Origin of the sequence: Euzebyella saccharophila (assembly GCF_014855495.1) — a bacterium.
GTDB classification, from domain to species: Bacteria; Bacteroidota; Bacteroidia; order Flavobacteriales; family Flavobacteriaceae; genus Euzebyella; species Euzebyella saccharophila.
This window is the reverse complement of record NZ_JACYFJ010000006.1, coordinates 57672-115342: the sequence shown is the minus strand read 5'-3', so window position 1 is coordinate 115342 and position 57671 is coordinate 57672. Positions and strand designations below refer to the sequence as shown.

Below are 57671 nucleotides of genomic sequence, written 5' to 3'. Positions count from 1 at the left end.
CTCAAAGTGATCTTTCCTGTTCCAATTCTTTATTTCAATCTCCCTTTTCATGGCGACTATTGTTTATATGGCTAGACGAAGATAGGTAAAGAAGTAGTCTTACAAGATACACGAGAGAGATTTCAGGTAAGCGCTCCTATGCAATCCATTACATTAAATGGCACCTCCATTTTAAGATGTTACTTAATTAAGAATTTGTAAATTGCTCACCTAATCCATTTCGGTTTTCAGAAAATAATGCTAGAATATTCACATAATATTAAAATTAAATCCTTGCCCCCAATGGGTAATGAAGATGATTTTAATACGATGTATGCATTCTTTAAACCCAAGCTTTTTACCATTACCCATAGCTATATAGGCAATAAGGAAGATGCTGAAGAAATAGTTCATGATGTCTTGATCAAGCTCTGGGAAAAAAGGGAGAAACTTAGGGTTACTTCCAATTTTACGGGATATGTTTATCGCATGACCCGTAATGCCTGTCTAGATTACTTAAGAAGCAAAAAGAACCGCCTCTCCAAAGAATCCACCAGCGATCAACAAGAGCATTGGCTAAATTATAGCGCACTTTCCGATGATGCCTCATCACAAATCATTTACCAAGAATTACAGTCGGTAGTTGAAAGAGCCATTAAGCACCTTCCAGAAAAATGTAAAAATGTCTTTGTAAAAAGTAGAATGGAGGGTATGGCGCACAAAGAAATTTCCGAACAAATGGAAATTTCACCAAAAACCGTAGAAAACCATATTTCACGGGCCCTAAGAGAACTGAAACAAGTTCTGAAAGAGTACCTTCCTATTCTTTTTTTATAATTTTTTCTTTTTGGACTAGGGGATACCTTTAATTCTTTCGTCTTGCTATAAACACTCACCATTTTTTTTAAGAATGAACAAAAGGGATATTATAGCACTGGTAGAAGGCCGGCTTTCGAACGAACGAAAGAAGGAAGTTATCAAGTGGCTCCTAAAAAACCCCAAGCAGCAGCAAAGGTATCATAAGTTGAAGGCGGAGCATGTAGCCCAACTTCTTAAAAATCCACAGTACAATAGTCATCAAAGAGCCATTGCCAAACGCAACCGTCTCTATAAACTAGTGGGGTATGCTGCGCTTATAGCCATTTTGATAGGTTCTGCCCTATTTTTTATACAACCATCCCAAGAACCATCCGTTGAGGAAGCTGCCGTTCTAATGACCGCTACTTCTATAGGTGAAAATAAGGAAATTGTATTACCAGATGGTTCTCAAATTACCCTCAACGCCAATACATCCATCACCTATCCGCAATCGTTTGAGGAAGAAATACGGGAGGTAACCCTTAGCGGAGAAGCTTTTTTTGATGTTACCCACGATGAAGAAAGGCCTTTTATTGTTCATATGGACAATGGCGTAAAAATTCAAGTGTTAGGAACCTCATTTAACATTAAATCCTACCCTGAGGACCAAAATGTGGAGACTACGCTAGTGAGTGGCAAGGTGCGCGTAGTTGAGGAAAAAGACAACAAGACCGTGGTTCTCAACCCTTCCCAAAGAGCAACCTATGTTAAAAATGAGGACAAGATCATCATAGACAAGGTGGAAACCGAGAATCTAACTTCTTGGAGACAAGGAAAGCTTATTTATGACGAAACCCCTATAAGGGAGGTCATAAGCGATCTTAAAAGAAAATACAAGGTGTCTATTTCAGTAGCATCCCCAGAAATCATGAACTACCGTTACACAGGTGTTTTTGACAATTTGACCATTGAACAGATCTTAGACCTCTTTGAGGTATCATCACCTATTTTATCTAAAAAGAACCAATCTAAAATCACGCTCTATATGAATAAATAACATCGTAAAAAAGAAGAGGAAAGTGCTGCAACACCTTCCTCTTTAGAAAATTATTTAACTACCTAGTAATTAAACAACTTAAACTATTCAAATTTATGGAAAAAAAGGATCATTTTTTTTCAAAGATCCCTATTATCAGGATAATGAAAATCTACGTCATATTATTGGCCATTTCTTTAGGGAAACTATTTGCCTCTGAAGTAAAGGCCCAAAGCATTTCGTTAGAAGTGAATAACGTAAGGTTAAAGAAGATACTCAACGAAATAGAACGCAAAAGCGACTATAGCTTTTTTTACAACAACAGTATTATAGATGTTTACAGAAAAGAATCGCTTAGCGTAGAAAACAAGAACCTAACGGAGGTTTTGGAGACCTTGTTCGGTAATTCCAACATAGATTACAGCTTTGTTAGGGACCAAATCATCTTGTTTCCAAAGGACAATCCGGAATTAAAGGAGAAAATTGAAAACCTCCTTAACAGTCAGGTAGAAAAAATGCCTACCGCCCTAAGTCCGCAAAAAATCAATGAACTTATCCAGACCAACGTACAGTTTTCCGTGCAAGGTACGGTTACCGATAATGCGGGAACTCCCATACCAGGTGTGACCGTTTTGGTAAAAGGGACTTCAAAAGGAACCGCAACCGATTTTGATGGAAATTATAGCATTATGGCAGATGCCGGCGATGTACTTTCCTTTAGCTACATTGGTTTCACTACCAAAGAAGTGGAAGTTACCGGGGAAGAAACCCTTAATGTAACTTTGGAAGAGAATGTAGACGCCTTGGAAGAGGTAGTCGTTGTAGGGTATGGTACACAAAGAAAGTCTGACCTTACCGGTGCGGTTAGCGCCGTAAGCAGCGAAGAACTTCTTAAAGCTCCCGTAAACAATGCATTGCAGGGTATGCGCGGGAAGGTTGCCGGTGTAAACGTATTCTTGAACTCCGGTTCTCCAACGGGGTCGCCAAGAATTGTTATTCGTGGTGTGGGTACCATCAACTCCTCTTCAGACCCTCTGTATGTGGTGGATGGAGTTGTAATGGACGATATTAAATTCATCAACCCGAATGATATTGAGCGTATGGAAGTGCTAAAAGATGCTTCCTCTGCTTCTATTTACGGTGCCCGTGGTGCCAACGGGGTGGTTTTGATCACGACCAAAAGAGGTGGTCAAGAAGGAAAAGTGACCATTGGTTATGATGGCTTTATCAGCGTGGGCAGCATCCGTAAGAAAATGGATTTACTAAATGCCGAAGAATGGCTGGAAGTAGTGAGAACCGGTATGGAAAACACTCCAAAATACCGTCCAGATTCGCCAGCTCCGGTATTTACGACCGACGACCCAAGATTGTTCGATGAAAACGGAAATCCGTTATATGATACAGATTGGCAAGATGAGGCTACCAGAACAGCTTTCTCTACCAACCACCAACTTTCGGTTCAGCAAGGAAATGAAAATTCTTCTGTGGGCGTTTTCTTGAACTACTCGCATGTAGAGGGTATAATGTTGAACAACAAATTGGACCGTATCAGTGGTAAGATTGCCTATGACGTAACTCCAAAAGATTGGCTAAAAATTGGTGTCAACCTTATGGTCAACGATGTTAAGGATACTGAATTTGAAGAAGGTGGCGGGGGTCAATCCCCACGTCGTACCATGATTGAGATGCCTCCTATCTTTCCGGTCAAATTCCCTGATGGAACGTGGAGCAATAGTCAGATGATTTCCGATGCCTACAACTTGGAATCTATGGCCAACCCTGTACATGTTCTGGAAACCCAAGAGCGTAAGTGGGAAAGAAACCAGATGTTCGGTAACTTCTATGTTAATTTCAACATCCTTCCCGGATTGGACTTAAGAAGTCAGTTTGGTTTTGATAAGAATATCCGTAACAAAAAGGAATACTCCCCTAGGGATTTGGTCAATATTTCCGCTCCTGATGGTTATGGAAGAATTTTTAACGAAAAGAGCACCTACTGGCAACAAGAAAATTACCTGACCTATACCCAAGATTTTAATAAGCACAGAATCAATGCCATGTTAGGTTTAAGCTGGCAGGAACGCACGTATGAATCGTCCAATATTTACGCTAGAGGATTTAGTGATGATTTCTTTAAATACAACAATATTGGCTCCGCTAGTAATCCAAACGCGCCTGAATCCGCCACCGAAGAATGGGCTTTGAACTCTTACTTTGTTAGGGCAGGTTATACGTTTGATGACAAATATTTATTGACCTTGACCGCTAGGGCAGATGGTTCTTCAAGATTTGGTAAAGACAATAAATACGGATTCTTCCCATCCATCGGTGCCGGTTGGAATATTAGTGAAGAAGAGTTCATGCAAGACGTGGAATTCATTGACCGTTTGAAATTACGCGGTAGCTACGGTATTACCGGTAATACAGAAATTACCCCTTACAGTTCTTTGGCAACGGTATCTGCCGGAACCGTATTGTTAAATGGTACCCGTGTAAGCTCTGCTTCGGTGAACAGATTGGCCAACCCCGGTTTGGAATGGGAAAAAACAAGCCAGTTTGATATTGGTATCGATTTATCGGCCTTTAACCACCGTTTGCGTTTAGAGTTCGACTATTATGATAAGTTGACCAAAGACCTTTTATTGGATAGGCCGGTTCCTTACACTACAGGATTTACTTCTGTAAGAGATAATATCGGTTCGGTTTCCAACAAAGGAATCGAGGCCATGATCAGTGGCGATATTGTACGTGGTGAGAATTTTGGATGGGATTCATCCTTTAATATGAACTACAACAAAAATACCATCGAGAGCTTAGGTGAAAATGATGAGGACATAGAACCAGGTCCGTTCTGGGTTTCGGGTAGCCAGACCATTCTTCGCGTTGGTGAATCTTTAAGTTCTTTCTATGGATATGAAAGATTGGGTACTTGGGGAACCGATGAAGCTGCCGAAGCCGCCGCTGTAGGCGCCGTTCCCGGGGAAGCCAAACGTTCTGCGGACAAGAAGATTCTTGGTAAAGGACTTCCTGATGTTACCGGAAGCTTTATTAACAACTTCCGTTATAAGAATTTCGATTTTACCGCGGATATCCAATTCGTAGCAGGAGTGGAAATTATGCAGCAGTTTTACCACTCTACGGAAGACCGTTCCGGTATTGCCAATGGTCTGGCCACTATTCTTTATGATGGTTGGACGGAGAACAACCAGAACACCATGGTTCAAGAAATTAGAAATCAGGCCTACGCAGGACAGAACAGTCAGGTAGATAGCCGCTGGGTGGTTGACGGTTCTTACATTAGAGGTAACCTGTTCTCTTTTGGTTACAACTTTGACCAACAATTTTTAGACCTTTTTGGTTTTAGCAATCTTAGGGCATATGTAAGCGTTGAAAACGCTTTCGTTATCCATTCCAAAGACTTCCAAGGGTATGACCCTGAAGCTTCTTCTTGGGAAGGAAACCAATGGGGACAGAACATTTTCTTCTTCCAGTACCCAAAACCTAGAACGTTCACTTTGGGTTGTAGCCTTAAATTTTAATGCTTTAAAAAGAAAATAACATGAAAATTAAATATATAGCTTGTTTATTGGGACTCGTATTTCTAGGGTCTTGTGACGATTTCCTTGAGGAAGAACCGTTAAGTGAATTGAGTTCCGATCAGTTCTTTTCAGAACCGGACCAAGCCTTTAGTGCCGTTAATTCACTTTATAGGAACGGAGCCCCACAAATGACAGATGGTGGTGTATATAGTGGTACCCCTTTAATGTTGGGTGCCTATATGAGCGGATTTTTCACCAATGAATATGCCGGTCAGGAATTACACGTAAGCAATACCCAACAATTAACGCTTAACGGCGATAATATTGGAACCTATTTACAAGACCGTTGGAGAGAATTGTATTTGGGGATTTCCAGGGCGAACAATGCCATCAAGTACATTCCGGAAACTCCGGAACTTACAGATGCACAAAGAAACCAACTATTGGCAGAGGCAAAGTTCTTTAGAGCTTTCTCCTACTATTATTTGGTACGATGGTTTGGTCCAGTGCCTTTGACCACGGAACCGTACGAATCGTTGGAAAATCTTTATTTGGAAAGAAGTCCGATTGCCGATATCTATGCTTTGATCGAAGCAGATCTTACGGAAGCCCTTAATCAAGGCAACCTTCCAACAACCAATATGGTTGATAACGGAAAGAGAATTACTGCAGGTGCTGTAGCCACCCTTTTGGCAGATGTATATTTGACCATGAGCGGAAACCCTTTAAATGCAGACAGATATGCCGATGCCGCCACTTTAGCCCAAGATATCATCAATGGTGAATACGGGTCTTATGCATTGGTGCAGCATGATGAAGTAGATGGTGCCGTAGATTTGGAAAATTCAGCCTATAACAAATTGAGAAAGGGCGATGCCTCTGCCACGGAGGATATTTATATCAAGGAGTACGACCCGGAAATTGGTACTGCGGTTTATGCGCGTTACTCTTATCCGGTTGCTTTGGCATCGGAAGTATTGTATGACATTACCAACGGAGCGTACCAACCTAGCGACCAGTTTTTGGATTTCTATGATTCGGCGATGGATTTAAGAGCGCAAGAAAGACAGTTCTTTCATAGCACCTATATCCCAACCGGCCAAACTTTTGAAACGGCTCCGTTTTTCTGGCACGATGATACCGCCATTTTTGAAACTGCACGGTCAGGTAAGGATTTTGCCGTGTACACCTACTCGGATGTGTTGTTGATCGCTGCGGAAGCTATTGCCATGAGCAGCGGAGTGAATGCTGATGCGGTCGATTATTTGGCTCAAGTAAGGGGAAGAGCCTACTGGAATACGGATGCCACCACCATTACTTCCGAGCTTTCCGGTATGGGAGCCACTGCTTTTGTAGAGGAAGTTTGGAAGGAAAGGCACCGGGAATTGGTTTTCGAGTTCAGAAACTGGTTCGATATTGTTCGTACCGGAAAATTCCCTGTATCGAACACTCCGGGAAGCATCACCTTTGTAGATGCGGTTGGACATACCACCGAAAACGGAAAACAAATTGAAAGTAAACATATGTTGTTGCCCCTACCAGGCCCTGAACTTCAGAGAAATCCGAGTTTAGGAAGTGACAACAATGGCTATTAACCAAACGGCCATTTATTTAAAAACCACCAGCAGCAGTTGGTGGTTTTTTTATGGGTTAAGTTTTTGTAATCCTGTCAGATTGAGCAGCTATTTAAGGCTAATAATAAAACTTAAATATTTTGTCAGGTCGAGCGTAGTCGAGACCTAACAAATACCGTTGTCCGTAAAACCTCTCGACTGCGCTCGAGGTGACAACGTAAGTTGCTTTTAAAAACGCAAATGGCGCCCCCTAATACATCGTATTCGGATTTTTTGAAGTTTGGGGAATCTGCTGAATACTGTCCCAATGTTCACAAATCTTGCCCCTGGCGTCGAAGCGGAAGAAATCCATGGTCACATATTGGTCGTCGTCGGGCCAAATCTGATGGGTGTGCAGCGCGACTAAATCGCCTTCGGAAATGCAGCGAACAAATTCGATGGACTTCTGCGGATATTCCAGCTGCATCCGTTCGAAGTAGGAGATAAACCCTTCGAGTCCGTCAGCGACATCGGGATTGTGCTGAATGTACTCCTCCCCTACATATTTTTCCACCGCTTCGCGGGGATTTCCCAAATAGGCCGTTTTATAAAAGGTAATCGCATTTTCTTTGTTGGCTGCTAAGTTCATTCAGTCTTATGATTATAATTGAATATGTTCCTTTGCGAGGTGACCACGGCAAACCCTAATTTTTACTACTGTCAGGTCGAGCGCAGTCGAGACCTAACAAATACCGTTGTCTGTAAAACCTCTCGACTGCGCTCGAGGTGACAACGGTAAACCTTCATTTATCCTCTTGTCAGGTCGAGGGACTATCCAAATTAATTATAAATTAAAAATGGCACAAAAAAAATTCTTAAATTTGTATCCAAATGAATACATTTAAGACAAATGTACGTTCTAGAAAAAACAGTAGCGTTTGACCGATGGTTTAGAAAACTGAAGGATACACGAGCCAAAGCAAAAATCTTGTTTCGCTTACAGAAATTAGAGAAAGATGAACATTTTGGCGATTGCAAACCGGTTGGCGATGGTATTCTAGAATTAAGAATTCATTTCTCGAAGGGATATAGAGTGTATTTTAAGAATGATTGAGGAAGAATTATCGTGCTATTGTTGGGAGGAAACAAATCAACCCAAGAAATGGACATTAAGAAAGCCAAGGAAATTTGGAAAAAATTAAAAAAATAATATGATGGAGGCTTCAAAATTTGAAATTTCGGACTACTTAGACAGCAAAGAAATGATTGCTGAATACCTAAACACCGTTTTAGAAGAAGGAAATCACTCAGACATGATTACCGCTCTCGGTCATGTGGCCAAAGCCATTGGCATGACCAAAATTGCAGAAGAAACCGGTTTAAGTAGACCTAGTCTGTACAAGGCTCTTTCCGATAAATCAAAACCTCAGTTCGCAACCATTATGAAGGTTTTGAAAGCAGTTGGTGGGCAACTCACTATCAAGCCAACAACTACTTAAAAAGTCTTGTGTTTACATAAGAAATAGCGTTCTGCTTTCAAATACACCATTTTATCACTGATACCTCTCGACTGCGCTCCAGGTGACCACGGCAAACCCTAATTTATTCTCCTGTCAGGTCGAGCGCAGTCGAGACCTCAACCTACAAAACGTATTGCCCGCTGTTTAGCAGCCACCGAAACAGGTAATCAAGCGGTCGCAACCTCAATTTATTATCGTTGTCTGTAAAACCTCTCGACTCCGCTCGAGGTGACAACGGTAAACCTTCATTTATTCCCCTGTCAGGTCGAGCGCAGTCGAGACCTCCATAATTAACTTACATTGGAACTGTTACGACCCGCTTCCCGAGCCAGTCGCATCTGTTCACTGTCCCAATGGTTATCATTTTGGTAAATGCCCCGCTTCCAATCTTGCTCCAATACCTTTTCTTGCTGGGCAATGGCTTCCCGGGCCTTAAAAATATATTCCTTTTCATCCTCGGGACGATTTTTGGCAATTTCCCGCAGGCCTTCCTCATCCAACTTTATAAAATTCTGCGCCTGCCGGTACAGCGTATATTTTCTGAATCCTAGTTTGCTCAAAGCGTCACTGGCCATTTTCACCGAAGTATCAAGCGATTCCCTATAAATATGCTCCACCCCCAGCTCCAATAGTTCAAAGGCTTCATACCTATTCTTGGCCCTCACCAACAGTTCCAGATCGGGATACTTTTTTCTTACCATTTTCACCAATTTCCGGGTCGTATCCGGATGGTCCAAGGCACTGATCAGCATATGGGCATCGGCAATTCCGGCAGACTCCAATAAATCCATTCGGGTAGCATCGCCATAATACACCTCAAATCCCATCTTTCTAAGAAAATCCACCCGATTCGAATCAAAATCCAGAATGGTCGCCTCAATACCATGGCTGCGCAAAAATCGGCCTATGGTACTTCCAAAGTGCCCAAAACCAACCAAAATTACTTTGTGCTGCTTAGCAATATGATCTATAGGCCTTTTCTCGGACTCCTTGGTGCCTACTTTTGGTAAAATAAGGCGCTCGTTCAATAAGGCCAATATGGGGGTAAGTGCCATGGTCAATGCCGTGACCACCAATAGGATATCCATTTGATTTTTACTGAGAATATTCAGTTCAAAAGCAAAGGACAACAATACAAAGGCAAATTCCCCAATCTGGGCCAAACCCACCGTCAGTAACAACCGCTGGTCCATTTTTAACTTGAAAAGGGCACCTACCCCGTAAAGGACCACAGCTTTAATAAAAATAATGGCCAATAACATTCCCCCTATACCCAGAGGGTTTTCTTTGATGACGATAAAATTGATGGATGCGCCCACCGCCATAAAGAAGAGTCCCAAGAGGAGGTCCTTAAAAGGCTCAAGGGTACTTTCCAACTCATGTTTGAATTCGCTGGTGGCCAAGACCACTCCTCCCAAAAAAGCGCCCAAGGCTGGACTTAAGCCTACCAATTCCATCAGTAGGGAAATACCGCAAACAATCATAAACGCAGCGGCGGTTGATAACTCCCGCACTCCGGTCGCGGCCACTTTCCGTAGCATGGGCACGAACAGATAACGTCCGGCCACGACAATAAGTACTACTGAAAGAATTATAGCCAACGTCTGTAGCCCTAATGGCAAGTTAGCCAGCAGATTGGCTGCTTCTCCTTGATTTTCATCAGGTAACGTCCCATCTTCCGAAGATAATAGGGGAATAAGACCCAACATAAAGATGACGATGATATCCTGAAAAAGTAAAATTGAAAAAGACGAGGCCCCATAGGTGGTATCAAAAAGACTTTTTTCCTTCAGGGTCTGCAAAGTGATCGCCGTGGAAGAAAGGGACACCACCATAGAAAACGTGAGCGACACTTCGTAAGAAAGGTCCATAGGATAATAAAACAGTAGAAACGAAACGATCATCGTTCCCAATACCTGCGCGCCGCCCATGCCTAAAATGGTCTTGCGCATGCTCCAAAAGTTTTTAGGTTCTATTTCAAGGCCGATCAAAAAAAGCATCATCACCACCCCGAATTCGGCAAAATGCAGGATATCCTCTCCCTCCTCGCCTACAAAGCCCAAGAGGTACGGGCCAATGAGAATACCTGCCAACAGATAGCCTAAAACACTACTAAGTCCCAACCGCTTAGCAAGGGGAACACAAATCAATGCACCTGTAAGAAAAACGATGGCCTGAAATAGAATACTTCCTGTCATAATTTAATTGATTTGAGGAATATCGTTCAGCATGACACAATCTTCTATAACCTGTGGAGAGCAGTCCTTTTGTAAAAAACGCAGCATTTGTACATACTGCTTGCACTTATTCGCAAGTTCCGCATCTGAGAGTTGGTGCGTACCCATCACGGTAAAAGGCGGTAGGTACTCCATGTTGCAAAGACGGGCGGTTTGTTCAAAGGGGCGTAAAAACTCGTTCACCGAATAGTGGTTGCTGCCTTCGGAACAATACAATTCGCGCAATCCTCCGGTGGTAATCACGTTCAGGCATTTTTTTTGTTGCAGGGCCTTGCCTTCGGGGCCGTAGGCCCAATTGTATTCAAGTACTAGATCGATCCACTGCTTCATCAAGGGCGGACAACTGTACCAATAGAGCGGATGGTGCCACACCACAATATCGTGGCGGGCCAGCAGCGCTTTCTCATAAGAAATATTGATATGGAAATCGGGGTAGCTTTCGTAAAGATCATGAAAGGTGACCCCTTCGAGCTGGTCCAATTGCTGTACCAAACGTTTGTTGGTACGGCTTTGCTCGAATTTTGGATGGGCGAAAAGAATCAAGATGGAATTCATGCCCAAATTTAGGGGAAATATTTAGGTTTAACCCCTGGTTCAATTTTTTTCAGAATAGGTCTACTTTATTTCCGTCCCGAAATTTTTAAAATGTATTTCATCGAAAACTAAGTAACTAAACAATAGCTCAAATAAAGGTTCGTTAAAAAAAAATGAGTCGAATTTTAGTCGTTTTTATTTTTTTCATAACATTTCTACAGGTACATGCTCAGGATTCCAAGACCCTTTCTTGGGACTATAGCGAAATACATGCATCCAACGGCAGCATGACCACCAGTAAAGGAACCTTGGATTATGTAGTAGGGGCCTCCATACCGCATGCGAGTATTTTACACAATTCCAACGACTTGCGACCAACAGCCAACAAGGGTATTACTCAGCAAGTGGAAGCCCGTTTTGAGGTGAAAGTATATCCTAACCCTGCCAGCGATTACATCTTTATTGATTTGGAAGACTATAAAGAAAAACAGGCCCAATTTCAATTGTTCGATTATGCAGGCAGAATGATTGAAGCTGGCAACATACAAACGACCACCACCAAAGTGGCGCTTTCCCACCTTAAGAAGTCGTACTACCTCTTAAAAATAACGGTACTCAACCAATTGGAAAAAACCATCCCAATTATTAAAAACTAGTTAGAAGCAAACACGGCTTTTATTTGACATCTTTTACTTACAATACCCGTCTCATTACTTCCTTTTTCTATCCTTTAATCGTCTTTTAGCCATTTATTGGCCCTTTGCAACATCCAATTATTTACCTTTCGTCGTATAAATTGAGCAGTTCATCCCCCAAATGGAACGCTACTTATGAAAAACCCACTACTATGGGCGGTTATTATATGGCTGCCCGGTCTAGTACTTTTTGCCCAATCCGGAAATCTACTCGATGTAGAATCCGTTAATGCCGCGGGTGGAGATGCCATATCCCCTTCCGGGTCCATATCCTATTCTTTGGGCGCTATATTTTGTGCCAGCATTTCCAACACGCAAATGGCGCTGAACGAAGGGGTGCAGCAAGCTATTCAAGATTCCTCAGAAGAAATTATTGCAGAGCAAGAAGAGGAAGAACCCATAGCAGAAGAATCTCCTGAAGTTATTCCAGAGGAACGGCCAGAAGAAGACGAAGTATCTCAAGAACCGCCCGCCCATGAGGAAACACCGGAAGAACTTCCGGAGCAAAAAGACGAAACTGAAGAGGACACGGAAGAAGCGCCAGTCGTAGAGATTCTTATTGAACAGGAAACACCTGATGCTATCCCTGAGGAACAACTTGAGGAAGACCAAGTTTCGCAAGAACCTGTAGTCGAGTTCCCAACCCAACAAGAAGCACTGGACCCTGTCCCGGAAGAAGAAGTTACCGTAGAGCAGCCTGAACAAAAGGAGAATACTGAGGAAAACCTCCATCAAGAACAGGAAAAGGATGAGGCCTCTGCACCTGAAGATCTGAGCGATGTCGTTAGCGAGACGGAAGGTGAAGACTCCCAAGAAGGAGAGCCGGTAGACAGGGTCCAAGACAGTACCAACGCTCCAGAGAACCCTACCTACACCGCTCAGGACCAAATTTTTAACGCAAATAATGGAGCTACAGACAATACGGATGCCATTGACATCGTTACCTATCCAAACCCGGTCATTAACAAATTAAACATCCGCATAAGCTCCTATAACCAGCAGCTGGCATGGTGTGAACTGTATGATTATAATGGCAGAATGATTACACAAAAACCCATACAAGAAAAAAGTACCGTGTTGGCCATGGACCATCTGCCGCAGGCTACCTACTTGCTACGGGTTTTTGTACAGGGAAAAGGATATCAAAAATTTACACTTTTAAAAAAATAACTGAATGAAAAAATACATCTTCTTCCTCTTATGTTGCTTGAGCTGCCCAGAACTCTTGGCACAATCTCCGGAAAAAATAAGTTATCAGGCCATTGTAAGGGCTACGGACAACAGCTTGGTATCAGAAGCGCCTGTGGGGCTACGCATTTTAATACGACAAGGCGGTGCCAATGGCAGCGTTGCCTATGAAGAAAACCATATGGCGGACACCAATACCAATGGTCTGGTAAGTATCGAAATAGGAACTGGTAATCAAATACAAGGCACTTTTAATAAAATAGCTTGGGAAAATGGCCCCTATTTTATTGAAACACAAGTAGACCCTACCGGCGGTAGCAATTACGGCATTATAGGGGTAAGCCAATTATTAAGCGTACCCTATGCTCTCTACGCCAAATATGCACAAAATATTACGGGTACCAGTAAGGTTATTACTTTCAAAAACTCAAGAAATATTGCCCAAGAAGACATTAACAATACCTTGGCTTGTACCCAAACCAGTACCCTAACCCTTTCCTCCAATTTTTCAGGGATGAAAATTGGGGAAACCCTTAACTTAGAAGCGCATAATGGAGCCATCTTAACCGTAAAAGCGGCAAATGGAGTGGATTTAAATTATACTGGTGGCGGAGTCGCTACCTTTGCCAGTGAAAATGGCAATGTTCGTTTTGGATTGCTACGTAAATCTGGTGAGAACGCTTACATCATATCAGGACAATGAAAAACATCCTCATCACCTTTGGTATAATTCTGCATTTGCAACTTACGGCACAGAACTATCATTACGCAGTAGATAGTCCAAAAAAAATAACCACTGCACCAAGTGAAGAAGCTCCTGACGAGGAGGATTTGGCAGTGATCATCCTACCGGTAGACTTTAATTGGCAAACCATTCCTGAAGAGTACCAAAACACTATTTGGCAAATAGAGCATGACTTTGACTTGGCCGGCCAGACCATAGCCTTACCCCCTAAGGTAACCATGAGGTTCAAGGGTGGCTCCTTGCTTAACGGGGAAGTACATGGGAACCAAACCCAAATTGAAGCAAATGGTGACCGTCATATTTTTAAAGAAGTAGACATTACCGGAGATTTCCTTACCGAATATATCAAACCCCAATGGTTTGGAGCTGCTATGAACGGCTCTACAGATGATAGGGAAGCGTTTGTAGAGACCTTGCTTCAAGCACAAAATATTGGAGCGAAGGTATTGGTAGATAGCAATATGCTGTTAGATTTAGAAGAGACAGGTCAGAAGTCCATTTTTCTTGAAGATAATACTTGGCTTGAAGGTGCCAATAATGCTAGTATTATAATCAACAATTTATTGTCACCGGCATTCTATATGGCTTTGACAAAGAACATAACCATTAAGAATCTTACTTTTTTATATGACCAAAAATATGATGCCGCATTCGGATGGTCGGATAATGATAACCTGTATAATGCTAGGCAATTAAAAGAATATTTGATAGGTAAAAAAAATATAGGTTTTACAGCATCTAATCCAATCTCTAGAAGCCCAACCTCTTACCGAGCTATATTTCTTTTAGAAGCTGCCCAAAATATCAATTTTGAAGATGTGAAGCTCATGTCAAAAGGGCAAACTGCAGATAGATTTATTCAAATGGGAATTAAGCTTAAAGAACAATATAAAAAAAACCAAGAAATCCGTAACGATAATGGCATAACGGATATTCCTAGGAATATCAATTTAAAAAATGTAACATTTGATGGTATAATCATGGGTATACAGGGCGTTGTGGATACCTTTACTTCAGAAGGATTAAAATCCTATAGATATTCAGATATTCAATCCGCCGATGGCAAGAACATTGGTGGAAATGTTGGAGGTGTATTCTGGATGCCCCCACCACATCTAATTTATTTGAACAACGATAACTCTCCTACGTACCATAGTGAAGATATAACCTTGAAAAATAGCATTGATTACGGTGAATATGTAGGAAGTGAAAACGTTAGAAGTTCGGTAAGCGGCTATTGTAACTCACTAAAGTTGGTAGATTTTCAAGATGGTGTTTTGGTTGATGGATATGAGTCCTACCGTAGAGATGGTTTTGCGGACTTAGGAAATGTTAACAATGGTGTTTTTAAGAACATATATGTAGAAAGTACGTCATCTATTTTTAACCCGGATTATAAGTTTGTATGCCTGCGGTTTTTAGATAATCTCAATAAAGTCTCCTTTGAAAATGTAACCATTAAAGATATGGCGGATGTAGTAGATCAATATCCTATGGACCAAACATTTGGAGATTATGTTACTATGGATAATGTTCAGATTTACGTAAATGAGTTTAAAGGAGAGTTGGATGGACCTTTTTCCATTTTTGGATCTAATAATAAGGTAGTTAATTCAGCCGTTCATATTGAAAAGCATTCGGCCACTAAGGATTTCTTAGGAGTTGTAGCTCTAGATTCCGATACTAGGGCTAAGGGAAGCAATAACTATTATGATGTACAGGTTGATGGTTGGAGACCTTTTGATGGTACAAATATGGGTCCGTCCGTAAAGTTAATATTGCAAGATGCTTCAAATTCCAATTCTAACTTTGCAAGGGTAACGGATATCTCAAATAATTTTATTGTAGAGAAGACTAAAACCGTTAAAACGGAAATTTGGACGCGCACGGAAGAAGTAAATTTAGGCTCAGGTAAAGATCAGCAATTAAAAATGTTAATTCCTTACAATTTTGCTATAAACAAGGTGCATGTGGTTACTGAGCAAAGTTTAAGTGCTGCTGACGTTTGGGTTGGTGCACGGTCTAGATATGGCGATATTGATATGATGAAAATCAACAGCTCTGTGGGAGAACAAAAAAAGGCCGTTGGCATGGATGCAATGGAAACCAATCGTTACCTTTATTTAAAGTCGGTTAACAATTTTAATAATAAAGGTAAAGTGTCCGTTACCGTAGAACTAATTAGAATTACGGAATAACTCCAAAGACAATAGCATATCGGGCGTTCTACCAGTTTAAGTCTTTAAAACAAGGCCCCTGAGTAGCTTCTGAAAATTTAATGTCATTACCATAACCATTCCATTCCATAACAACGGGCTGGTCTTGGTCATTAATGGCTAAATCCCAACCAATACATTGTACCATTGGCATTTTCATGTGAAGACCTAAAACCAAGTCTATACATTTATGGATACACGGAACTTGTTTATTTGCAAATAAAATATTGGATTGTGGGTGCATGTTAATTTGTTGCCAGTTGGCAAGATAGCCCGTATCAAAAAGTTTCCCGGAACTCAGGTCTATAGGAATTCTTATGTGGTTTTCTGATTTAACGTGTTGGTCATTTTTTTGTCCCAATCGCAAATAGCATGAGCGTAATGAGGGTTTGTTCTGTAAATTCATTACTGTTGTTATTCTAAGATTTCCAACAGAATCCGAAGTGAATTCATCAAAAAATGAATGTTGGTGAATGTATTCTTGTACCGTACCGTCACCATAACGCTCTATGCTTTCAATATTAAAATTCTGAGAGGTAAGCAAAAAGACCCCTCGGCCTTGGTAAGATTGATTGGACTTGAATACTACTTGGCTTGCGCTGAAAATAGCATAGCTTTTAAATCCTGACGATTTATAATGGCAAGGGTTTGTGAAAACCATTTTCCGTTTATAAAATAGGCAATATCAGGCCCGATAGGTACATTGAAAAGGGTATTGTTCAAAGTTTTTAAAAAAGAAAGTTGACCATATTCTCCCTGAATTTCTGGTACAACTATTTTCCGATAATAATTGTCAGGAATCCAACCTTCTTTAAACTCACCGGATAGTGCGGTGTATACGTTAAGCCAAGGTGCATATTTTTTAGAACCCAAAACTTCAATAGCATATTCCTTTGTAGTCACTTTTAATGCCCTACTAAGTTTTCCTTTGTCATTTTCAATATGAAAAAGAGCCTTGGAGGCGTTATTTCTTGAGAGAGAGTCGTATCTAGCAGACTTCATCTCTAAAAGTACTTTTTTAGCTAAAGAGTTCGTGTATAGTGGGGACATAAAGTATAGTTTCCGGAATGAAATTATTTTTAATTGGTTTCTATGAGCTGATTAACACAATCGTTTAATTAAAACGCTAATATAGAATATCTGCCATATTCATTGCTATCTTTTGTATGGTTTAATAATTGTTAAGCTGCTCCCGAGCTATTCGTTAAATTGATATACCTATTTAATTTTGAGTTGTTTTATTAATAATGAATGGATAAAGGAACAGGAACTTATGTTAAGCATTATTGAAAATGGTTCTAGTAAGGGGGATATGCCGGCCTGGAAGGATAAGTTTGCCAATGATGAAATCCGTTGTGTAGAAATCTATGTTTTATCCTTTATACAGTAAATGAATACCTAAAAAGGTGAATATAAAAAAAGTAAATTAAGCTAAATTGCTTATAATAAGGGGTTTTTTGTTGTTTTTTGTGTGTAATTCATCTACCCTATGAGGCGTTATGTTAATTTCGTTTCTTGTTTTAATAACTAGTTCGCGTAAAATATTTTCAATTTCCTGTAGGACACTATCATCTTGAGAATAACAGATGTAACGTAATTCAACTGAATAGTCTTCATTCTGTAATAATTGAACCTCTCGAACGGTGTTTAGGAATTTTTCAAATAATATAGTTAAATGCTCGCTACGTACATTGAGGCCGGACGGCGTTTTTAACATTACGGATTGTCTACCTCTAACATTATCCATTAAGGGTAGCGGAATAGGGCAGGAGCATTTACGGCCTATCAATTTACCCCTATCACCAATTTCATATCTTATGAGAGGAAAAATTTCATTATTTAAATCTGTAATCAAGATTTTTCCAGTTTTTCCCGAAGGGAGTGGTTCATTATTATCGTCTACAATTTCAATGTGCACCGCATCGTGCATAATGTGAAGACCATCTTGATTAGGGCATTCTGCCGCTATGGTGAAAACCTCTGTGTTACCATACTGATCACATACAGGAGCTCCAAAAGCCGCTTCCATGGTTTTTCTCTGGTTTTCAAAAAGAGGAGCGGATGTTACCCATACCATTTTTGGTGGATGAATTTTCAAATCATTGTCCAATAGAAAAAGGGCAAACTCATAGACCACATCAACATATCCTTGTAATAGCGTAGGCTTTAAGTCATTAACTTGTTTTACAAAGTGTTTTACGTTGTTTAAATTCATTTCGGCTCCCGTGAGAAAAATACGCTGGGTAGGCCACCATAATAAATTATTGCCCAGCCTTTTAAGAAAAGATCTCTTATATCGGTAAATAAAAGCTTGATTATCATAGGGTTGTACGCCCCACCAGCTTAATATTCTCCATTGTAAGACGGTATACGGAAAACGAGTATCGTGTAGAACGGAAATAGGTCTACCTGTACTACCCGATGAAGATACTTTGCGTGAAACTTTTTTTGAGGGTGTTCTCCCACCTGAGATAAATTTTTCAAAGTTAGTAGCTAAATCATCTCGTGTAACGGGAGGGAGTTTTTGAAAGTCCTCTTCGTTTAACATTTCAAGTTCCTTCTGAAACGAGTTGTATTTAGTTTGGTAGAATTCAGTGTTTTTAAAGGCGTGATTGACTATATGCTTGCGTTTTTTAAAATTAAGTAGTTCAATTTGCCCCGAACTCAACTCTTTTTCTGCCTCTACATGTGAACGGTATATTACCGGTTTCAAGGCCTTTGTTTTTAAATCAAATAAAAACTTTTTAAAATTTAATATTTTCGTTTGTTTCAATTTATGGTCTTTTGGTAACTGGTAACTGGTATTTTACATGTGGAGGAACTGGTAGTAATAATAAAAGTATGATATAATTAACCTTTTTGCAATTACATATCGATAAGATTCGTTAAATTAGGGCCAATGACACGACTAATTTTTCTAGAGCAAATCTTTATCCAAAGACTGCATTATAGTGTCAATATTTAAGTATTTTTTTGCATACATGTGTGCGTTTTCTTTTATGGAATCCAATTCTTGAGTTTGGGTTAAATGTATGATTCCAGCAGTTAGTGCATCTCTATCTTCGGCCTCTATTAGATGCCCCATTTCATATTTGGACACGATATGGTGTAAATCTGTACCTTCATTTGCTGTTACCAAGGCTGCGCCGCCTACGGCTAATATGGTGGTTAATTTGGATGGCATAACCAAATCGCTGGCGTTCTTTTTTTGGATTACCAAATGAACGTCGGCCATGTTTAGAAAATCGTTAAAGTCTTCTTTAGGTTGCAACGGCATAAAAGAAAGATTTTGCAGGTGCATTTCTTGAGCTTTCAATTTTAACGTTTCTTTATAGGGCCCGGAACCACAAATAATAATTTTTACATGAGGAAAATCAAGTAGAGCTTGGGCAGCGTAAAGAATATTTTCTAACCCTTGTTTTTCCCCAATTCCTCCTGAATATAATACAATTGTATCTTTTGGAGAAAACCCAAATTTTGTTTTTAAGTTCAGCTTATTCGGGATTGGGTAGAATAAATTGGTGTCAGACCAATTAGGTAAAAAAGCTACTTTCCGGTTGGTTTTTTTGGTAATACGATTTATCATGGCATCTGAGATACTACTGATATGATCTGAATTTTTAAAGTTGAAATTTTCAATTTTAAAAAGAATCTTTATTAGTAAGGGCGATTTTATCATCCCTAATTCAACCGCCGCCTCGATCTGCAAATCTTGGATATGATGCAAATGTTTTGCATTTCTTGTTATTTTATATAGGGCACCTAGTACACCTGCTAAAAAAGTTGGCGCTACCGTAATTACATACCCGTGTTTCTTCTTGAAAAAAAACACAATAAGTTGAAGTAGTGCCAATACAAAAAATGAAAAGTCTGATATTATGCGTGTTAAACCACTGGGTTTTTTGGGAACGTACATGGGGCAGCGGTACACCGTAAGTTTGCCACCACTGGAATAATCAATAACTTCTTTTAAAAAACCGAATTTGTTTTTGACATAGGGCTCTTGAACTTCCCATTGAGGATAGTATGGGTAACTGGTTATAACGGAACAATTATGCCCTGATTTAGCAAGCCATTCCATCATTTCACCACTATACTTGCCAATACCGGTTAATTCGGGAGAAAAATTATAACCAATATACAATATTCTTTTTTTCATATATACTATGATTTATTAGAACTAATCTAATAGGTCAATATTTTAATTTTGATTTTGGTTTAAGTGATTGGTTGGCTACTATTAAAACTTCATTTTAATGCAAGGTGTTTTTTTAGTTTCAAATTATCTAAACATCAATAGAATAATCCACTAAAACACCGCAACTATTTTTGCTTCCATCTTAATTTTGTTTTGGTTAATATTGGTCTGGTATGTACTCCATTTTCATCTTGATCCGATACGATTACGGAACCTACGGTTATAACGGTATCTATACCAATTGTCACATTTGGTCCTATAAAACAACATGCGCCAATCCAACAACCGTCTTTCAATGTTATAGGCCCATTGCGGTAAGGCATTGCTGGATTTCTATAATCATGATTTCCTCCACATAAAAAACTTCTCTGTGAAATACATACATTATTCCCTATAGTCAATTTTTCAAAATTCAAGAGAAATGCTTCTTCTCCTATCCACACATAGTTACCAATCTCTAATTTCCATGGAAAATGAATATTTACGCGTGGCTTTATGACAACTCCTTTCCCAACTTGTGCACCAAATAGTCTTAAAATTTTTGATTTTAATCCATTTGGGTAAGGAAGGGCGCTAAGAAAGAAAATGACTTTTGTTAAATACCAGCACAGCTCTTTTAATTTACCCGCACCACGGTCCAAACCTATATTTGGATTAAAATCTTTTAGAGATACTCTAGAGTTTGCTTCTATCATAATAATTGAGATTTAAGAGTCTCCGATAATTTTTTAGCAGCCTGTTTAACGGTAAAGTGCGTTTGGTATACGTTGTAGGCATTCTTGCGCATTTCTTCAATTTCCTCTAAGCTTAATTCTAATCCCTGCCCTAATAACTGACGTGTACCCTCATAAGTGTCTTCTGTAACAACACCGCCATTTCCTTCTACAATCTCACGCCAGATATTAACTTTATTTGAAATTAGGACGGGACAGTGACAAGCGAGTGCTTCCACTACCGCAATTCCAAAATTTTCCTGGTGACTAGGTAGGATAAAGGCTTTGGCCCCAGTAAATGCAGCCCATTTTGCATTCCCAGTAACCATTCCAGCATAAATGATATTATTTTTCAAAAAATTATTGTTCTGTACTAATTGGTCAATATTTTTGCCGAAATCAGAATCCATTCCAGGTCCCGCTATCACTAATTTTGGTAATAAACGATTTGTACCTTCAAAAGAAGCATAAGCTTTTACAAGGTTAAGAAGTCCTTTTTTTGGGTGGATTCTACTTAAAAAGAGGAAGTAATCCTCATTTGGGTCCAAGCCACAGTGTTCTTTAAATGCGATAATATCACTTGCCTGTATCTCAGCGGGAGGTAAGATGCCATATCCTACATTGATCTCTTTTTGTGGACGATATCCTGCAAAGGTCTCACGGGCCAACACTAACTCTTCTTGACAGGTAAATAAAATCCCGTCAGCATCGTTAAGCGTTTTCTTTTCAACTAATTTCCAAAAAAGACTGTTTCTCAAAGCCTTAATTTTGCGGTCAGGTGCTTTTTGGAAATACGGGTCTAGCATGCCGTGGGGCATGATGAAAAATTTAGGGGTCTTTTTATTTTCTTTTTTTAGCAAATTTATAGTTTTTCTAACGGCGTAACCATAGTATTGCCATAGGCCATGCACGATTATCACATCGTATGAAGCTAAATTTTCCTTTAGCCATGCGACGAGATTAGAGGTGTATCCCCAAGGGCCTTTCCCGGGTCCTAGTTTAAAAATTTTAAAATTATCTTGATATGCCCATTCAGTATTCTTATCGTCAATGGAGGCAACATAGTTATCCGTATTCAACTTGTCCATCTCAGGGATAGAATTTCGTATGCCTTGGCATGGACCGCCGTATGAAGGATCCATACTTTCTATTATCCTAAGAATTTTCATAGTGTCCGTATTTTGAATTATATACTTGTGTATAAATTTCATTTATGTCAGCAATAGTTTTATTGCTGTTGAACCTTTTTACATTCTCTAAACCATTTTTCTTTATGAGTTCAGTTTGGTCTACATTTTTAGCGAGAAGGTTTTCTATAACCTTCGCTCCTGCCTTTGCCCATAGTTGGGTGTTTTCAAACGAGGCTACGTTTTCAATATAAATAGCGGCATCGCCACCAACCTCGTTCATCGGAGCACTATTCGTAGTAATAACTGGGGAACCACAGGCCATTGCTTCGGCAATGGGCCACCCAAAACCTTCCGCTAACGATGGAAATACAAACACCGAAGCGCCTTGGTATGCTTGTTTTACCATCTCGTCCGAAAGACCTGAGCAAAAGAGAATATTTTCTGCATATTTTGAGTTGGCCCTAACGTTTTTAGCTTCTTCATTGGGAGGGGAACCTATAAGGATTAACGGGAGGTTTAAAGTCGTGATGTCTCGCCACGCGTCATACATTTTTATTAGACCGATTCGATTTTTGTAAAATTGGTTTCCACCAACATGTAATAAATAGCCATTTGTTAAGGGTGTATTTATTTCTCTTGAAAGGTTTTCTCGAGCAATAATTGAATCACCAGTTGTAAAAAGAGGATTCAGACCATTGTAAACATAAGTGCTTATTTCAGGTTTCTTGTCCAGTAGGTTTTCCAACTCATGCATGGTGTTTTTCGATACAGAAATAAAATTTTTGGCTTTGCTAAACCCTTTGTAAATAATTTTCTGATATAGTTTTCCGGTAGCCTTTACGGGATTAGCACTAATTTTCCCTTGCGCAGATTTTAAAGCAAGAAAATCATGACAGTGTACTACATGTGCTTTTTTAGCAACAATAGGAGCCCAGAATCCCAATGCTTGATCAGAGAGGACATAGAGCGTTTTTTTATCTTTAAATCTGGTTTTGAAGAAAAGGGAGGTGGGAAAAATAATATACTGATCAATGTAACCAAGCCATTTCTTTCCCGTAGCCTTTAAGGGTAATTTATTCAAGTAAGGTTGAGGACGTACTATTTCAACCGAATGACCTAAGTTTTGCATACCCTCAGAAAGATAATTTGCGAACCGTGGCATACTTTTACTTCCAAAAAAAAGAGGATGAGACAATATTATTATTTTCATACAATATAGGGTTGGACTAGATAGTATAGTTTCAAGCTTTTAAATTTAATTTTGATACAGGGTTGTTAAGCATTTTAATAAGATTTGATTTGTGGAGTAAAACTATCAGAAATATAACAAGGGTATAGGTTATAATATCCGCTAGGATACTGTCAAGTTTTTTTTCGGTAGCAAATGCTAACTTAAATACAAAGTAAACTACATAAAGCGACGCAATGGTGTCGCCAAAAAAAATCTCGGAACTATTGGATATAAAAACTAAAATGCGATAGACCGTGAAATAGGCCAGTAGCGTAAAAATGGCACCTAGCATAGAGTAATCAGCCAATCCAAGTAATAGTACGGAATCCGCCGAATCTTTATTCGTATGCTGCCGATCTTCCAAGATAAGTTCCGAGCCTAGACCTTTTGACGGGTTTAGAACTTTGGGTATGGCATGGTCTATTGCTATTAAGGTAAGTTCGCCCCAGGTTATATCCTTATCCGTATCGTTTAGGGCAACCCAATAAATCGCTCTATAAAGATAAATCGCTCTACTAGCAGTCAAATCTGCGGCACGGTCACTTGCGTCATTAGAACTGCCAATACCGTAGTCATAAATTTTTTGAATAGATGTAATGGGGTCTTTAATTTCAAATTCAACAGGAGACCGCCTGACGATATTGTAGAACGGGAAGTAAACAAAGTATAAAAACATGCCAAAGCAACAGGCATAGAATATTAGTTTCTTATTTATCAATTCCCTGTTCAAACTATAAAATATAATTGCCCCGAAAAGAACAAATTCCAAAAGGGTTCTACGTGACAACAATAAAAGATTCACTAAATAGACTAATAGTGATATGACCGTTAATAATTGAAATTTTTTACGGTTTAAATCTTGGAAAAAGAGCGTGATGGAAACAACCAATCCTAAAGAGAAAATAGTTCCAAACAACTTTACCATTGAAGATTCTTCGTAACTGGCCCTAACGCCTGCTTCCCTAATATCTTCAAAAGCAGACATGGTTGACATATGAGGAACATAATAAGTCAAGGCAAAAGCCGGAAGAATTATTAATAGGATTTTAAGAGGTAAACTAGCTTTTAATGCAGGATATTTTTTAATAAAATAGGTGACATTTAAGGGTGAATTAGATGTTGGTTCTACAAAGTAACTGGCAATTAGTAAAGCTAGGAAAAAGATCAGTAAATAAAAGAAAACCATTATAGAGGTTTCCGGGGTAATTTTACCAATAACTTTATAAACCTCTTCGTTGGATTTAAGTGGTATTATTACAAAATATAGGGTATTGAAAATAAGGAGCAGGTCAAAGAAGTTCAAGTCTTTTTTCTTGAACAATTTGAATCCTACGGTTATAGAGGGAATTAATAAAATTACCGAAAGTATTTTAATTAATATCATTTCAACTGTTTCCTTACCTGGTCTAAAATATAGTTTGCAATATCTTCGTTTCCTCTTTTATCATTTAGAACTCTAGCCCTTCCTTGCTCGGCAATCTGGTTCAAAAGTTTTTCGTTATTCAGTAATTCAATACATTTATCCGCACATTCATCAGCATCTTTCCAAAATATTGCCTCAACGTTTTCTTTGAACAAGGCAAGATGTTCTTCGGTCCTTTCAGCACAGAAAAGGCTACCTACATAAGGTATTTCAAAACTACGCCTTGTATACAAATCTCGATTGCCCTTTGATAAAAGGCCAAGGCATATCTTGGCTCCTTGTATTGCCGCTGTGTACTCTTTGCCTTTAAGAGATGGGCCTCTAAAAAAGGGCTTTAGTTCTTTCCAATAAGGAGAACGGTCCCACCTGCCACCCCATATGGATATAGGAACACCTTTTTTAATCAACTTATGTATAAAGACATCTCTATTTTCATTAGGTATGTTTGTTCCAATAAAACTAACCTCTGACCTAAATTTGTCAGGTATATCCGACTCGTTTAATGGCGCATGAATAACTTCGTCATAACTCATATACGACTTAATTACCCGTTTGGCTCCCAGATTTTCATATTCTGCGACATTTATTTCACGCATTACCACACACATGTCATAATAGGGTATGGTTTTAAGTAAAGTATCAAATCTTTTACCGTCACGCCCTCCGGTAGGGTCATCGTTATTATAGAGAATAACTGGCCGATTAATTCTTGATTTAATAAATTTCACACAGTTTACACCTAATAATTCACCACTATTCACCCAAACCAAATCATAGGGTGTATTTGGTACGTTCTTAGTAACCCACTTGCGCATGCGGGATTGTAAAAACCTATATCCGGTAAGATAATGTAATTTGGATATAACCGCATGAGATCTTTCTGACACTTCATATGGGTTTATTATATCCACCGTATGACCAATTCGTTCTAAAGCCTGTGCTCTATGATATGAGGTGCTTGCAGGAGCATTATGTCCGATATATAAAATTTTCATATTATGCTTTTAAATTATTGATCTTAAGGCGTAAGTTTTTGAATATCACCCTAAAATCATCAACTCCATGAACGACTAATTCTTTTGGGGACATACCCATAAGTTTACAGCCTGAGGGAATTACCAGGAATACTAATATTATATCCAATGAAACAGCACCAATAGCAGCTCCTGTAAGTCCGAATTGATGTGATAGTATATAGGTTAACAATACTGATACAATTGATACACCAATACCATATAAGGCCATTTTTTTAGGTTGGTTAACGGCACCAAAAATCATCTCGGTTGTCCACCATAGTGCATTGAACAACATTCCCGAAATGAATAATAACCATATAGTTTGTGAAACTTCAAGTTCATTTTGTGTCCAGATGTTGTAAAACCAGAGTCCAAAAATGGCCAGGAAAATAAATCCCAAAAAAGACATTGAAAAAACTGTTAGCATAGCCATTCTATATATTTTTTTGGCTGTGTCCCAGTTTTGTTTTCCAATTTCAAATTGTAATTCTGGAAATATAGCGGCCTTGACCATGAAAAATAACTGGTTAAGGGACCTACTAAGTGTTCTTACGGTATTAAATATGGCTACGGCTTCAGGACCAAGTACTATACGAACTATGAACGTAGTACCCTGAAAGTATATGGCTTGCCATACGGGGGACATTAAATACCCTAATCCTTTTCTTGTTATTTCTTTTTGTACCAATTTGTCCCTCGTCCCTGAAAAATCGTTAAAAAGACCCAATACCTGCTTACCCTTTATCCAATAATAAAGGTTGAAAACAGAAACTACAAGAAGTTGAGACAATGCAAATTCAACAACCCCGTAACCCAGCACCAAAACCAATAATCCTGCTCCTAAATTTAAAGCCGCATATATGGAAAGTAAATTCATGCTCATTGCTGCTTTTTGCGCTGATCTATAATAAGCTTGAAAAAGTTGGGAGTAAAAATTAAGTAAACGAGCTAAAATTAAAATTGAAACGGCGATTATAGCGTCCGTTTTATTTATCAAGGATTTCTCAAAAACATCAAAATAGTTAAGAACAAAAATTGTTAAGATACTTACTAACATGGCCACGCCAATCATTAATGTGATTATGAACATGCCGGTTTTACTTATGTTTGCGGCTTTTTGTTTGTCACCGGATGCATAACTTAGTACAAAGCTATTTGCGGCTGCCGTGCCGAATCCTAAATCAGAAAAACCTATGACTGTAGGAATGATAGTTAAGGTTAGCCATTCGCCGTAATAGGCTGCACCCCAAGAACTAATAAAAAAAGGAACTAAAAAAAGCTGTTCTAAAACCCTTACACCTTTTTGAAAAATTGAGGCAATACCATTTTTAAAGACTCTCTTTTTCAAACTCATAGCACCAGTATTAATTATAATTTACTTTACTTCATACCCATAAGAATTCCCAATTTCAGTTCCGTTAAGTAATAGCAAAGGATTATTCAATTTATTCGACCTATAAATCCGTTCCAAAATTTTCAAATGGTCCTTTTCAGTTATATCTTTTCTTACCACATAAAGAGTACTATCAATAAACTTATTTAAAGCATAAGCATCGGAAATCAGGCCAACAGGAGGCGTATCGATTATTATTCTATCAAATTCATTTCTCAAATGACTAATCAATTGACCCACCTTTTCGCTTATCATAAGCCTTCCAACATATTGAACCAACTCTCCCGGAGGTATTACATAAAGATTTTCAATGGTCTTATGTTTATGAACAATGTCGTCCACTTCATATTCACGATTAAGGATAAAATCCGTGATACCGGGAGAACGCTTATCCATCATTAAGTTTTCGATTAAATGAGGCTCACGTAGGTCAAATGACAAAACTGCAACCTTCTCCCCATTGAACGCTAAGGTGGCGGCAAGATTGGAAGCTATAAAAGTCTTACCCTCACCTTTAATTGATGAGGTTACCAATACAACTTGATTCTTATCTATTTTGTTAAAATATTCTAAATTAAACCGTAACAGCTGAAATAACTCTGCTGTAGGCGTTCTAGATTCTTGAGAAAAGTCAATCAAACCTTTCTTAGAGTTTTTCGAGATTTCACCTAAAACAGGGGCCGATACCAATGTTTCTAATTCTTCAACACTGGTCACCTTATTACTTAATATTTCTTTCGCATAGATAATTGAGAAAGGAATAAATAACCCCAATAAAAAACCACCTAGATAAAGAGCCGTTTTATTTGGTGCTACAGGGAATCTCCCTGCTTTGGGCAAACTCACTATTCTTGTAGAGGATACTGGAGCCGCCAAGGAAAGTACCTCTTCTTCCCTTTTTTGTAATAAATACAAGTACAGGGCCTCCTTCGTACTTTGCTGTCTACTTATATCCAAAAGTTCTCTTTCCATTCCTGGAACTTTTGCTATCTGAGCATCATATTTATTAGCATTAGCCTGAATATTTCTTCTTGCAATTATTAATCCGTTTTTGGCGCTTCTTACATTATCCAAAATAGAGTTTCTAAGTTCTGTAAGAGTCCGTTCCAAATTTAAAATCATTGGATTGCTACTAGAAGCGGATTGGGCGAGTTGCTTCTTTTCCAATAGGGTTTCATTGTATTGCCCGATTATCCCTACCAAGGCCGGATCGCTAGAACTCAAAGCACCTGGAATAGGAGAATCCGTATTACCATTAGACAGATAAGATTCCAAGGATTCCATAACGTTGATCTGCGTCTGATAATCAGTAATCATACGTTTATAGTCATTGGCCTGTTCTATAAAACTACTCGCGTTACTTCCTACATCCGTAATCTGATTCTTTGTTTTAAATTCCTCAACGGACTTCTCTACTCCTGTAATTTCACCTGATAATACCTTAATGCGTTCATCAATCATTCTAATGGTGGTTTCCGCCAATTCATTCTCGTACTTAATTTTCTCCTCCACATAAGTTTCGATGATACCTGAAAGAATATCTTCTCCTTTATTTTTGTCATTACTTACAAATGACAATTCAAGTAACTCCCCATCATCGTAAATACGGGTCACCGTCAAATTATTGAGCATCTCTTCAATCAAAACGTCAGTATCCCTGATAACAAAATACCATGGTTCTTTGCTCCAATCAGAAGTTATTATTGGGTTTTTCGATACTGTAAAAGTTGCAAAGGGAGTCTGAACCAAATCCCCAAAAGAAAAAACTTCCTCAAATCCTCCATCTTCTAATTCCAATTTAATCTCAAAAGAATTTTCATCCACCGGTTTAATAAAATAAGGTTGGTCATAGAGCACATCAGCTGTTGTCTTATCTACAAGCACCTTGAACGGAATATCATCACCGTAAATTTCCACATCCTTAATACTGCCCTCTATATAATAATTGACATTCAATTCTCTATTTTCAATTACTTTCTCAAGAAGACCAGATGAAGTAATTATTCCTATTTCATCATCTACATTATAATTACTTTTCAACAATCCTAAGCCCTTTATCCCTTCCGCTTGAATACTACCCTGCCCTTCTTCATTGTTTTTAACAAGTATTGTACTCGCTATTTTATATTCAGTAACAGCCCAGTAACGTAAATATAAAAGAACTCCCATTACACAAACTATAACGCCTAACAAAAACAAAGGCCAGTATCGTAAATATCCAGAGAGAATTTTCATAATATTCTTATCCTGCTTTTCCATTTTCAAAAACTATTACTTTTACTTAAAATTTAAACTTCATCTTCATTAATAGGCCTTCTCTTCTCCAGCAAAAATATTGTGTACTGTCATGTAAATAATTCGTAGGTCCAAGCCCAACGTCCATTTTTCTACATACAACACATCTAAGCGAATCCTGTTCAAAATATCACTTTTATTCTCCACCTCACCTCTATAGCCCCTAATTTGGGCCAAGCCGGTTATACCTGGTTTTACAAAATGCCTTACCAAGTACTTATCCACCGTTGTCTGGTAGCCTTCTGTGTGCAATTCCATATGGGGTCTAGGACCTACGACACTCATTTCACCCAAAAACACATTGATAAATTGTGGCAACTCATCTATACTGGTTTTCCTAATAAACTTACCCACTTTGGTAACCCTCATATCGTTCTTTGTGGCCATTTTAGAATTGGACTCCGCATTATTGGCCATAGAGCGAAATTTATAGCACCAAAAAACACGTTTTTTATAGCCGTGCCGCTTTTGCTTAAAGAACAACGGCCCTTTGGATTCTGACTTGATAAGAACAAACATCAAAGGCACCAACCACGATAAAACAAAAATCATGACCATGGAAGAAAAAAACAGGTCAAAAATACGTTTGATGACCCTTGAATAATCCGTATCCAGCGGTACCCTCCTAATATTCAAAACGGGAATATCATCATACAACTCCAAGGTCATGGAGCGCGTGAACACTTCTTTATTATCTGGAATAATCTTTAGCTTGATCAAGTTATTATCTGCAAAAACTATCAAACGTTGTAGTTCAGCTTGCGAAAATTTGGAGGCGAGACAATACACCTCGTCAATTTCATTTTTTACGATATAGTCAAAGCAATTATGAATTTCACCCAAATAGGTGGGGCTCTTAGAAGGGCTATCATCAAAGAAGCCTTTGTATCGATATCCCAAGTAGGGATCATCAAATACTTTTCGAATCTTTTTTAGGTTTTTATCCCTTCCTATAGCAAGCACGTTTACATAGTTACCCCCCATAAAACGGTACTTTCTCAAGGCCCAATAAAAGAATATCCTATAAATAGTTAATAGCAAGAATATGACCAACAACACCCTAATGTGGAAGACCACTGAAATTTCCAAATTGGAGTTAAAACCAAAAATGGCAAAGTAACTCAACCCAAATAAGGTGTAGAGATTGAACATTTTGTGGATGTTCGTAAAGAAATTCTCTTTTCGCTTTGTGGGATAAAAATCCAAGGCATTGGTGATCAACAGCCACGAAAAATTATAGTACAGCGCATTTAAACCAAAAAGATAGGTTTCCGGCGTAAGCAAAAATAGGATACCGTTCACAATCAATAAGTGAATGATAATGGAAGCCGGGATAATTAAGGCAGAACGTTTAATCGCCATTTTCACCTAATTTAGGAGCACATTATACTTTAGCATCAACTAAATATCTATTCATAATTGTAATTGGAGCAAAATTCATTTGCGTACATTTATCCACAAACACCACCTTAAAAGAACTATAAAAATCCAATCCTATTACAAGAGCGAAGATAGATAGCCAAGCATTAAAAAGCTGAAATTATTCTTTAAAAAAACAGATAATCTTTTGAATTTATGTCATATTTGATAGCAATTTCCTCCATTTTTGACAGATATGAGATTTTATTAAAATATGATTTCGTTTGTTTGACTAAAATAAGCTGCCCCGAATTTAAAGTATTGTTTTTCAGCGAGCTAAAATTCAAACTATTCTTAGATAAAGCGCCTTAAAAAATAGGTTATTGGCAAGTGTTGAAGGATTTTCTTACCTTAAGAAATGTCTAATAGTTAAATCAAGTCCCATCGATGAAAAAACCATTTAAAAACCCCTATTCCTTCCCTCCCCTATCAGAAAAACAATGGAAGCAAAAAATTCAGTACGAACTACAAGGAGAAGACTATAATGAAAAAATGGTTTGGGAATCGCCCGAAGGAATAAAGGTCAAACCGTTTTATCATCTTGATAGCCGTACCCAAAACCTACCAGACGCTAAAGAAAAAAGGCTGAATTGGAATATTGCGGCGAACATCTATTGGAAAGACAGTGCACCATCAAGCATTTCCAAAAAACAGAAGCACGGAGTAAATAGCTTTATACTTCACTTAGAAGAAGGGGAATTGTCAATAGACGAGCTATTAGCAAGTGACACCAATTTGTTTCTTCAGGGCTCGCTCACCTCCTTTGAAACCCTACTAAAAGATGCTTCGAAGTTTAAAAGGAACACCTCATCATTTTCCATCTTATTAGACCCCATTTCACAATTGGTCCAAACGGGTAATTGGTTTGAAAACCAGGATAAGGACATAGCAAAAACGATAAGACTAGCGACTGCCTTCAAGGAAATAGGCATAAAAAACACCATCCGTATAGACGCCACCATATACCAGAATGCAGGAGCGAACATTGTTCAGGAATTGGCGTATACTACGGCCCATGCCTTTGAATACTTACAGCAAATAGACCCCAAACTGGTGGAATTTCCCATTTTTAAAATTGCCATCGGCGGAAACTACTTCTTTGAAATTGCCAAACTAAGAGCCATCCGTATTCTTTGGGCGCTAATTGCAAAAGAATATAAGTTGTCCGCAGATTGTCATATCATTGCCCAACCTTCCCGAAGAAACAAGACCCTTTACGGTCACCATAACAACATGGTGCGCACCTCTTTGGAACATTTGGCCGCCATTAACGGAGGTGCCAATACCATCTGTCCGCAACCCTATGATTTTTTATTCCGAAGTAAAAATGACTACTCAGAAGATTTGGCCATCAATCAACTTTTGATGCTACAGCATGAAAGCTACTTAAACGAGGTAAGCCCACCTGCCAACGGAACTTATTATCTGGAAAGCCTCACCGAGCAGCTATCCCAAAAGGCACTACAACTTTTTAAACAGATTGAAGCGGGTGGAGGACTTATTAAACAACTAGTTACAGGCACCCTTCAACGAAAAATAAAAGAAAGTGTCCAAAAGCAACAACGTCTTTTTGACCAGAAAGAACATATTTTGGTAGGAAGCAATGAGTTTATGGATACCACGGAATTGATGTTCGATAAAATGAAAATAAACCCTTTTAGAAACTCCAATCCCAGAAAGACATTGGTAGAACCCTTACTCCCCATAAGACTCGCTGAAAAATGGGAACTCTCCAAATTAAAACAAGAAGGCTGGAAACCTTCCTTTTAAATAGCGCAACCACATTTGAAAAAAAGAAAGAACATACAACATATATCCCTAGACTCCTTAAAAAGTGAGGAAAGTAGCACCGTTAAGAGCCATCAACAATGGCAACATCTAGACTTTGGCGCAGGTTTTCCTCCCTACCTACGGGGCCCCTATACTTCTATGTACTTAACCAAACCTTGGACCATTAGACAGTATGCAGGGTTTTCCACCGCCGAAAAGAGCAATAAATTCTACCTAAATAACCTGAAGGAAGGGCAAAAAGGTCTTTCTATCGCCTTTGACCTTGCGACCCATAGAGGGTATGACAGTGACCACGAGCGTGTGACAGGAGATGTGGGAAAGGCTGGGGTGGCCATAGATACGGTGGAGGACATGAAAATCCTCTTTAACAACATTCCTCTGGACCAAATGTCCGTTTCCATGACCATGAACGGTGCGGTCTTGCCTATATTGGCCTTTTACATCGTAGCTGCTGAAGAACAGGGTGTTTCTCCGGAAAAGTTGAAGGGAACCATCCAAAATGATATTCTTAAAGAATTTATGGTACGCAACACCTACATCTATCCTCCAGGGGCGTCGATGCAAATAGTTGCCGAAATTTTACTCTACACTAGCAAATTGATGCCCAACTATAATGGAATTAGCGTTTCCGGATATCATATGCACGAAGCGGGGGCCACCGCCGAACAGGAATTGGCCTATACCCTGGCAGATGGTCTGGAGTATGTTAAAACTGGAATTGCTGCCGGATTGGATATTGATGAATTCGCTCCGCGGATTTCCTTTTTTTGGGGTATAGGAATGAACCACTTTAAAGAAATTGCGAAAATGCGAGCGGGTCGGTTATTGTGGGCGACCCTCATAAAGAAGTTCAATCCAAAAAATGAAAAGTCCCTGATGTTAAGGGCGCATTGCCAGACTAGCGGATGGAGCCTTACCGAACAAGACCCCTATAATAATATTGCCCGAACCACCATTGAAGCGGCCGCTGCCGTTTTGGGCGGTACCCAAAGCCTGCACACAAATGCCTTGGACGAAGCCATTGCGCTACCAACCGATTTCAGCGCAAAAATTGCTAGGGATACCCAGCTCATTCTTCAACACGAAACAGGATTTACCAAAACAGTGGATCCCTGGGCCGGAAGTTCTTATCTTGAAAAACTAACGCATGAATTAACACAAAAGGCTTGGAAACTTCTGGAGGAAATTGACGCAATGGGTGGTATGACCAAGGCTATTGCATCCGGACTTCCAAAAGGAAAAATTGAGGAAACAGCCGCTCTTAAACAAGCCAGAATCGATAATGGAAAGGATATTATTGTTGGTGTAAACAACTTTCGACTCCACCAAAAAGATGAACTTGAAATCCTCCAAATAGATAACGAGACCGTAAGAAAAAAACAAGTAGCAAGATTACAGGCCGTAAAGCAAAAAAGGGATGCTAAGGAAGTGGAGCACATTTTGAACAGAATTACAGAAAGCGCCGGTAAACTCAACTCAGAAAAACGTAAAGGATTCACCTCGGAGAATTTAGTAGCTTTATCCGTAGAAGCCGCAAGGGCGAGAGCGACCTTAGGAGAGATCAGCATGGCCTTGGAAAAGGCCTTTGGAAGGTATCAGGCACAGCACCTAACTATTACCGGAGTGTATTCAAAAGAAAGCCAAAAGCAAATCAGTTTTCAAAAAGCAAAGCAGTTATCAGACGATTTTGCGTTGCAAGATGGTAGAAGACCACGCATCCTAATCGCAAAAATGGGACAAGACGGTCATGACCGCGGAGCCAGGGTGGTAGCAACCGGTTTTGCCGATTTGGGATTTGATGTGGACATTGCCCCCCTTTTTCAAACCCCTTATGAAGTGGCCAAACAAGCCGTTGAAAATGATGTACACCTTATCGGAATTTCTTCTCTCGCTGGGGGACATACCACTTTAGTGCCAGAACTTATTAAAGAACTCAAAACTTTTGACAGGTCGGATATTAAAGTTGTGGTTGGAGGAATCATCCCCAAGAAAGACCATCCATTTTTAAAAAGTTCCGGAACGACGGCCATTTTTGGGCCCGGTTCCAATATTTCTGAAATAGCGATAACCCTATTGGAAATTTTGTTGAAGGAGAGCGTTTAAATAACTGGGATAATGACATTTCTTCCACAAATAAAAAAGTTATCGGTTTACCCTTTTCAAATCTAGAATTTTTAGTAAGTTTGCACGCACATTTCAAAAACGTCCTTTTTATGACGTTTTTAAATTGAAATTGGGAACAATGGTCGCGTAGCTCAGCTGGATAGAGCATCCCGCACCTTGTTCGGGACGGTCGAAGCGCCCTGATTGCCTTTCAAGGGCACAAAAAAGGCTTCGCAACATAATGGAATTGGGAACAACGGTCGCGTAGCTCAGCTGGATAGAGCATCCCGCACCTTGTTCGGGACGGTCGAAGCGCCCTGATTGCCTTTCAAGGGCACAAAAAAGGCTTCGCAACATAATGGAATTGGGAACAACGGTCGCGTAGCTCAGCTGGATAGAGCATCCCGCACCTTGTTCGGGACGGTCGAAGCGCCCTGATTGCCTTTCAAGGGCACAAAAAAGGCTTCGCAACATAATGGAATTGGGAACAACGGTCGCGTAGCTCAGCTGGATAGAGCATCTGCCTTCTAAGCAGACGGTCGAAGGTTCGAATCCTTCCGCGATCACTCCTTACTTAAAAACCACGCTTTCTGGCGTGGTTTTTTTCGTTATATTACTTTCTATCGGACCCACTCAGTTGCAAAATGATATACTCCGTTTACATTTTATATTCCGAATCACTTGATAAATATTATGTCGGGCATACAGGTGAAACAATAAAAATAAGGTTACGAAAGCATCTGTCCGACCATAGCGGTTTTACCGCTAAAGTGAAAGATTGGAAAATTGTTTTTACTGAGAATTTCAGTACCAAAGCGGAAGCTTACCAAAGAGAAATGAACATTAAAAAAAGAAAATCCAGAAGGTATATAGAATCGATTATTGAACAATCAGCTGGATAGTGCATCCCTATTTATATACTCCTTAGAAAAGTTGCACTATCCAAAACCATTTCCAGCTTCCTGACCCAATAATTTATAAAACACATACCCCACTATATATCTCTTTTATAGTAACTAATTGTTCACACTGTTACTAGATAATGATACTAGCGCTCATTTAGATTTACAGGACTTCATGACATTCTTAATTTACCTTTCATCGAAAAAATAATACTAAGCTCTCTTCTTATCCCGTTATTGAAGGTAAGAAAAATAGTACTATTAACCTATTGTAGCGTTCAAAGCTCCCGCCGCGACAACTCAAAACACAAAAGTTATGGCTTCTACAATCTCAAATTACGCTAAGCAAACCAACCTTCTAAGCACACAAGAAGATCTTCTAAAAACTAAGGCTTCCAAACTATATAAACTTAAGACCAAATTCGAGAAGAAGTATTTTAAATTATCGGGTTGTCGGAAATACGAAAAGGCAAGGGATTTTAATATCAATTTAAATTCTACACTGTACCAGGTGAATCAAATGATTCATGTTTCCTCAAACAAAACCAATTCAAATAACTACCAAAAGATTGATTTTCAAATAAATCAATTGGAGCAGCAATTGGCCAGCCTCATAGCCTAAAAGTCAGGCTTGACACACTTTTTTGCGTATCTTTATACGTCCTATACCAAACCAAATGAAACGTAAGCACTTTAAGATTATTGGGCTGCTTTTGGCTATCCTAATGTTGACCATCTTTTTGTGTAATCTTGTTATCACCAACACAACTGAAGGCAAAACTTTCAACCAAACCTCCCGTATATTTAAAAATAGGGTAGGACTGGTTTTAGGTACTTCGAAGAAGCTTATTGGAGGCTTGCCCAACCCCTATTACACCTACAGAATACAAGCTACCGTCGAGTTGTTTAAAGCCGATAAAATTGAATATGTTTTGGTAAGTGGGGACAATGGAACCCGTTATTACAACGAACCTAATACCATTAAAAAAGATTTAGTGAATGCAGGTATCCCTGAAGAAAAAATTTATTTGGACTTTGCCGGATTTCGTACACTGGATTCTATGGTGCGTGCCAAAGAAGTATTTGGTTTGGATAGCGTAACGGTAATTTCCCAAGAATTTCATAACCAACGTGCTATTTATCTTGCCGAAAAGAAAGGCCTGAATGCCATTGGATTCAACGCCAAAACCGTTACCGGAAATCAGGGCCTAAAAGTACAATTGCGCGAATACTTGGCTAGGGTAAAAGTATTTGTAGATTTAATTTTCAATACCCAACCCAAATTTTACGGGGACTATGTTGAAATAAAGTAAATTGGAATGTGTTCCGCAAAAATGGACTAATTTAGGTCAGCAAAAATACGGACCATGTCCACCCTAAGAACTCTTATAAAAAATTTGGGCCCAGGGCTGTTATTTGCCAGTATGGCCATTGGCACCTCCCACTTGGTCCTTTCTACCAAGGCCGGAGCGCAATATGGTTGGATCATGCTCCTCCCCATTATTCTAGCCAATGTGTTTAAGTATCCATTCTTTGAATTTGGGGTAAGATATACTAATATCACGGAGAAAACCCTTATTGAAGGCTATAAAAACCGAGGCCGGTTTTATCTCTGGTTTTACGCTCTCATAACCTTTATAACTACCTTTACCATATTAGCTGCTTTATACACCGTTACCGCAGGCCTGTTCATCAATCTTTTCAAGGTAGATTTCCTGTCATTGACCTGGGTGGCATTAGGGCTGTTCCTTTTTATTGGGTTTACCTTGATTATTGGGCAATATAGGTTTATGGAACTATCCTTAAAACTTATCATCACCATTCTCTTTTTTGCCCTTTTAGCAACCACGGTAATTGTTCTGTTTAAAGGCACCGTAGCCCATATACCTAACTTTCAACCTCCCACGGTTTTTAATGATGTGGGCATTCTCTTTTTGATTAGCCTAATGGGGTGGATGCCCACCACAGTAGAAGCATCAAGTTGGGTAAGTCTTTGGAGCATTGAAAAATGGAAATCCGATAAGAATAAACCTCTTTTGAAAGATTCCTTAAGTGAGTTTAATACCGGTTATTTCATTACAGCTATACTCGCAATATTTTTCCTAATTATTGGCTGGGCCACACTGTATGGCACCCAAACGGAATTAAGTACCAATGCGGTGACATTTGCTGATCAAGTGGTACAACTATTTACCACCCATATTGGACCTTGGTCTTATATCTTTATAGCCTTATCCGCCTTTGCTACCATGTTTAGTACCTGTATGACGGCCCATGACGCTCTGGCAAGGGTCTGCTTGGATATCCTTCAACAATTAAAACCAAAAAAGAGGAATTTCAAGCATAAAAGTTCATTTTCCATCGCCATTGTATCCCTTGCACTTATCAATTTCTTAGTGGTTTCCATATTTAGGGCCAATATGGGAGATTTGGTAGCGTTAGCAACCTTTGTTTCGTTTGTTGTGGCTCCCATCATAGGGTATATGAACCTAAAAAATGTGACCAGTGCTGAAATACCCCCAAATGACCGACCTCGAAAATGGCTACAAATACTAACATACGCGGGTATTGTATTCCTCTCCTTCTTTTCTATCTACTATTTTTGGCTAATGGTCTTTTAAATAAAGGAATCTAGACTTCAACAAAATCTTAACGCTTGAAGGTTGTTATTGCGTTATAGTTTTATAAGTTTTGTGAATTAACACAAAAAAGACGGGATTTTCATGAAGTTGATTTACATCCAAAGGAATACCAAACAGGAAAAAAGATTTACGGAAAAAATGGGGATGCTTTACACCAACGTAACCTACGTAAAAAAGGCCTTTTTGGGAATACCACTAAAAACGCTACACACCTATAGAAAAACGTATTACGGGGAAGTAAAATCCTGTATGGATTGTAACACGGCCTACTAAAGGCCCAACTCCTCATAATTTTCCACCACAAAAAGGGTTCTTAGGTTCTGCTTGTGCAAGAAATCCAGACAGTAAACCCCATCCTTACAATTATTAAGAATTTTTTCCTCTCCAAACCCCGCGGTCTTTACAATGTTGGACTCAGACAGTCCTTTTTGCAATAAATAAGCTTTGATCGCCTCCGAACGTTTTTCGGAAACCCGCTTATTGGAGCTTCTTCCTCCCCTGCTATCCGTATGGGTTTCTATGGACAACTGAATTTCCGGAAACATTTGAACCATTTCAACCACACGGTCCAAAACAAGATTGATGTCCGGGGTCAATGTACTTTTTCCGCTAGCAAAATAGAAGTCGTTTACATCCAAAACCTTTTTGCCCTCCCTATCTCGCATAATATCTCCAATAGACGACAATTGCACCTGTTTGGGAGCCTTTTGCATCTCTTCCAAGGTTTTAGGGTTATAGGTCTCCGTAAGAGATGAAAAAGATTTTTTGGCTATGGACAAGGTGACCACATCAGTATAGGGTATTTCCATATGATAAGAACCATCCCTTCTGGTTACCGCTTGCTTTAGTAGGTTTCCATTGGCATCTGTCAACGAAATATTCACGTCCTGCAAAGGTTCGTCATACGGTGGCTGAACCACTTTACCCCTAAATATAATGGTTTGCAAACCTGGTTGGCCGCTAACCCTATATCCATATATATCATCAGCTCCTTTACCCCCCGGCCTATTGCTGGAGAAATATCCCATCATGCCGTCCGTAATATCCTTTTTGATGATAAATCCGAATTCATCATATTTGGTATTGATACCAGACCCAAGATTCACCGGAATGCTCAAACTCTGATCAGATAAGATGTTGCTCTTATAAATATCCATCCCTCCCAAACCATAGAATACATCCGAAGAAAAATAAAGGCTGCCTTCAAAAACATAGGGTGCTATCTCATTTCCCGGTGTATTGATTCTTGGCCCCAGATTGATTGGCTGAGACATGACCTGTCCGTTATTGGTTACCACATAATAGATATCCGTGCCGCCGTAACTATCCTCAAAATTGGCAGAGAAATACAATCTTTCGGATTCTTCATCAAAGAAAGGATAGTAAAATGAGGTACTTAAATCCTTTAGCAAAAACCTAAAGAAGCCATTATCATAGGCCATCCCAATGGAAAGGGCATTTTTACCCTTCTCGTCAAACGCAAGGTTTTTACCGTCCATATTGGAAAGAACATAATAGATGCTGCCTGAATTTGCTAAGTAATAAGGGGTAGATTTGTGATAGGGCGAGTCGGGGATACCCTTAAACACACTCGCGTTTTTAAGGTTTCCACCGGTATCGGCCTCCGCTACATAAATATCCAAATAGGATTCCCCTGATGGTCCATAAACTCTCTTGGACTTCGATTTTCTACTGCTACTAAAAAGAACCTTATCATTATAAAAAGAGGGAGAAAAATCTGCCTGACTCCCGTTAATATCCAAGTTAAAAATAAAGAAACCCGAAGCAGGTTCTTTATCCGAATCCAACATCTGATAGTTGAAATCCGCATTTTCGACTAATTCATTGGCCAACCCCTCCTTAGATTTTAGAAATGCACGTACCCTCTCCTTTTCAGAGGTCTTTGCCAAACTCTGTAACATCTTGTTAAATCTATGATCGGACATGATGGTATCGTTCTTGTTGATGTCCAAATAGAGCTTGGTGGCCTTATCATACTGTCGCGTCTTAAAATAGGAATCTGCCAAATTAAGCAGCTGATGATTGGTCATAATTTTTCCATTGGCCATCTGCTTATGGTACTCCCTAATGGCATCTTCGTAATTATAACTATAAAAATACTGGTCGCCCTTGGAAGCAAACTCTTGCGAAATAGCCAAGCTTGCGGTCAAAAGAAAAATCGATATGAAGAGTTTAAATTTCATAATATCCGTTAGAAAAATCTAGGCGTATCTATTTGCTTTGGTTTTCCTTTTAATTTTTTATCATTGGTGTCGGTTCCGTCTCCTTTTCCTAAGTAGAATTTAACGATGACCTCGTGTGATCCACTGCTAAATTCCCCCAAGGGATTGGTATTGTAATCATAAGAGTAGCCAATAAACGTACTACTGGCTACTTGAAAACCAGCAAGACCGCTAACGGCATTGCCAAATCTATATCCGGCTCCTAGCGTAAATCTATCATTGATCAGAAAGTTGGTAGACAAATTGGTACTTACTGGAGCCCCATTGATATAGTTTAATAAAAATGCCGGTTTAAACTTTAAACTTTCCGATAGGTCAAAGACATATCCCCCTATAAAATTAAATTGCATTTTATCTTCTATAATGGTGGCCACCTCATCATTATAAATGCCATCCGTAAGAAAGTTGGGAATGGAAACCCCTAAATACCAATCCTCATCATAAAGGAACATTCCGGCGCCCACCGTTGCATAGAACTTATTGATGTTTTCAGCGTTCAAGATGGGTTCCCCGGGGTTTTCAAAAGTACCCTTAGAAAAATCGACGTTTAAAAAAGACCCGCCTACATCCATACCAAAGGATAGTTTGGTGCTTTCCGTAACATTGAATTGATAGGCATACGCCAATTCTACATAGGTTTGGGCCGAAGGACCTATTTCATCCCGTATGATATTAAAACCTATACCCATTTTCTCATTGGACAAAGGCACATTGGTACCTACACGTATGGTACGTGGAGAACCCGGCACATCTAACCATTGGGCCCTATAAAGACCAGCTATTTCAGGTGTTTCAACAGTATTGGAATAAGCAGGGTTAAAACTGCCTATATTGTACATATACTGTGTATAATGGGGTTCTTTCTGTGCTTGAGCGCCTAGGCCGATCAGTAAACCAAAAAGGGGCAATAAGCGTAAAGAAGCAAATTTTAAAGTTCTGTAAACCATTCTCAGCATTATCTTATGAGCTGTATCCAGCCTTTTTTGGTAGTATTTGTTTCCGCGCCTTCCACTTCTTCTTGCAAGGTAACATCTAACACGTAAAAATAGGTTCCGTCCGGCACTTCATTACCTTCCCTATTTCCATCCCAAATGATATCTCCGGTCATATTGGCTCCTTCAAACATGAGACTACCATATCTATTGAAAATCTTTATGTCATATACAAGGTCGATGATTCGTTCAATACCGTTCTCACCAACAAATCTTCTATTGATTTTCAAATCATCGTTTACCCCATCATTATTAGGGGAAAATTGGTTGAAAATGATTCCGAATTCAGCAGAAGTACGTTCAGACACATTAACCGTTACCTCGTCTATATTGTTATCATAATTGCCTTCACTATCCAAGGGGGATGAGCGTACAATTTCTGCCGTGTTGACAAAAGTACCAGTTTCGGGCACAGAGACTCGAATCTCCAATTCGGCCACTTCGTTTCTTAACAGTTCGGGAATAAGCCATATTCCCGTTCTTCTATTGAATACCCCCAAAGTGGCCTCATTGGAAATATATTCAAACCCATCTGAAATGGTATCCAACACTTGAATATTGGACACCGCATCTTCTTGGGACTTATTAATCACCCTAAGGGTAAAAATGATTTCCTGCCCCACTAAAGGATTCACTTCAGATAAATTTCTGTTATCGCTTAAATTGAGGGTGTCATTTGAATCCACAATTCTGGCCCATTTTTCAAGTACCAGATCGATTCCTTCCGGCAGGTCTACATTTAGGGTTACCTCTGATGTATTGTTACCTTCATTGTCATCCACTGGAAAAGATTGTAACAGTTCTGCTGTATTGGTATAAGGGCCACCTTCCACCACATCTACGGTAATGGTCAAAGTAGCAGTTCCATTTGCCGGAATTTCAAAGATGGTCCACATGCCATCATTTTGATCGTAAGTACCCACCGATGTATTATGCGTTTTGTAGGCAAAACCCATTTCCAACATGTCGCCAACTACAATATTTCGGGCCGTACGTGCTATTAGGTTGGTTACCTCCACTGTAAATATCACCTCATCACCAACTACAGCATCCGGTTTATCCAAGGTTTTTACCACCTGTAAATCAATGGGTGTTGGGTCACAGTTTTCATGGTTGATGTTTGGGCTACAGGCATCAAATGGATCACTGCCGTCCCTAATTTCATCCCCATCTGAAATTCCATCTTCATCCGTATCGCAAAGACCTACGGAATTATCGGGAACACAGGGGTTATCGTTACCAGGATCCAGATAATCTAAAGTACCATCATTGTCAGAATCCAAATTATTGGAATCCAAGGCATCTATGATACCATCCTCATCAGTATCAATAGGATTGGTGAAATCATCCCCTACTTCATTTCCATCTGTAATTCCGTCCCCATCCGTATCCGGATTATTGGGGTCTGTACCAAGGGAAGCTTCAATACCTCCAAGAAGTCCGTCATTATCGTCGTCTGTATCACAACTGCTTACGGAAATCGTAATTTCGGCAACATCGTTTTCACAGGGTGCCTCTGCTTCCGTAGTGGAATAGGAGAATACGTATTGTCCATTGGGCAAGCCTTGAAAATCTATGATGTTACTACCGTCAATTTGAGGGCTTCCAGGACCATCCACAAAAGCCCAAACCCCTGTACTAGGTACAGCGGTAAATAAATCGTCCAGATCCAAAATAGTATTTCCATAACGGCTATCATTACAGGAAGAGCCGTTTTGCGGCGCTCCGGCCAATGGTTGGGCCGCCACCTTTGCTACTACAGCTGCTCTTTCTGTAGTACAGTTGTTGGAAGTTGCCTCAACATAATATGTCCTTGTTATATTAAGATTGGGCGTGGTAAAATTTCTTCCATTGCCTACAGAAGTCCCTCCTGTTTCTTGGGTATACCAAAGAATTGTTGCGTTTTCGCTTGCCGTAGCCCTTAGCGTAAGCGTTCCCGGCCCACACCTCTCCGCACCGGTAGTCGTTAGCAGTTCTGGGGACGGAGTCACCGCAATATTTATCTCCAAAAGGGCCTTACTGGGACAATCATTCGTGGCATCGTAATAAAACCCATAATAGGTGCCTGCTAACGGATTATCAATTCTGTTTTGTGGCACAAAACTACCTGTGGGATCACTATCATCACTGGCCCAACGCAAGACCGTTCCGTTAGGTCCACTGTTGGGTGCATAATCGTTCAAAGAAATGTTGTCGTCAATTTCATCACAAAAGGTGGTGGGTACATTTTGGTTCAATACCGGCGCATCGTTACCTGCCTCGCAAGGATCACAATCATTTACGGTAACGGTAACACTAGAGGTTTCGGAACCACATGGTCCCGAAGGATTGGTTGTATATGTGTATACATACGCTCCGGCAGGTTGCCCACTAAAATCCACCGTACCATTGGCACCTGAAGGTTCTACAGTAGCCGGCCCAGAAGTAAATGCCCATGTACCGGGGTCTTCGCCGGTAAGCTGCGCACTTAAATTTATCTGTATGGGTCCAAATTCATTGGTAGGGTTGTTACAGGCCTGAGCATTTGTTGGATTACCTGCGGACGGCTGGTCCACAAAAGTTATGGTAACATCATCCAATGGACTTGAACAAGAATTGTCATCTGCCCAATAAACGGCATAATACGTACCCCCTTGCGTACTTGTTCGAGTAGAATTAGGTAAAAGCTGACCTGCAGCGGTTGGGTTGGCAACCGTACTCCATCGTAAAGATGCGCCAGCAGGTGCACTTCCTGCACCTCCAACTACATAGTCATCAAGATTTATCTGGTTGTTAGGAGGGTTGCATACAGAGTTGGGCTGCGCATTGATGACCGGTGCCGTATCTCCCGCGGCACAGTCATTATCAGTAATCGTTATGGTCCTATTTTCAGCAGGAACCTGTGTAAAGGTAAAAAGGGTTTGATTACTGGGTTGCCCCAAAGTAAGTACAACAGTTTCCGTGTCTTCCGTTAAGGCATCATCAATAGGGTTTACATTAAAAGCTCTTGTCCGTGCTCCTCCGGAAGGAAAATTAAGTACTCCCGTGGCAGTGGCGCCTCCGCTTCCCGCCAACGCATAATCCGCATTTGCCTGGCCAGGCACTGTAGCCGTACCGCCAAAACTATAGGGAATGGTAATATCCTCTCCCGTTCCATTGGGCTTGTCCAAAGTGATAACAAAGCGCCCCCTTACCGTATTTTCCTCTGCAGCCTCACCTTCCGGCATGGTTAGCGTGAATGTACCGGTGTCATTGTCTGCTATATTTATTGTTAGAGAATTCTGTGGACCTATTGCTGCACCGCCACCACCAGTTAAGGTAAGAATAAGTGTTTCGGGGCCCTCAACCAATTCGTCTTGTATTACATTTACATTAACTGTAACCGATGGATTAATTAAACTCAAAGTAACTGACCCTGATAAAGCCTCGAAATCCACACCATTTTCGGCAGTTCCTCCAATGCTATATGTAACGGTATTGGTAGCAAAACTATTAGGGCTTCTTTCAATTGTGAAACTTGCATTATTAGCAACCCCATTAGTCTCCCCAGCCTCATTATCACCAGACGTAATCGATATTGTTTGTGCTGAGACTTGTTGAAAAAGGCCCATCAATAACACCAATAAAAATGCCTTACCATAACCGTTTAAGCCAGTGGCAAAGCGTAACATTCTTTTTTTCATTTTCATAAACTGTCCTTTGAATTCAATTGAAATTCAATACACAGCACGTTAAGTAGGTTCTCGTAAAATGGGCCTCAATAATACTAAAAAAATAAAAGAGGTCCGTAAATCTGGGGTTAAATAGAACTTTGTATAGATAAAATACAATTTACCTTACAAAAACCCTACTCAGGTATTTCAGCAGAACGTCCTGTTACATCCTTTGCTATCTTTCGTATTAGGCCCTGTAACACTTTTCCGGGTCCCACTTCTATAAATTCCGTTGCTCCGTCCTTCACCATATTTTCCACACTTTGGGTCCATTTTACCGGAGCGGTCAATTGTGAAATCAAATTCTTTTTTATTTCCGATGGGTCATTCACCGCCGTGGTGGTCACATTTTGGTATACCGGGCAATTAGGCTCGTTGAACTCGGTATTCTCAATAGCTGACGCCAACTCTTCCCTTGCCGGCTCCATTAATGGCGAATGAAACGCCCCACCTACCGGTAACACCAAAGCTCTTCTTGCCCCAGCTTCCTTCATCTTTTCGCACGCAGCATCAATAGCCGATACTTCTCCGGAAATCACCAATTGCCCAGGACAATTATAATTGGCAGCAACTACAATTCCCGGCGTTTCTTCACATAACTTTTCAACTACGGCATCTTCCAATCCTAAAACAGCGGCCATGGTACTTGGTTGTAGTTCACAAGCCTTCTGCATGGCCAAGGCTCTTTGAGATACCAATTTTAAACCATCTTCAAAATTCATGGTACCATTGGCAACCAGAGCAGAAAATTCTCCCAAGGAATGACCAGCTACCATATCCGGTTGAAAACTATCTCCCAGCACCTTGCTTAAAATAACGGAATGTAAAAATATGGCCGGCTGGGTAACTTTGGTCTGTTTTAAATCTTCAGGAGTTCCTTCAAACATCGTATCCGTAATACTAAAACCCAAAATTTCATTGGCCTGTTCATACATTTCTTGGGCTATTGGAAATTTTTCATACAGGTCCAATCCCATACCCACAAATTGGGCACCTTGCCCCGGAAAGATATATGCATTCATAGTTGTTCTTCTTTAAGTGCGCACAAAAATAGGAAAATAGTTAGCAGTACCATATCCTAACCGCAGCTAAAACCATAAAGTTCAACAACCAAGGCCACTACTCCTTGAACCAACCGGAGTACGTTACGTAATTATTGGCTATACGATCAATTTCACCTGAACTTAATTCCGGACTTATATCCTTGATTTTTTTCGCTGGCATTCCGGCAAAAACAGTGCCCGTAGGCACATGGGTACCCTTGGTAACGACCGCACCAGCGGCAATTATGCTATTGCTTTCTACCACACAATCATCCATTACAATACTTCCCATACCAATCAACACATTATCTTTTATCGTGCACCCATGAACAATGGCGTTGTGACCAATGGAAACATTATTACCAATGGTGGTGGGCGATTTTTGATAGGTACAATGAACCACTGCCCCATCTTGTACATTTACCTTGTTCCCCATTTTTATGTAATGTACATCTCCGCGTAGTACAGCATTGAACCAAATACTGCACTGGTTTCCCATAGATACTTCCCCAACAATAGTGGCATTTTCGGCTATAAAGCAATCTTCACCAATAATAGGACTCTTGCCATTCACTTCTTTAATCATCTTTACAACTTATATTTCTTTTAAAAATAGGCCAACAAATCTTTCTTTTTGGAAGCGGACACCAGCAATTCCTTGCCATTGGAAATAACCACACTGCCCCCTTTTCCCTTTCGGTATTTCACCACTTCGTTTACATTTACCAAATAGGACTTATGGATTCTGGCAAAATCATAACTTTCCAAAGCTTCCTCAAAATACTTTAGTGTTTTACTTACCAGTATTTTCTTCTTTTCCAGGTATATTTCAGTGTAATTATCATCCGCCTTGCAGTAAAGAATATCAGCTACATTCAAAACTTCAAATCCGTCTTGCTGCGGAAGGGTGATTTTTCCATTCAGCGCTTTGGTTTTTGGTCGCAAAACAGCATCCGCCAAAGAACTTTCTTTTTGACGCACCTCTTGTACATATTCCACTGCCTTTATAAGCTCGTCTATATTAATGGGTTTCATTAAATAATAAGCCGCATGATGGTTCAAGGCATCTTTGGCATAATGATCGTAGGCGGTCACAAAAACGGTCTCAAAAGTACGGTCCGGCAACTGCTCCAATAGGTCGAACGCGTTTCCAAAAGGCATTTCCACATCTAAAAAGACCAAATCCGGTTCTTGGCTTTGCACCAGTTCAAGTCCTGTTTGAATGGAATCTGCCTCGCCCAGAAGTTCCACTTGCGGACAGTACTTAGCCAAATAGTTCCGTAGAATTTCACGACTATTGCTTTCGTCCTCAATTATGATTGCATTCAGTTTCATGGGCTTCAAATCTTAAGCTGCTTTATTTCTAAGGGTAAAAATCACCTTGGTACCCGTGCCATCTTCGTTTAGATCGGAAATTTGCACCTCCAATTTATTCTTGTACATATCATTGAGTATTTCAATACGTTTTTTGATGTTACCCATCCCTTTTGACTTTTGTTTTCGCTGATTTCGGGTTTTTAACTCCGCGGATTTTTTTCTCCCTATACCATTATCTGTTATAGTTATTACAATGGATTCCCTATCTTTTTGTTCTAGCTCGATGTGTAAATATCCCTTTTCCTCTTTGTACCGAAGTCCGTGCCATATAGCATTTTCAATATAGGGTTGTAATAACATGGGCGGAATTTGAAAGGCTGCCACATCTGCCTCTTCTTCTACTTTTACTTCATAATCGAACTTTTCCGGAAATCGGGAATGTTCCAATTTTATATACAACTTTAAAAGCTCCAATTCCTTAGTCAAAGGGATAAAATCCTCTTCGGAATTTTCTAAAACCGAACGCATCAAAGTAGAAAACTCGCTTAAATACCTGTTGGCACTGCGTTCGTCACTTTTAGCAATATAGTTGTTCACAGAATTTAAAGCATTGAATATAAAATGCGGATTCATTTGTGAACGCAAAGATTTTAACGCCAAAAGATTGTTGGCCAATTTTTGTTGTTGGTTGCTTCTGTAGAAAAAGAAGGTGGCGAGCCCCAATAGAACAATACCGCCCAAAAGGGAATAGATGACCCATTTTTGTCTTTTATTGGTTTCCTCTATCAACTGACTTTCAGTACGTGCCAGGTCATATTTGCTTTGGGAAAGTTCCCGCTCCTGCTCCAAACCGGAAATACGGCTTTGCTTAGCCGATATTTCCCTGTTAAAACGGGCCGCACGGGAGATTTCCTGTTCCTTTCTGATGTAGAGCGTATCTACCAATGCCACATAATTTCGGTAGGTTTCGAGGGCTTTGGTGTATTCCCCCTTGTACTCCAAAACCTCCGAGAGCTTACGCGTAGCATCTTTCTGCACCACCAAATCATCTTCGGTATCTGCGCGCTCTATGCTTTCCTTTAAATACGGAATGGCCTCATCATACTTATCTTGGGCAATATAGGCATTGGCAATCTTATAATTGATGCGCTGCGGAGTAATGGAATCCGCCTTTGGCAGGCCTCTACTTTTGGCCACCTTGGAACGCGATAATTGGTTCAATTCACCCAAACTTTCTTTTCGCAGCTGTATTTCTGCTCCGTATTCGTTTTTTTGGTTGTAGTAATCCGCTACTTTTTCCTTTTCCTGCAATGCCCTTTCAGGAGCCAGCTTTTTGGACAGCTGAAGAGAATTATCATAAAAGGCATCGGCCTCAATTAATTTGTTATCGCTGGCATAGGCATCGGCAATCTTGGAGTTTAAATCGGCCAATTTAGGGGTGATTTGGTTCATCTGCGCCAATTTCACTCCTTCTTGATAGAGGGAAACAGCCTTTTCAACTTGACCTTGACCTAAATAGGAGTCGCCCAAAGACTCGTATAAACTCACTTTTTGATACGGAATAAGGGTTTTTACCTTTAGCAAGGGCGTCAATAGGTCTTCCGCTTCGGCATATTGACTATTTAAATTGTAAGCTTCGGCTAATAAGAGAGTTGTTTTTGAAGTTTTATGTGCTTCAAGGGCATCCTTATAGTTGGTAATGGCCAGGTCATATTGCTGATGGTACTGATAAATTTCCCCCAAAGCTGTAAGTGACTTCGCCAAGGCTACCTCATCGGCATTTTTACCCAATACCGCTATGGACTGCGCCACAAAATCAATACTCTTTTCAATATCGGTTTTTTTATACGCATTGGCAGAATCAAGATACGATTCATGTGTATTTCCAGGAGAGCTTCGGCTTTGAGCTCCCGCGGAAAAACATATAAAAAATAGACCGACAATAAGAAAACGAATCGCTTTCATTTCTAAGATTATAAGGTAAACTTAACTCAAATAAACCATTTCAAAAAATAGCCAAGCTCGCTTAAACGACTATTTTTAATGACATTCTTCGAGTTAACGAATGCGTTGGTGCGGTTCACGCATTCAGAAGCCTGTTTGCCTCATTTCAACTATTTATTTTAAGTTTCCAATTCTACATTTACTCCAGAAATTAAAAATTGACAAGATGAAAACCAGACACGTATTAGTAACAGGGGCCCTATTGGCATTCGGACTTACGGCTTACGGCTGTGAAACAAAAAACAAGCCAAAAAAATTGGCCATTAACCAAACGGAAATAAACCTCTCTGACACCCCTTCTTCAAAAACAAAAAACAACACCGTCAAGATTGCCTTGCTTTTGGATACAAGTAACAGCATGGACGGACTTATCAATCAGGCAAAAGCCCAGCTTTGGGATGTGGTGAATAATTTCACCCACGCCAAATGCGGGAACGAGTCAAGACCAGAACTTCAGATTGCACTCTACCAATATGGCAAAGATAATCTCTCAAGCAGTGAAGGTTACGTGCAACAAGTATTGAACTTTACGGACGACCTTGATGAAATTTCGGAAAAGCTTTTTTCCCTTTCCACCAATGGTGGAGAAGAATACTGCGGAAAAGTCATACAAACATCTTTGAACCAACTGGATTGGGGCAATAATCCCGATAATCTAAAAATGATTTTCATTGCCGGAAACGAACCTTTTGATCAAGGCCGAACTCCTTTTAAGGAAGCAGCCTCTAGAGCTAAGAAACAAGATGTTATCATCAACACCATTTTCTGTGGAAATTATGAGCAAGGTATTCATGGCAAATGGAAAGAAGGCGCCCTTTTGGCCAATGGAGATTATATGGCCATAGACCATAATCGCCAAGTTGTGCATATTGAAACTCCTTATGATAATGTCATCATTCAACTGAATAAAAAGCTGAACAAGACCTATATCTCCTACGGAAGTCTAGGAAGTACAAAAAAAGAAAAACAAATCTTACAGGATAGCAACGCCGAAGCCCTGGAAGAGGTAGTAATGGTAAAAAGGGCCATTAGCAAAAGTTCCAGAATGTACAAAAACAGCGATTGGGATTTGGTAGATGCATCGGAGGAAGCTGAATTTGATGCCTCAAAATTGAAGAAAAAAGACCTTCCCCAAGAACTTCAGGACAAAACGAATCAGGAGATTGAAGCATACATCGCCAAGAAAAAAGCCGAACGACAAGAAATACAAAATGAAATAAACGAACTCAATGCCAAGCGTGAAGTCTATATAGCTTCCCAACAAAACGAGGAAAATGGGGAATTGGAAAACGCCATGATCAGTGCCATCAAAAAACAAGCGGCCAAAAAGAACTATCGCTGGGAATAAAGGAATTTTTTATTGTAGAACAGGGCGCCTAGGAAATTTGTTTTTCGGGCGCTCTTTTATTGGGCTGCCGGGCAGTAGCAATCGTACTTTCTATCCGATTGGCCAAAATCATACCCCAAGGTGATTTGATGAAAACCCCCACTATCAAAACGGATATCCCCTGATTGGTAGGAGTAATTATAGCTCACCATAAAATTCTTGATGTTGGCTCCAACAATGGGAGTGAAAAGCTGTAGTTTCTGTTCCCCAAAGCCATCCGCTGTAGCGAAAGGAGTGCCATCTAAGCTTCTACGATAGGAAACTCCTCCCCAAAGCCGACCAAAGTCAACATCGCGGTATATCTTAAAATTCAAGTCTATGGTTTGTTCTGCGTTAAAATCGGTCATTTGAAAAAGAACCGAAGGCTCATACTGCCACTCTTGCTTTCCAAAAATATATCCGGCAGACACCAAGTAGCGTCTTAGGTTATCAACAACGGGGGTAATATCGTTTCCTTTACCATAACGGTACAGGTTTCGGTCACTACTCAAAAGGTTGTTGATGGCAAAATGGGCATAGAAATCCATTAAGCTGTAGGACATTCCAAAATCTACATTAAAATAGCTTTCACTCAATCTTGCTCCGGTAATGGCATCATCCGGTCCGGCCGAAACAAACTCGGACTCATCCAAGCTGGTCTGCAAATAGGTGGGACTTAACCCAAATGAGACCTGATTAAGGTATCTTTCATCGCCACCCAGTTTTAAGTGATGTGCATAGGTTAGTTTTAGTCCGGTTTGGGAATGGTATCCATTGGCATCATTAAAAAAAATGGCTCCCACACCACTGTTGCTCTCTCCTAACCTAAAATTGGCATTCAAGGTTTGTAAGTTAGGCGCATCCTCCACACTAAACCACTGCATCCTTGCGGTAGCCCTTATTTTCCCACCTTCACTAATACCGGCCATTGAAGGATAAACCAAGTAATAGTTATCCGCCAGATAATCAAAATAAACGGGAATTCCTTCCTGCGATTGACCTGTAAAACCAAATAGGAGGGAACAAATTAAAATTAGGAAACGATTTTTCATCTATGTAGGTATGGCGGCAATGTTGAGAATCGATTAAATATATGGTATAACGGATGAAATACCACAATATTATGCATTCAGCTTAGAGCTTAGGGCCGTTTAACTGTAAGTACGTACATGTCATAGTTGAAATCTATAAAACCATAAAAAATATTCCTGGTTCATTTAAAATAGTGGCTCACGTATTTATCGTAATTTTGCACCAAATATTTAGCAATGAAGGAATATACCATTACGGTTGAAAGAACCAATAATCCCAAGATACTCAAGTTTGAGACCAATCACTTGTTAACTAAGGGAAAAAACTACGAGTTCAAAAATATAGACGATGCCAAAAACTCTCCTTTGGCACAGCAACTTTTTTACCTTCCTTTCATTAAAACAGTTTATATCTCAGGCAATTTTATTGGTCTTGAGCGATATGATATAGTGGAGTGGGATGATGTAAAAGGGGAAGTAGCCCAACAGTTGGTAGAATATTTAAATGCGGGCGAACCTATTGTAAATGAAGATGAAGACGGGCAAAAGGAAGTATATACGGTATATGCCGAGGTAACCCCTAATCCGTCCGTAATGAAATTTGTTGCCAACAAGAGGATTGTTCCCGGAATTTTTGAGTTCAAGAATATTGATGAGGCAAAAGATTCCGGTTTGGCCAAAAAGCTATTTCAATTTCCGTTTATCAAAGAAGTTTTTTTTGACCTCAACTACGTTTCCATTACCAAGTACGATGTTGCGGAATGGGAAGATATTACCATGGAACTACGGGAGCTTATCCGCAATTATTTGACCGATGGCAATGAAGTGGTTTCCGTTGGGGCCGAAGCAGCTTCCAAACCTGGTGTTTCACCCAACAAGGAGAAAAGTAATGCACCTACGGATTTGGACGATACCTCGCAGGAAATTGTAGATATCCTTGAAGAATATGTAAAACCGGCAGTGGCCAGCGACGGAGGAAATATTTTGTTTCAGTCCTATGAAGAGGATAGCAAGACCGTAAACGTAATCTTGCAAGGTGCCTGCAGCGGTTGTCCCTCATCAACCTTTACTTTAAAGAACGGAATTGAAACCATGCTTAAAAACATGATGGGCGATAAAATAAACGAGGTAGTGGCCATCAACGGTTAATGCGTTCATTTTTAACGCATTTCAATTAATTATCACTGTCTTAATGCGTATCTTTTGGGAAATCTAAAAAATAAATAGTATGGCAGTTTTAAAAGTAATTGAAGTATTGGCCAATTCTGATAAGAGTTGGGAAGACGCCGCCCACAATGCGGTAGCACAGGCGTCAAAATCGGTAAAGAATATTCGGTCGGTTTATATCAACGAGCAAAGTGCCACCGTAAAAGATGGCAAAATGGATAATTACCGCGTAAACGTTAAGATTACCTTTGAAGTAAAATAAAAACTATTGAAATATTGATGAGCGCCCCTTATGGGGCGTTCTTTTTTTACACCCTTTTTTATATGCCCCAAAAATTCACTAACGAGCTCATTCACGAAAGTAGCCCTTATTTATTGCAGCACGCCCATAATCCTGTAGAATGGGTGGCTTGGAACGACGATACCCTAAAAAGGGCGCAGCAAGAAAATAAACCATTACTTATCAGTATTGGCTATGCCGCCTGTCATTGGTGCCATGTAATGGAACATGAATGTTTTGAAGATGTTGAAGTGGCCAAAGTAATGAACGAGCATTTTGTAAACATAAAAATAGACCGTGAGGAACGGCCCGATGTGGACCACATTTATATGGATGCCTTGCAAATGATGACCGGCAGTGGTGGCTGGCCATTGAACATTGTGGCCTTACCGGATGGGAGACCCTTTTGGGGAGCCACTTATGTGCAAAAAGAAAACTGGAAAAAGGTCTTGTTACAGCTTTCCGATTTACATAAAAAAGAACCCCAACAGGTTTTAGACTATGCGCGTAAAATGGAAGAGGGTATCCAAGCCATAAACTTAGTAGAACTAAACCAAAATAGTAATCTGATTAATTTGAACGAACTTGAAAATGCCGTTCAAACCTGGTCACAATATTTTGATTATGAAAGGGGTGGTTACAACAGAGCCCCTAAATTTATGATGCCCGTCAACCTGAATTTTTTATTGCATTACGCAGTAAAAAGAAAGAATCAAAAGGTATTCGATTACGTCAATACCAGTCTAACCCAAATGGCCTGGGGCGGAATTTTTGACCATGTAGGAGGAGGATTTTCTAGATATTCCGTGGATGCAAAATGGCATGTGCCGCATTTTGAAAAGATGCTGTATGACAATGGTCAACTGGTTTCTTTATATGCTCAGGCCTACGCCCAAACAGGTAAAAAGTTGTACAAGGAGACAGTGGAAAAAACCATCGATTTTGTTAAAACGGAATTGATGCATGTAGAAGGTGGATTTTATTCTTCTTTGGATGCCGATAGTTTAAATGACAATAACAGACTTGAGGAAGGTGCTTTTTATGTTTGGAAGGAAGAAAATCTAAGGATTTTATTAAAGGAAAACTTCGAGATTTTTGCTTCCTATTTCAACGTGAACGATTACGGATATTGGGAGCATGGCAACTACGTACTCATCAGAAACACTGATACATCAGAAATTGTAAAGCTGTTCAAAAAGCCAGAAGCAGAGATAGAGCAAATAATTACTGAATCCCTAGAAATTTTAAAAACCGAGCGTACCAAAAGACAGCGTCCAAGACTTGACGATAAGATCCTGACCTCTTGGAACGGACTTATGCTAAAGGGTCTTGTAGATGCCCATAGATATTTGGAGAAAAAGGATTATCTGACCTTAGCCAAAAAAAATGCGCAGTTTATAGAAACTAATCTTGCCAAAAAAGATGGCGGACTTTACCATAACCATAAAAATGGAAAGAGCACCATTAACGGATATTTAGAAGACTATGCCTCCATTATTGAGGCTTACCTAGGACTGTATGAAATTACATTTGAAGAAAAGTGGTTATTACGCTCCAAAGAACTGGCAGACTACGTCCTGGATAATTTTATGGACGATAAAAGCGGAATGCTCTTTTTCACCTCCGCTAAGGATCGTTTTGTAATCCGAAGAACAGTGGAAACCAATGATAATGTAATACCGGCATCCAACTCAATCATGGCCAAGAATTTCTTTAAATTATCCCGTTTTTTCTCTCAGGATAATTATGAAAAAATAGCCCTGCAGCAATTAAAAAACATACAGGAAAATTTAGAAAAAAATGCCCAAAACCATGCCAACTGGATGGAACTAGCACTTTACTTTAATCTTCCCTTCTTTGAATGTGCCATTGTTGGTCCAGAAGTTGAATTAAAGGCCAAAGAAGTACGCCAGTCCTACCTGCCCAACACTATTTTTGCCGGTACTCCAAAACACTCTTCTTTAAGCATTTTACAAAATAGATTTGCCAAAGACACAACCTCTTATTATGTCTGTGAAAAAGGAGCATGTAAGCTTCCCGTAACCCTATCAAACGAAGTTTTGACCCAATTGAATTAAACCGGCTACATTAACAATAGTTTAAAGAAAGTTGTTTGATGGAGCAATAGATGTTTTGTACGTTGCCGCTTCTTAAAAAAACACATATGAAAGAGTTTACCAATCTGGAAGAACACATTGAAAAAGCCATTGATTTCGCTTGGAAAATTTTGCCCAATCTTATCTTGGCGCTGATCATATTAGTTGTAGGTCTCTACATTATTCGATTCTTAAATAAACTGGTCAGAAAGTTTTTTGAAAAAAAGGACTACGACCTTGCCTTGGAAAGCTTTGCTCAAAGCTTTATTAACATAGCACTAAAAGTACTATTGTTTGTACTGGTGATAACCCAGCTGGGAGTACAATCCTCCTCATTGGTGGCCATGATCGGTGCCGCAGGTTTGGCCATAGGTCTTGCTTTACAGGGTTCCCTATCCAATTTTGCGGGTGGAGTGCTTATTCTTTTATTCAAACCATTTAAGGTGGGCGATTGGATTTCCGCGCAAGGGGTGGATGGTTCCGTTAAGGAAATAAGTATATTTTACACCAAGTTGAACACCTTTGGAAATCAGGTGGCCATAATCCCTAACGGACAACTTTCCAATAACAATGTTATAAATTATAACGCCATGCCTACAAGGAGGGACAACATTAAGGTAGGAATTGGCTATAGCTCCAACATTAAGCAGGCAAAAGATATCATGTTACAAATTTGTGCCGAAAACGAGAATATTTTAAAGGAGCCAGCACCGGAGGTGTATGTGGATGCCTTAGGGGATAGCTCCGTCAACTTGAGTTTGCGATTTTGGGCCGAAAATAGTGTCTTCTGGGCCGCTCACTTTCATGTAATGGAAGAAGTAAAGAGACGGTTTGATGATGCCGGTATTGAAATTCCTTTCCCTCAAAGAGTGGTACATAGCCTACCCCAACAAACGGCAGCTAAGGACTAAATTTAAGATAATAGCAAATAAAAAGGTTGGCGAAATGCCAACCTTTTTATTTTCAGTGATTTATCTTTGCTACTTTTTCTTTTGCTGAAGTATAAAATCCTTTAGATAATAAGGTTCAAAATAGGCTACATCCTCAAAATTCCCAGCTACAAATTTGCCAAAGGAAAGTGGCGCCATCTCCCGAGCGGAAGGAACTACGGTTGTATTGAATGCTATCGCTGAACTTTGGACAACTTCTTTGCATTTTTGCGCACCGGAGCCCACAAGTAAGGTTTTTCCTTTCTTCCAGAACTCGGCAAAGGAATTCTCATCTACAATCTCCGCTCGTGTATTTCTAATCTCTTCTCCTTGCGGATTAAAAACAGCAGAATACACCTCCATTCTACGGGCATCCAAAAGGGGAATAACAAAGTCTACATCCGCATCCTTTGCTTGAAAGGCCATACTTTTAAGCGTTGCTACAGAAATTAGTGGACAATCAAGTGAAAAACAAAGTCCCTTTGCCGCAGAAACCCCTATTCTCAATCCCGTATAGGAACCGGGCCCTTTGCTTACGGCTACAGCATCCAAATCGTTTAGAGAAACTCCTGCCTCCTTCACTACCTCATCTATGAAAACATGTAACTGTTCCGAATGGGAATAGTTGGGGGTGTCATGTTCCTTAATAGCTACTAGTTCGCCATTTTTAGCTAAACTGACCGAACAATTGGTCGTGGCCGTCTCAAGGTTTAAAATCAATGCCATAGAGCGCAAATATACTTTTAATCCACAAAAAAAACCTTCCCAAGTTATCCTTGGGAAGGTTCAATGTATTATTTCTTAAAATCTATTCCAGCCCTAAAGGCAGTCCAAAATAAAACTCCAAAACCTTAATTCTAAAAATATAGTCGTATTTGGTACGTACCAAATCTGCCGCAGCATTGTCTACCCGACTTTGCGCCTGGCTAAAATCAAAGGCATTCATTAAGCCAACTTCATATCTCTCTTTTGAATAGTCATAGGCAAGTTGTCTTGCTTCCAAAGTTTTTTGGGCCGCCTCGTACGCTTTAGCGAAACTTTTGACATCCACATAGGCCTGATTGATATCCGTTTCCAAATTCAACTTATCCTGCTCTAATTGAAGTTCTGCCTTTTTTACATTGATTTCAGACCTTTTAATACTGTTTCTTGTACTAAATCCATTAAATATAGGAATGTTCAATTGGGCACCGTAAGAGATACCGTCATTGATCC

General features: G+C 39.8%; 49 protein-coding genes and 1 tRNA gene (2 of these 50 cut by a window edge). 24 read left to right on the top strand and 26 right to left on the bottom strand.

Features of this window, described 5'->3' with window-relative positions; genetic code table 11:
• On the bottom strand, positions 1-51 hold the start of the coding sequence (locus IL355_RS16290) for a chloramphenicol acetyltransferase (RefSeq protein WP_192463174.1). Its footprint begins 582 nt before the window's first position; 51 of the gene's 633 nt are visible here — the first part of the coding sequence; the start codon lies at positions 49-51; the stop codon falls past the left edge of the window.
• Between the two features lie 186 nt (positions 52-237).
• Between IL355_RS16290 and IL355_RS16285 the strand changes: the two genes are divergently transcribed.
• The 4 genes from IL355_RS16285 to IL355_RS16270 all read left to right on the top strand — a co-directional run bounded on the left by IL355_RS16285 (position 238) and on the right by IL355_RS16270 (position 6947).
• Positions 238-816, top strand: coding sequence for an RNA polymerase sigma-70 factor (locus IL355_RS16285; RefSeq protein ID WP_192463173.1), 579 nt, complete (start codon positions 238-240; stop codon positions 814-816).
• A gap of 73 nt (positions 817-889) precedes the next feature.
• Complete coding sequence (locus IL355_RS16280; protein ID WP_192463172.1) at positions 890-1834, top strand: FecR family protein; 945 nt, start codon at positions 890-892, stop codon at positions 1832-1834.
• A gap of 143 nt (positions 1835-1977) precedes the next feature.
• Positions 1978-5352, top strand: a complete 3375-nt coding sequence (locus tag IL355_RS16275; RefSeq protein WP_225621297.1) for a TonB-dependent receptor — start codon at positions 1978-1980, stop codon at positions 5350-5352.
• Between the two features lie 20 nt (positions 5353-5372).
• Complete coding sequence (locus tag IL355_RS16270; protein WP_192463170.1) at positions 5373-6947, top strand: RagB/SusD family nutrient uptake outer membrane protein; 1575 nt, start codon at positions 5373-5375, stop codon at positions 6945-6947.
• A 229-nt stretch (positions 6948-7176) separates the two neighbouring features.
• Here IL355_RS16270 and IL355_RS16265 read toward each other — a convergent pair whose 3' ends face one another.
• On the bottom strand, positions 7177-7554 hold the full coding sequence (locus tag IL355_RS16265; protein WP_192463169.1) for a nuclear transport factor 2 family protein: 378 nt from the start codon (positions 7552-7554) through the stop codon (positions 7177-7179).
• A 261-nt stretch (positions 7555-7815) separates the two neighbouring features.
• On the opposite strand from IL355_RS16265, the gene IL355_RS16260 reads away from it, so the two are divergent.
• Both IL355_RS16260 and IL355_RS16255 read left to right on the top strand, forming a co-directional pair.
• Complete coding sequence (locus IL355_RS16260; protein WP_225621296.1) at positions 7816-8019, top strand: type II toxin-antitoxin system RelE/ParE family toxin; 204 nt, start codon at positions 7816-7818, stop codon at positions 8017-8019.
• A 97-nt stretch (positions 8020-8116) separates the two neighbouring features.
• Positions 8117-8404, top strand: a complete 288-nt coding sequence (locus IL355_RS16255; RefSeq protein ID WP_225621295.1) for an addiction module antidote protein — start codon at positions 8117-8119, stop codon at positions 8402-8404.
• Between the two features lie 311 nt (positions 8405-8715).
• On the opposite strand, the gene IL355_RS16250 is transcribed toward IL355_RS16255, so the two are convergent.
• Both IL355_RS16250 and kefF read right to left on the bottom strand, forming a co-directional pair.
• A complete protein-coding gene (locus IL355_RS16250; protein WP_192463168.1) occupies positions 8716-10623 on the bottom strand; it encodes a monovalent cation:proton antiporter-2 (CPA2) family protein in 1908 nt (635 codons plus the stop codon).
• A gap of 3 nt (positions 10624-10626) precedes the next feature.
• The gene (gene kefF / locus IL355_RS16245; RefSeq protein ID WP_192463167.1) at positions 10627-11217 is read right to left on the bottom strand and encodes a glutathione-regulated potassium-efflux system oxidoreductase KefF; all 591 of its coding nucleotides are present in this window, start codon (positions 11215-11217) and stop codon (positions 10627-10629) included.
• Between the two features lie 152 nt (positions 11218-11369).
• Here kefF and IL355_RS16240 point away from each other — a divergent pair, with 152 nt between their 5' ends.
• From IL355_RS16240 to IL355_RS16225, 4 genes are all read left to right on the top strand, one after another.
• Positions 11370-11852 carry a T9SS type A sorting domain-containing protein gene (locus tag IL355_RS16240; RefSeq protein WP_192463166.1) on the top strand — a complete coding sequence of 161 codons (483 nt, stop codon included), beginning with the start codon at positions 11370-11372 and terminating at the stop codon, positions 11850-11852.
• Between the two features lie 174 nt (positions 11853-12026).
• Positions 12027-13061, top strand: a complete 1035-nt coding sequence (locus IL355_RS16235; RefSeq protein WP_192463165.1) for a T9SS type A sorting domain-containing protein — start codon at positions 12027-12029, stop codon at positions 13059-13061.
• Positions 13062-13065: 4 nt separating this feature from the next.
• Positions 13066-13782, top strand: coding sequence for a hypothetical protein (locus tag IL355_RS16230; RefSeq protein ID WP_192463164.1), 717 nt, complete (start codon positions 13066-13068; stop codon positions 13780-13782).
• Positions 13779-16022, top strand: a complete 2244-nt coding sequence (locus tag IL355_RS16225; protein WP_192463163.1) for a hypothetical protein — start codon at positions 13779-13781, stop codon at positions 16020-16022. The genes IL355_RS16230 and IL355_RS16225 overlap by 4 nt, the downstream gene beginning before the upstream one ends.
• Before the next feature lie 28 nt (positions 16023-16050).
• Here IL355_RS16225 and IL355_RS16220 read toward each other — a convergent pair whose 3' ends face one another.
• Both IL355_RS16220 and IL355_RS16215 read right to left on the bottom strand, forming a co-directional pair.
• Positions 16051-16701, bottom strand: a complete 651-nt coding sequence (locus tag IL355_RS16220; RefSeq protein ID WP_225621294.1) for a sugar-transfer associated ATP-grasp domain-containing protein — start codon at positions 16699-16701, stop codon at positions 16051-16053.
• On the bottom strand, positions 16626-17090 hold the full coding sequence (locus tag IL355_RS16215; RefSeq protein WP_192463161.1) for a hypothetical protein: 465 nt from the start codon (positions 17088-17090) through the stop codon (positions 16626-16628). Before IL355_RS16215 ends, IL355_RS16220 begins: the two co-directional genes overlap by 76 nt.
• Before the next feature lie 178 nt (positions 17091-17268).
• Between IL355_RS16215 and IL355_RS16210 the strand changes: the two genes are divergently transcribed.
• Positions 17269-17430, top strand: coding sequence for a cytochrome c family protein (locus tag IL355_RS16210; protein ID WP_192463160.1), 162 nt, complete (start codon positions 17269-17271; stop codon positions 17428-17430).
• A 36-nt stretch (positions 17431-17466) separates the two neighbouring features.
• On the opposite strand, the gene IL355_RS16205 is transcribed toward IL355_RS16210, so the two are convergent.
• From IL355_RS16205 to IL355_RS16160, 10 genes are all read right to left on the bottom strand, one after another.
• Positions 17467-18753 carry a phenylacetate--CoA ligase family protein gene (locus tag IL355_RS16205; RefSeq protein WP_192463159.1) on the bottom strand — a complete coding sequence of 429 codons (1287 nt, stop codon included), beginning with the start codon at positions 18751-18753 and terminating at the stop codon, positions 17467-17469.
• A 204-nt stretch (positions 18754-18957) separates the two neighbouring features.
• Positions 18958-20199, bottom strand: coding sequence for a WcaI family glycosyltransferase (locus IL355_RS16200; protein WP_192463158.1), 1242 nt, complete (start codon positions 20197-20199; stop codon positions 18958-18960).
• Between the two features lie 164 nt (positions 20200-20363).
• Positions 20364-20933, bottom strand: coding sequence for an LbetaH domain-containing protein (locus IL355_RS16195; RefSeq protein WP_192463157.1), 570 nt, complete (start codon positions 20931-20933; stop codon positions 20364-20366).
• Positions 20930-22120: a glycosyltransferase gene (locus IL355_RS16190; RefSeq protein WP_192463156.1), complete on the bottom strand. Its 1191-nt coding sequence runs from the start codon at positions 22118-22120 to the stop codon at positions 20930-20932. The genes IL355_RS16195 and IL355_RS16190 overlap by 4 nt, the downstream gene beginning before the upstream one ends.
• The gene (locus IL355_RS16185) at positions 22107-23291 is read right to left on the bottom strand and encodes a glycosyltransferase (RefSeq protein WP_192463155.1); all 1185 of its coding nucleotides are present in this window, start codon (positions 23289-23291) and stop codon (positions 22107-22109) included. The genes IL355_RS16190 and IL355_RS16185 overlap by 14 nt, the downstream gene beginning before the upstream one ends.
• A gap of 31 nt (positions 23292-23322) precedes the next feature.
• Positions 23323-24696 carry a hypothetical protein gene (locus IL355_RS16180; protein ID WP_192463154.1) on the bottom strand — a complete coding sequence of 458 codons (1374 nt, stop codon included), beginning with the start codon at positions 24694-24696 and terminating at the stop codon, positions 23323-23325.
• Complete coding sequence (locus IL355_RS16175; RefSeq protein ID WP_192463153.1) at positions 24693-25730, bottom strand: CgeB family protein; 1038 nt, start codon at positions 25728-25730, stop codon at positions 24693-24695. Before IL355_RS16175 ends, IL355_RS16180 begins: the two co-directional genes overlap by 4 nt.
• 1 nt (position 25731) lies before the next feature.
• Complete coding sequence (locus tag IL355_RS16170) at positions 25732-27105, bottom strand: lipopolysaccharide biosynthesis protein (protein ID WP_192463152.1); 1374 nt, start codon at positions 27103-27105, stop codon at positions 25732-25734.
• 21 nt (positions 27106-27126) lie between these two features.
• Positions 27127-29403: a GumC family protein gene (locus tag IL355_RS16165; RefSeq protein ID WP_192463151.1), complete on the bottom strand. Its 2277-nt coding sequence runs from the start codon at positions 29401-29403 to the stop codon at positions 27127-27129.
• 45 nt (positions 29404-29448) lie between these two features.
• The gene (locus tag IL355_RS16160) at positions 29449-30801 is read right to left on the bottom strand and encodes an exopolysaccharide biosynthesis polyprenyl glycosylphosphotransferase (RefSeq protein WP_225621293.1); all 1353 of its coding nucleotides are present in this window, start codon (positions 30799-30801) and stop codon (positions 29449-29451) included.
• A gap of 444 nt (positions 30802-31245) precedes the next feature.
• On the opposite strand from IL355_RS16160, the gene IL355_RS16155 reads away from it, so the two are divergent.
• From IL355_RS16155 to IL355_RS16120, 8 genes are all read left to right on the top strand, one after another.
• Positions 31246-32628: a methylmalonyl-CoA mutase family protein gene (locus IL355_RS16155; RefSeq protein ID WP_192463150.1), complete on the top strand. Its 1383-nt coding sequence runs from the start codon at positions 31246-31248 to the stop codon at positions 32626-32628.
• A gap of 15 nt (positions 32629-32643) precedes the next feature.
• Positions 32644-34752, top strand: a complete 2109-nt coding sequence (gene scpA, locus IL355_RS16150) for a methylmalonyl-CoA mutase (protein WP_225621292.1) — start codon at positions 32644-32646, stop codon at positions 34750-34752.
• 492 nt (positions 34753-35244) lie between these two features.
• Positions 35245-35318, top strand: a tRNA-Arg gene (locus IL355_RS16145).
• A 78-nt stretch (positions 35319-35396) separates the two neighbouring features.
• Positions 35397-35654, top strand: coding sequence for a GIY-YIG nuclease family protein (locus IL355_RS16140; protein ID WP_192463149.1), 258 nt, complete (start codon positions 35397-35399; stop codon positions 35652-35654).
• Between the two features lie 316 nt (positions 35655-35970).
• Positions 35971-36276 (top strand): hypothetical protein, encoded by a 306-nt coding sequence (locus IL355_RS16135; RefSeq protein WP_192463148.1) that lies wholly within the window; start codon positions 35971-35973, stop codon positions 36274-36276.
• Between the two features lie 55 nt (positions 36277-36331).
• A complete protein-coding gene (locus IL355_RS16130) occupies positions 36332-36967 on the top strand; it encodes a SanA/YdcF family protein (RefSeq protein WP_192463147.1) in 636 nt (211 codons plus the stop codon).
• A gap of 54 nt (positions 36968-37021) precedes the next feature.
• Positions 37022-38275 (top strand): NRAMP family divalent metal transporter, encoded by a 1254-nt coding sequence (locus IL355_RS16125; protein ID WP_192463146.1) that lies wholly within the window; start codon positions 37022-37024, stop codon positions 38273-38275.
• A gap of 102 nt (positions 38276-38377) precedes the next feature.
• A complete protein-coding gene (locus IL355_RS16120) occupies positions 38378-38569 on the top strand; it encodes a hypothetical protein (protein WP_192463145.1) in 192 nt (63 codons plus the stop codon).
• Here IL355_RS16120 and IL355_RS16115 read toward each other — a convergent pair.
• The 7 genes from IL355_RS16115 to IL355_RS16085 form a co-directional block, all read right to left on the bottom strand.
• The gene (locus IL355_RS16115) at positions 38566-40500 is read right to left on the bottom strand and encodes an OmpA family protein (RefSeq protein ID WP_192463144.1); all 1935 of its coding nucleotides are present in this window, start codon (positions 40498-40500) and stop codon (positions 38566-38568) included. The two genes, IL355_RS16120 and IL355_RS16115, sit on opposite strands and share 4 nt — an antisense overlap.
• A gap of 8 nt (positions 40501-40508) precedes the next feature.
• Positions 40509-41486 (bottom strand): PorP/SprF family type IX secretion system membrane protein, encoded by a 978-nt coding sequence (locus IL355_RS16110; protein WP_225621291.1) that lies wholly within the window; start codon positions 41484-41486, stop codon positions 40509-40511.
• 8 nt (positions 41487-41494) lie between these two features.
• Positions 41495-45199, bottom strand: a complete 3705-nt coding sequence (locus tag IL355_RS16105; protein WP_192463142.1) for a T9SS type B sorting domain-containing protein — start codon at positions 45197-45199, stop codon at positions 41495-41497.
• A gap of 158 nt (positions 45200-45357) precedes the next feature.
• Entirely contained in the window at positions 45358-46245 is an 888-nt protein-coding gene (gene fabD / locus IL355_RS16100; protein ID WP_192463141.1) for an ACP S-malonyltransferase, read from the bottom strand.
• Positions 46246-46342: 97 nt separating this feature from the next.
• Positions 46343-46852 carry a gamma carbonic anhydrase family protein gene (locus tag IL355_RS16095; protein WP_192463140.1) on the bottom strand — a complete coding sequence of 170 codons (510 nt, stop codon included), beginning with the start codon at positions 46850-46852 and terminating at the stop codon, positions 46343-46345.
• 20 nt (positions 46853-46872) lie between these two features.
• On the bottom strand, positions 46873-47601 hold the full coding sequence (locus IL355_RS16090) for a LytR/AlgR family response regulator transcription factor (RefSeq protein WP_192463139.1): 729 nt from the start codon (positions 47599-47601) through the stop codon (positions 46873-46875).
• 12 nt (positions 47602-47613) lie between these two features.
• Positions 47614-49548 (bottom strand): tetratricopeptide repeat-containing sensor histidine kinase, encoded by a 1935-nt coding sequence (locus IL355_RS16085; protein WP_192463138.1) that lies wholly within the window; start codon positions 49546-49548, stop codon positions 47614-47616.
• A 205-nt stretch (positions 49549-49753) separates the two neighbouring features.
• Here IL355_RS16085 and IL355_RS16080 point away from each other — a divergent pair, with 205 nt between their 5' ends.
• Complete coding sequence (locus tag IL355_RS16080) at positions 49754-50935, top strand: VWA domain-containing protein (protein WP_192463137.1); 1182 nt, start codon at positions 49754-49756, stop codon at positions 50933-50935.
• Positions 50936-50991: 56 nt separating this feature from the next.
• Here IL355_RS16080 and IL355_RS16075 read toward each other — a convergent pair whose 3' ends face one another.
• A complete protein-coding gene (locus IL355_RS16075) occupies positions 50992-52005 on the bottom strand; it encodes a PorP/SprF family type IX secretion system membrane protein (protein WP_192463136.1) in 1014 nt (337 codons plus the stop codon).
• 216 nt (positions 52006-52221) lie between these two features.
• Between IL355_RS16075 and IL355_RS16070 the strand changes: the two genes are divergently transcribed.
• The 4 genes from IL355_RS16070 (at position 52222) to IL355_RS16055 (ending at position 56438) form a co-directional block, all read left to right on the top strand.
• The gene (locus tag IL355_RS16070; RefSeq protein WP_192463135.1) at positions 52222-53133 is read left to right on the top strand and encodes a NifU family protein; all 912 of its coding nucleotides are present in this window, start codon (positions 52222-52224) and stop codon (positions 53131-53133) included.
• A 79-nt stretch (positions 53134-53212) separates the two neighbouring features.
• Positions 53213-53413: a dodecin family protein gene (locus IL355_RS16065; protein WP_187456063.1), complete on the top strand. Its 201-nt coding sequence runs from the start codon at positions 53213-53215 to the stop codon at positions 53411-53413.
• Between the two features lie 17 nt (positions 53414-53430).
• The gene (locus IL355_RS16060; protein ID WP_225621290.1) at positions 53431-55509 is read left to right on the top strand and encodes a thioredoxin domain-containing protein; all 2079 of its coding nucleotides are present in this window, start codon (positions 53431-53433) and stop codon (positions 55507-55509) included.
• A gap of 86 nt (positions 55510-55595) precedes the next feature.
• Positions 55596-56438: a mechanosensitive ion channel family protein gene (locus IL355_RS16055; RefSeq protein WP_192463134.1), complete on the top strand. Its 843-nt coding sequence runs from the start codon at positions 55596-55598 to the stop codon at positions 56436-56438.
• A 69-nt stretch (positions 56439-56507) separates the two neighbouring features.
• On the opposite strand, the gene tsaB is transcribed toward IL355_RS16055, so the two are convergent.
• Both tsaB and IL355_RS16045 read right to left on the bottom strand, forming a co-directional pair.
• Positions 56508-57182: a tRNA (adenosine(37)-N6)-threonylcarbamoyltransferase complex dimerization subunit type 1 TsaB gene (tsaB, locus tag IL355_RS16050; protein WP_192463133.1), complete on the bottom strand. Its 675-nt coding sequence runs from the start codon at positions 57180-57182 to the stop codon at positions 56508-56510.
• An 82-nt stretch (positions 57183-57264) separates the two neighbouring features.
• Positions 57265-57671 carry the end of a TolC family protein gene (locus tag IL355_RS16045; protein ID WP_192463132.1) on the bottom strand. It continues 946 nt past the right edge of the window, so 407 of the gene's 1353 nt are visible here — the last part of the coding sequence; its start codon lies beyond the right edge, outside the window; the stop codon is at positions 57265-57267.

Excerpts from the sequence above, each read along its gene's own strand:
- IL355_RS16075 (WP_192463136.1), bottom strand. The coding sequence starts at position 52,005 with ATGAAAAATCGTTTCCTAATTTTAATTTGTTCCCTCCTATTTGGTTTT.
- IL355_RS16070 (WP_192463135.1), top strand. The coding sequence starts at position 52,222 with ATGAAGGAATATACCATTACGGTTGAAAGAACCAATAATCCCAAGATA.
- IL355_RS16155 (WP_192463150.1), top strand. The coding sequence starts at position 31,246 with ATGAAAAAACCATTTAAAAACCCCTATTCCTTCCCTCCCCTATCAGAA.
- IL355_RS16265 (WP_192463169.1), bottom strand. The coding sequence starts at position 7,554 with ATGAACTTAGCAGCCAACAAAGAAAATGCGATTACCTTTTATAAAACG.
- IL355_RS16060 (WP_225621290.1), top strand. The coding sequence starts at position 53,431 with ATGAGCGCCCCTTATGGGGCGTTCTTTTTTTACACCCTTTTTTATATG.
- IL355_RS16090 (WP_192463139.1), bottom strand. The coding sequence starts at position 47,601 with ATGAAACTGAATGCAATCATAATTGAGGACGAAAGCAATAGTCGTGAA.
- IL355_RS16255 (WP_225621295.1), top strand. The coding sequence starts at position 8,117 with ATGATGGAGGCTTCAAAATTTGAAATTTCGGACTACTTAGACAGCAAA.
- IL355_RS16215 (WP_192463161.1), bottom strand. The coding sequence starts at position 17,090 with ATGTCCCCACTATACACGAACTCTTTAGCTAAAAAAGTACTTTTAGAG.
- IL355_RS16280 (WP_192463172.1), top strand. The coding sequence starts at position 890 with ATGAACAAAAGGGATATTATAGCACTGGTAGAAGGCCGGCTTTCGAAC.
- IL355_RS16225 (WP_192463163.1), top strand. The coding sequence starts at position 13,779 with ATGAAAAACATCCTCATCACCTTTGGTATAATTCTGCATTTGCAACTT.
- IL355_RS16055 (WP_192463134.1), top strand. The coding sequence starts at position 55,596 with ATGAAAGAGTTTACCAATCTGGAAGAACACATTGAAAAAGCCATTGAT.
- IL355_RS16235 (WP_192463165.1), top strand. The coding sequence starts at position 12,027 with ATGAAAAACCCACTACTATGGGCGGTTATTATATGGCTGCCCGGTCTA.
- IL355_RS16195 (WP_192463157.1), bottom strand. The coding sequence starts at position 20,933 with ATGATAGAAGCAAACTCTAGAGTATCTCTAAAAGATTTTAATCCAAAT.
- IL355_RS16285 (WP_192463173.1), top strand. The coding sequence starts at position 238 with ATGCTAGAATATTCACATAATATTAAAATTAAATCCTTGCCCCCAATG.
- IL355_RS16125 (WP_192463146.1), top strand. The coding sequence starts at position 37,022 with ATGTCCACCCTAAGAACTCTTATAAAAAATTTGGGCCCAGGGCTGTTA.
- IL355_RS16115 (WP_192463144.1), bottom strand. The coding sequence starts at position 40,500 with ATGAAATTTAAACTCTTCATATCGATTTTTCTTTTGACCGCAAGCTTG.
- IL355_RS16080 (WP_192463137.1), top strand. The coding sequence starts at position 49,754 with ATGAAAACCAGACACGTATTAGTAACAGGGGCCCTATTGGCATTCGGA.
- IL355_RS16200 (WP_192463158.1), bottom strand. The coding sequence starts at position 20,199 with ATGAAAAAAAGAATATTGTATATTGGTTATAATTTTTCTCCCGAATTA.
- IL355_RS16170 (WP_192463152.1), bottom strand. The coding sequence starts at position 27,105 with ATGAGTTTGAAAAAGAGAGTCTTTAAAAATGGTATTGCCTCAATTTTT.
- IL355_RS16160 (WP_225621293.1), bottom strand. The coding sequence starts at position 30,801 with ATGGCGATTAAACGTTCTGCCTTAATTATCCCGGCTTCCATTATCATT.
- IL355_RS16270 (WP_192463170.1), top strand. The coding sequence starts at position 5,373 with ATGAAAATTAAATATATAGCTTGTTTATTGGGACTCGTATTTCTAGGG.
- IL355_RS16175 (WP_192463153.1), bottom strand. The coding sequence starts at position 25,730 with ATGAAAATTTTATATATCGGACATAATGCTCCTGCAAGCACCTCATAT.
- IL355_RS16105 (WP_192463142.1), bottom strand. The coding sequence starts at position 45,199 with ATGAAAATGAAAAAAAGAATGTTACGCTTTGCCACTGGCTTAAACGGT.
- tsaB (WP_192463133.1), bottom strand. The coding sequence starts at position 57,182 with ATGGCATTGATTTTAAACCTTGAGACGGCCACGACCAATTGTTCGGTC.
- IL355_RS16140 (WP_192463149.1), top strand. The coding sequence starts at position 35,397 with ATGATATACTCCGTTTACATTTTATATTCCGAATCACTTGATAAATAT.
- IL355_RS16240 (WP_192463166.1), top strand. The coding sequence starts at position 11,370 with ATGAGTCGAATTTTAGTCGTTTTTATTTTTTTCATAACATTTCTACAG.
- IL355_RS16165 (WP_192463151.1), bottom strand. The coding sequence starts at position 29,403 with ATGGAAAAGCAGGATAAGAATATTATGAAAATTCTCTCTGGATATTTA.
- IL355_RS16110 (WP_225621291.1), bottom strand. The coding sequence starts at position 41,486 with ATGGTTTACAGAACTTTAAAATTTGCTTCTTTACGCTTATTGCCCCTT.
- IL355_RS16250 (WP_192463168.1), bottom strand. The coding sequence starts at position 10,623 with ATGACAGGAAGTATTCTATTTCAGGCCATCGTTTTTCTTACAGGTGCA.
- IL355_RS16135 (WP_192463148.1), top strand. The coding sequence starts at position 35,971 with ATGGCTTCTACAATCTCAAATTACGCTAAGCAAACCAACCTTCTAAGC.
- IL355_RS16220 (WP_225621294.1), bottom strand. The coding sequence starts at position 16,701 with ATGGTTTTCACAAACCCTTGCCATTATAAATCGTCAGGATTTAAAAGC.
- fabD (WP_192463141.1), bottom strand. The coding sequence starts at position 46,245 with ATGAATGCATATATCTTTCCGGGGCAAGGTGCCCAATTTGTGGGTATG.
- IL355_RS16190 (WP_192463156.1), bottom strand. The coding sequence starts at position 22,120 with ATGAAAATTCTTAGGATAATAGAAAGTATGGATCCTTCATACGGCGGT.
- kefF (WP_192463167.1), bottom strand. The coding sequence starts at position 11,217 with ATGAATTCCATCTTGATTCTTTTCGCCCATCCAAAATTCGAGCAAAGC.
- IL355_RS16180 (WP_192463154.1), bottom strand. The coding sequence starts at position 24,696 with ATGATATTAATTAAAATACTTTCGGTAATTTTATTAATTCCCTCTATA.
- IL355_RS16085 (WP_192463138.1), bottom strand. The coding sequence starts at position 49,548 with ATGAAAGCGATTCGTTTTCTTATTGTCGGTCTATTTTTTATATGTTTT.
- IL355_RS16185 (WP_192463155.1), bottom strand. The coding sequence starts at position 23,291 with ATGAAAATAATAATATTGTCTCATCCTCTTTTTTTTGGAAGTAAAAGT.
- IL355_RS16130 (WP_192463147.1), top strand. The coding sequence starts at position 36,332 with ATGAAACGTAAGCACTTTAAGATTATTGGGCTGCTTTTGGCTATCCTA.
- IL355_RS16275 (WP_225621297.1), top strand. The coding sequence starts at position 1,978 with ATGAAAATCTACGTCATATTATTGGCCATTTCTTTAGGGAAACTATTT.
- IL355_RS16260 (WP_225621296.1), top strand. The coding sequence starts at position 7,816 with ATGTACGTTCTAGAAAAAACAGTAGCGTTTGACCGATGGTTTAGAAAA.
- IL355_RS16095 (WP_192463140.1), bottom strand. The coding sequence starts at position 46,852 with ATGATTAAAGAAGTGAATGGCAAGAGTCCTATTATTGGTGAAGATTGC.
- IL355_RS16065 (WP_187456063.1), top strand. The coding sequence starts at position 53,213 with ATGGCAGTTTTAAAAGTAATTGAAGTATTGGCCAATTCTGATAAGAGT.
- IL355_RS16120 (WP_192463145.1), top strand. The coding sequence starts at position 38,378 with ATGAAGTTGATTTACATCCAAAGGAATACCAAACAGGAAAAAAGATTT.
- IL355_RS16230 (WP_192463164.1), top strand. The coding sequence starts at position 13,066 with ATGAAAAAATACATCTTCTTCCTCTTATGTTGCTTGAGCTGCCCAGAA.